Annotated in this window: 54 protein-coding genes, 2 tRNA genes and 1 pseudogene (2 of these 57 cut by a window edge); 30 read left to right on the top strand and 27 right to left on the bottom strand. The window is 70.4% G+C overall.

Translation table 11 applies throughout. The features are described 5' to 3' along the window. The 3 genes in view from AB0B28_RS05990 to AB0B28_RS05980 are tightly spaced (at most 7 nt apart) and all read left to right on the top strand, a layout consistent with a single transcriptional unit that may run on beyond the window. Positions 1–66: the end of a dihydrodipicolinate synthase family protein gene (locus AB0B28_RS05990; RefSeq protein WP_360117246.1), read on the top strand. It extends 1,026 nt beyond the left edge of the window; the window shows 66 of its 1,092 coding nt (coding positions 1,027–1,092); its start codon lies beyond the left edge, outside the window; its stop codon occupies positions 64–66. Then, positions 63–875: a sugar phosphate isomerase/epimerase family protein gene (locus tag AB0B28_RS05985; RefSeq protein ID WP_360117243.1), complete on the top strand. Its 813-nt coding sequence runs from the start codon at positions 63–65 to the stop codon at positions 873–875. Before AB0B28_RS05990 ends, AB0B28_RS05985 begins: the two co-directional genes overlap by 4 nt. Positions 876–882: 7 nt before the next feature. Then, on the top strand, positions 883–1,275 hold the full coding sequence (locus tag AB0B28_RS05980) for a hypothetical protein (protein WP_360117240.1): 393 nt from the start codon (positions 883–885) through the stop codon (positions 1,273–1,275). Between the two features lie 289 nt (positions 1,276–1,564). Here the strand turns inward: AB0B28_RS05980 and AB0B28_RS05975 are convergent, their stop codons facing one another. From AB0B28_RS05975 to AB0B28_RS05965, 3 genes are all read right to left on the bottom strand, one after another. Next, on the bottom strand, positions 1,565–3,055 hold the full coding sequence (locus AB0B28_RS05975) for a DUF222 domain-containing protein (protein ID WP_360117237.1): 1,491 nt from the start codon (positions 3,053–3,055) through the stop codon (positions 1,565–1,567). 431 nt (positions 3,056–3,486) lie between these two features. Further along, complete coding sequence (locus AB0B28_RS05970) at positions 3,487–3,762, bottom strand: DUF397 domain-containing protein (protein WP_360117234.1); 276 nt, start codon at positions 3,760–3,762, stop codon at positions 3,487–3,489. Continuing rightward, positions 3,759–4,625 (bottom strand): helix-turn-helix transcriptional regulator, encoded by an 867-nt coding sequence (locus AB0B28_RS05965; RefSeq protein WP_360117231.1) that lies wholly within the window; start codon positions 4,623–4,625, stop codon positions 3,759–3,761. Before AB0B28_RS05965 ends, AB0B28_RS05970 begins: the two co-directional genes overlap by 4 nt. Before the next feature lie 301 nt (positions 4,626–4,926). Between AB0B28_RS05965 and AB0B28_RS05960 the strand changes: the two genes are divergently transcribed. The 3 genes from AB0B28_RS05960 to AB0B28_RS05950 are packed head-to-tail and all read left to right on the top strand — an operon-like array spanning position 4,927 to position 5,880. Further along, on the top strand, positions 4,927–5,277 hold the full coding sequence (locus AB0B28_RS05960) for a hypothetical protein (RefSeq protein WP_360117228.1): 351 nt from the start codon (positions 4,927–4,929) through the stop codon (positions 5,275–5,277). After that, on the top strand, positions 5,274–5,621 hold the full coding sequence (locus AB0B28_RS05955; RefSeq protein WP_360117226.1) for a hypothetical protein: 348 nt from the start codon (positions 5,274–5,276) through the stop codon (positions 5,619–5,621). Before AB0B28_RS05960 ends, AB0B28_RS05955 begins: the two co-directional genes overlap by 4 nt. After that, complete coding sequence (locus AB0B28_RS05950) at positions 5,611–5,880, top strand: hypothetical protein (RefSeq protein ID WP_360117223.1); 270 nt, start codon at positions 5,611–5,613, stop codon at positions 5,878–5,880. The genes AB0B28_RS05955 and AB0B28_RS05950 overlap by 11 nt, the downstream gene beginning before the upstream one ends. A 6-nt stretch (positions 5,881–5,886) precedes the next feature. On the opposite strand, the gene AB0B28_RS05945 is transcribed toward AB0B28_RS05950, so the two are convergent. Genes AB0B28_RS05945 through AB0B28_RS05935 form a run of 3 tightly spaced genes read right to left on the bottom strand, consistent with a single transcriptional unit; the run spans position 5,887 to position 7,485 of the window. Further along, complete coding sequence (locus tag AB0B28_RS05945) at positions 5,887–6,234, bottom strand: VOC family protein (RefSeq protein ID WP_360117220.1); 348 nt, start codon at positions 6,232–6,234, stop codon at positions 5,887–5,889. A gap of 40 nt (positions 6,235–6,274) precedes the next feature. Then, a complete protein-coding gene (locus AB0B28_RS05940; protein WP_360117217.1) occupies positions 6,275–7,015 on the bottom strand; it encodes a class F sortase in 741 nt (246 codons plus the stop codon). Between the two features lie 2 nt (positions 7,016–7,017). After that, the gene (locus AB0B28_RS05935; protein WP_360117214.1) at positions 7,018–7,485 is read right to left on the bottom strand and encodes a hypothetical protein; all 468 of its coding nucleotides are present in this window, start codon (positions 7,483–7,485) and stop codon (positions 7,018–7,020) included. A 218-nt stretch (positions 7,486–7,703) separates the two neighbouring features. Here AB0B28_RS05935 and AB0B28_RS05930 point away from each other — a divergent pair, with 218 nt between their 5' ends. Genes AB0B28_RS05930 through AB0B28_RS05920 form a run of 3 tightly spaced genes read left to right on the top strand, consistent with a single transcriptional unit; the run spans position 7,704 to position 10,350 of the window. Beyond that, complete coding sequence (locus tag AB0B28_RS05930; protein WP_360117211.1) at positions 7,704–8,165, top strand: 4Fe-4S binding protein; 462 nt, start codon at positions 7,704–7,706, stop codon at positions 8,163–8,165. Beyond that, positions 8,162–8,653, top strand: coding sequence for an NADH-quinone oxidoreductase subunit J (locus tag AB0B28_RS05925; protein WP_360117208.1), 492 nt, complete (start codon positions 8,162–8,164; stop codon positions 8,651–8,653). Before AB0B28_RS05930 ends, AB0B28_RS05925 begins: the two co-directional genes overlap by 4 nt. A gap of 50 nt (positions 8,654–8,703) precedes the next feature. Next, complete coding sequence (locus AB0B28_RS05920) at positions 8,704–10,350, top strand: DUF885 domain-containing protein (RefSeq protein ID WP_360117205.1); 1,647 nt, start codon at positions 8,704–8,706, stop codon at positions 10,348–10,350. 46 nt (positions 10,351–10,396) lie between these two features. On the opposite strand, the gene AB0B28_RS05915 is transcribed toward AB0B28_RS05920, so the two are convergent. Continuing rightward, positions 10,397–11,281, bottom strand: a complete 885-nt coding sequence (locus AB0B28_RS05915; RefSeq protein ID WP_360117202.1) for a CHAD domain-containing protein — start codon at positions 11,279–11,281, stop codon at positions 10,397–10,399. A gap of 119 nt (positions 11,282–11,400) precedes the next feature. Then, positions 11,401–12,537 carry a lytic polysaccharide monooxygenase gene (locus AB0B28_RS05910; RefSeq protein WP_360117199.1) on the bottom strand — a complete coding sequence of 379 codons (1,137 nt, stop codon included), beginning with the start codon at positions 12,535–12,537 and terminating at the stop codon, positions 11,401–11,403. 193 nt (positions 12,538–12,730) lie between these two features. Between AB0B28_RS05910 and AB0B28_RS05905 the strand changes: the two genes are divergently transcribed. Next, positions 12,731–13,183: a peroxiredoxin gene (locus tag AB0B28_RS05905; protein WP_360117196.1), complete on the top strand. Its 453-nt coding sequence runs from the start codon at positions 12,731–12,733 to the stop codon at positions 13,181–13,183. A gap of 50 nt (positions 13,184–13,233) precedes the next feature. On the opposite strand, the gene rdgB is transcribed toward AB0B28_RS05905, so the two are convergent. After that, on the bottom strand, positions 13,234–13,818 hold the full coding sequence (rdgB, locus tag AB0B28_RS05900; RefSeq protein WP_360117192.1) for an RdgB/HAM1 family non-canonical purine NTP pyrophosphatase: 585 nt from the start codon (positions 13,816–13,818) through the stop codon (positions 13,234–13,236). Further along, entirely contained in the window at positions 13,815–14,543 is a 729-nt protein-coding gene (gene rph, locus AB0B28_RS05895) for a ribonuclease PH (RefSeq protein ID WP_360117189.1), read from the bottom strand. The genes rdgB and rph overlap by 4 nt, the downstream gene beginning before the upstream one ends. 165 nt (positions 14,544–14,708) lie before the next feature. Here rph and AB0B28_RS05890 point away from each other — a divergent pair. Beyond that, positions 14,709–14,790, top strand: a tRNA-Leu gene (locus AB0B28_RS05890). A 45-nt stretch (positions 14,791–14,835) separates the two neighbouring features. On the opposite strand, the gene AB0B28_RS05885 is transcribed toward AB0B28_RS05890, so the two are convergent. After that, positions 14,836–15,423, bottom strand: a complete 588-nt coding sequence (locus AB0B28_RS05885) for a class I SAM-dependent methyltransferase (protein WP_360117186.1) — start codon at positions 15,421–15,423, stop codon at positions 14,836–14,838. Between the two features lie 69 nt (positions 15,424–15,492). Then, on the bottom strand, positions 15,493–16,419 hold the full coding sequence (locus AB0B28_RS05880) for a DMT family transporter (protein WP_360117183.1): 927 nt from the start codon (positions 16,417–16,419) through the stop codon (positions 15,493–15,495). Here AB0B28_RS05880 and AB0B28_RS05875 point away from each other — a divergent pair. After that, entirely contained in the window at positions 16,418–17,821 is a 1,404-nt protein-coding gene (locus tag AB0B28_RS05875; RefSeq protein ID WP_360117180.1) for a PLP-dependent aminotransferase family protein, read from the top strand. The genes AB0B28_RS05880 and AB0B28_RS05875 overlap by 2 nt on opposite strands. Positions 17,822–17,901: 80 nt before the next feature. Then, complete coding sequence (locus AB0B28_RS05870) at positions 17,902–18,141, top strand: hypothetical protein (protein WP_360117177.1); 240 nt, start codon at positions 17,902–17,904, stop codon at positions 18,139–18,141. A gap of 127 nt (positions 18,142–18,268) precedes the next feature. Here the strand turns inward: AB0B28_RS05870 and bcp are convergent, their stop codons facing one another. After that, entirely contained in the window at positions 18,269–18,742 is a 474-nt protein-coding gene (gene bcp / locus AB0B28_RS05865) for a thioredoxin-dependent thiol peroxidase (RefSeq protein WP_360117174.1), read from the bottom strand. 257 nt (positions 18,743–18,999) lie between these two features. Between bcp and AB0B28_RS05860 the strand changes: the two genes are divergently transcribed. From AB0B28_RS05860 to AB0B28_RS05845, 4 genes are read left to right on the top strand one after another with little or no spacing between them, the layout of a single operon-like run. Beyond that, positions 19,000–19,707 carry an energy-coupling factor ABC transporter permease gene (locus tag AB0B28_RS05860; protein ID WP_360117171.1) on the top strand — a complete coding sequence of 236 codons (708 nt, stop codon included), beginning with the start codon at positions 19,000–19,002 and terminating at the stop codon, positions 19,705–19,707. Further along, complete coding sequence (locus AB0B28_RS05855) at positions 19,704–20,051, top strand: PDGLE domain-containing protein (protein WP_360117168.1); 348 nt, start codon at positions 19,704–19,706, stop codon at positions 20,049–20,051. Before AB0B28_RS05860 ends, AB0B28_RS05855 begins: the two co-directional genes overlap by 4 nt. After that, positions 20,048–20,809 carry a cobalt ECF transporter T component CbiQ gene (cbiQ, locus tag AB0B28_RS05850; protein WP_360117165.1) on the top strand — a complete coding sequence of 254 codons (762 nt, stop codon included), beginning with the start codon at positions 20,048–20,050 and terminating at the stop codon, positions 20,807–20,809. Before AB0B28_RS05855 ends, cbiQ begins: the two co-directional genes overlap by 4 nt. Further along, entirely contained in the window at positions 20,806–21,561 is a 756-nt protein-coding gene (locus AB0B28_RS05845) for an ABC transporter ATP-binding protein (RefSeq protein ID WP_360117162.1), read from the top strand. The genes cbiQ and AB0B28_RS05845 overlap by 4 nt, the downstream gene beginning before the upstream one ends. Positions 21,562–21,837: 276 nt before the next feature. On the opposite strand, the gene AB0B28_RS05840 is transcribed toward AB0B28_RS05845, so the two are convergent. After that, entirely contained in the window at positions 21,838–22,572 is a 735-nt protein-coding gene (locus AB0B28_RS05840) for a thioredoxin domain-containing protein (RefSeq protein WP_360117159.1), read from the bottom strand. A 67-nt stretch (positions 22,573–22,639) separates the two neighbouring features. On the opposite strand from AB0B28_RS05840, the gene AB0B28_RS05835 reads away from it, so the two are divergent. Further along, entirely contained in the window at positions 22,640–24,310 is a 1,671-nt protein-coding gene (locus AB0B28_RS05835; protein WP_360117156.1) for a copper resistance protein CopC, read from the top strand. Positions 24,311–24,362: 52 nt separating this feature from the next. Here the strand turns inward: AB0B28_RS05835 and AB0B28_RS05830 are convergent, their stop codons facing one another. Continuing rightward, positions 24,363–25,220 (bottom strand): TatD family hydrolase, encoded by an 858-nt coding sequence (locus AB0B28_RS05830; protein ID WP_360117153.1) that lies wholly within the window; start codon positions 25,218–25,220, stop codon positions 24,363–24,365. 256 nt (positions 25,221–25,476) lie between these two features. Between AB0B28_RS05830 and AB0B28_RS05825 the strand changes: the two genes are divergently transcribed. Then, on the top strand, positions 25,477–26,592 hold the full coding sequence (locus tag AB0B28_RS05825; protein ID WP_360117150.1) for a hypothetical protein: 1,116 nt from the start codon (positions 25,477–25,479) through the stop codon (positions 26,590–26,592). A 43-nt stretch (positions 26,593–26,635) separates the two neighbouring features. Here the strand turns inward: AB0B28_RS05825 and metG are convergent, their stop codons facing one another. Then, the gene (metG, locus tag AB0B28_RS05820) at positions 26,636–28,426 is read right to left on the bottom strand and encodes a methionine--tRNA ligase (protein ID WP_360117147.1); all 1,791 of its coding nucleotides are present in this window, start codon (positions 28,424–28,426) and stop codon (positions 26,636–26,638) included. A gap of 157 nt (positions 28,427–28,583) precedes the next feature. Between metG and AB0B28_RS05815 the strand changes: the two genes are divergently transcribed. From AB0B28_RS05815 to AB0B28_RS05795, 5 genes are all read left to right on the top strand, one after another. Next, positions 28,584–29,372: a hypothetical protein gene (locus AB0B28_RS05815; protein ID WP_360117144.1), complete on the top strand. Its 789-nt coding sequence runs from the start codon at positions 28,584–28,586 to the stop codon at positions 29,370–29,372. Between the two features lie 384 nt (positions 29,373–29,756). Beyond that, entirely contained in the window at positions 29,757–31,841 is a 2,085-nt protein-coding gene (locus tag AB0B28_RS05810; RefSeq protein WP_360117141.1) for a transglycosylase domain-containing protein, read from the top strand. A 30-nt stretch (positions 31,842–31,871) separates the two neighbouring features. Continuing rightward, the gene (locus AB0B28_RS05805; protein ID WP_360117138.1) at positions 31,872–33,422 is read left to right on the top strand and encodes a phospholipid carrier-dependent glycosyltransferase; all 1,551 of its coding nucleotides are present in this window, start codon (positions 31,872–31,874) and stop codon (positions 33,420–33,422) included. Between the two features lie 81 nt (positions 33,423–33,503). Further along, a tRNA-Ala gene (locus AB0B28_RS05800) sits at positions 33,504–33,576 on the top strand. 379 nt (positions 33,577–33,955) lie between these two features. After that, positions 33,956–34,933 (top strand): serine hydrolase domain-containing protein, encoded by a 978-nt coding sequence (locus AB0B28_RS05795; RefSeq protein WP_360117135.1) that lies wholly within the window; start codon positions 33,956–33,958, stop codon positions 34,931–34,933. Here AB0B28_RS05795 and AB0B28_RS05790 read toward each other — a convergent pair. From AB0B28_RS05790 to AB0B28_RS05775, 4 genes are all read right to left on the bottom strand, one after another. Continuing rightward, positions 34,930–35,598: a GAP family protein gene (locus tag AB0B28_RS05790; RefSeq protein WP_360117132.1), complete on the bottom strand. Its 669-nt coding sequence runs from the start codon at positions 35,596–35,598 to the stop codon at positions 34,930–34,932. The genes AB0B28_RS05795 and AB0B28_RS05790 overlap by 4 nt on opposite strands. Before the next feature lie 95 nt (positions 35,599–35,693). Next, on the bottom strand, positions 35,694–36,089 hold the full coding sequence (locus AB0B28_RS05785; RefSeq protein ID WP_360117129.1) for a hypothetical protein: 396 nt from the start codon (positions 36,087–36,089) through the stop codon (positions 35,694–35,696). A gap of 72 nt (positions 36,090–36,161) precedes the next feature. Next, complete coding sequence (locus tag AB0B28_RS05780; protein ID WP_360117126.1) at positions 36,162–37,814, bottom strand: SulP family inorganic anion transporter; 1,653 nt, start codon at positions 37,812–37,814, stop codon at positions 36,162–36,164. Then, the gene (locus AB0B28_RS05775) at positions 37,814–37,960 is read right to left on the bottom strand and encodes a hypothetical protein (RefSeq protein WP_360117123.1); all 147 of its coding nucleotides are present in this window, start codon (positions 37,958–37,960) and stop codon (positions 37,814–37,816) included. Before AB0B28_RS05775 ends, AB0B28_RS05780 begins: the two co-directional genes overlap by 1 nt. A gap of 148 nt (positions 37,961–38,108) precedes the next feature. Here AB0B28_RS05775 and AB0B28_RS05770 point away from each other — a divergent pair, with 148 nt between their 5' ends. The 3 genes from AB0B28_RS05770 (at position 38,109) to AB0B28_RS05760 (ending at position 43,965) form a co-directional block, all read left to right on the top strand. Beyond that, positions 38,109–40,430: an arylsulfatase gene (locus tag AB0B28_RS05770; protein ID WP_360117120.1), complete on the top strand. Its 2,322-nt coding sequence runs from the start codon at positions 38,109–38,111 to the stop codon at positions 40,428–40,430. A 104-nt stretch (positions 40,431–40,534) separates the two neighbouring features. Beyond that, positions 40,535–41,452, top strand: coding sequence for a formylglycine-generating enzyme family protein (locus AB0B28_RS05765; RefSeq protein WP_360117768.1), 918 nt, complete (start codon positions 40,535–40,537; stop codon positions 41,450–41,452). A 230-nt stretch (positions 41,453–41,682) separates the two neighbouring features. Further along, the gene (locus AB0B28_RS05760) at positions 41,683–43,965 is read left to right on the top strand and encodes an endo-1,4-beta-xylanase (RefSeq protein WP_360117117.1); all 2,283 of its coding nucleotides are present in this window, start codon (positions 41,683–41,685) and stop codon (positions 43,963–43,965) included. Between the two features lie 118 nt (positions 43,966–44,083). On the opposite strand, the gene AB0B28_RS05755 is transcribed toward AB0B28_RS05760, so the two are convergent. The 4 genes from AB0B28_RS05755 to AB0B28_RS05740 form a co-directional block, all read right to left on the bottom strand. Then, positions 44,084–44,983 (bottom strand): alpha/beta hydrolase, encoded by a 900-nt coding sequence (locus AB0B28_RS05755; RefSeq protein WP_360117114.1) that lies wholly within the window; start codon positions 44,981–44,983, stop codon positions 44,084–44,086. Positions 44,984–45,143: 160 nt separating this feature from the next. Continuing rightward, positions 45,144–46,898, bottom strand: coding sequence for an ABC transporter ATP-binding protein (locus tag AB0B28_RS05750; protein ID WP_360117111.1), 1,755 nt, complete (start codon positions 46,896–46,898; stop codon positions 45,144–45,146). Continuing rightward, positions 46,898–48,583 (bottom strand): ABC transporter ATP-binding protein, encoded by a 1,686-nt coding sequence (locus tag AB0B28_RS05745; protein WP_360117765.1) that lies wholly within the window; start codon positions 48,581–48,583, stop codon positions 46,898–46,900. The genes AB0B28_RS05750 and AB0B28_RS05745 overlap by 1 nt, the downstream gene beginning before the upstream one ends. After that, on the bottom strand, positions 48,528–50,444 hold the full coding sequence (locus AB0B28_RS05740) for a thioredoxin domain-containing protein (RefSeq protein WP_360117108.1): 1,917 nt from the start codon (positions 50,442–50,444) through the stop codon (positions 48,528–48,530). The genes AB0B28_RS05745 and AB0B28_RS05740 overlap by 56 nt, the downstream gene beginning before the upstream one ends. Positions 50,445–50,602: 158 nt before the next feature. Between AB0B28_RS05740 and AB0B28_RS05735 the strand changes: the two are divergent. Continuing rightward, positions 50,603–51,184: pseudogene (locus AB0B28_RS05735) on the top strand (DUF998 domain-containing protein); the annotation flags it as partial. Positions 51,185–51,277: 93 nt separating this feature from the next. On the opposite strand, the gene AB0B28_RS05730 reads toward AB0B28_RS05735, so the two are convergent. The 3 genes from AB0B28_RS05730 to AB0B28_RS05720 all read right to left on the bottom strand — a co-directional run bounded on the left by AB0B28_RS05730 (position 51,278) and on the right by AB0B28_RS05720 (position 54,055). Beyond that, positions 51,278–51,949, bottom strand: coding sequence for a lytic transglycosylase domain-containing protein (locus AB0B28_RS05730; RefSeq protein ID WP_360117105.1), 672 nt, complete (start codon positions 51,947–51,949; stop codon positions 51,278–51,280). Positions 51,950–52,018: 69 nt separating this feature from the next. Then, entirely contained in the window at positions 52,019–52,702 is a 684-nt protein-coding gene (locus AB0B28_RS05725; RefSeq protein ID WP_360117103.1) for a transglycosylase SLT domain-containing protein, read from the bottom strand. A 69-nt stretch (positions 52,703–52,771) separates the two neighbouring features. Next, positions 52,772–54,055, bottom strand: coding sequence for a PhoH family protein (locus AB0B28_RS05720; protein WP_360117100.1), 1,284 nt, complete (start codon positions 54,053–54,055; stop codon positions 52,772–52,774). A 231-nt stretch (positions 54,056–54,286) separates the two neighbouring features. On the opposite strand from AB0B28_RS05720, the gene AB0B28_RS05715 reads away from it, so the two are divergent. Together AB0B28_RS05715 and AB0B28_RS05710 are read left to right on the top strand one after the other, a co-directional pair. Beyond that, the gene (locus AB0B28_RS05715) at positions 54,287–54,553 is read left to right on the top strand and encodes a hypothetical protein (RefSeq protein WP_360117097.1); all 267 of its coding nucleotides are present in this window, start codon (positions 54,287–54,289) and stop codon (positions 54,551–54,553) included. A gap of 13 nt (positions 54,554–54,566) precedes the next feature. Continuing rightward, positions 54,567–55,295, top strand: partial view of a hypothetical protein gene (locus AB0B28_RS05710; RefSeq protein ID WP_360117094.1) — the 5' portion only. It continues 42 nt past the right edge of the window; only the first 729 of its 771 coding nucleotides appear in the window; it begins with the start codon at positions 54,567–54,569; the stop codon falls past the right edge of the window.

Raw genomic sequence — 55,295 nt, 5'->3', positions numbered from 1 at the left:
CTCGCGTTGGACCGGTTCAATGCGCTGCTGAAAGTGGCCGGTCAGCCCCCGAGGAGCCTCGCGTGAGTGTTCTCGACCGCTTCTCGTTCAACCACGCCACCGCCAAGTTCTGGGACCAGCGCGAAGCCGTGGAGGCCTGCGCGCGTACCGGCGCGGGGATCGGCCTGTGGCGCGAACCGGTGCAGGAGTTCGGCCTCGACGCGACCGCGAAGCTGGTCAAGGACGCGGGCGTGGAGGTCACCAGCTTGTGCCGGGGAGGGTTCTTCACCGACCCGACTCCGGCCGCGATCGAGGACAACCGAAGGGCGATCGACGAGGCCGCCACTTTGGGCGCTCCGGCGCTGGTCCTGGTCTCGGGTCCGATCCCCGAAGGCGGCACGATCGACTCGGCCCGCGAGGGAGTGGGGGAGGCGCTGGCCCGGCTCGCGCCGTATGCGGCCGAGCGCGGCGTGACCTTGGCGATCGAACCGTTGCATCCGATGTTCGCCAGTGACCGCTGCGTGGTCACCACGATCAACGAGGCCCTGGACCTGGCCGCGCCGTTCGCGCCCGAGGAGGTCGGGGTCGTGGTCGACACGTATCACATCTGGTGGGATCCCCAGGTGTGGCAAGGCATCGCGAGGGCGGGAGTCGAGGGCCGCATCGCCTCGTTCCAGTTGGCGGACTGGGTCACGCCGCTCCCGGCTGGGGTTTTGACCGGCCGGGGTCAGTTGGGTGAGGGTTGCATCGACATGAAGCGCTACCAGGAGACGGTGGACGCCACCGGGTTCACCGGCCCGATCGAGGTCGAACTCTTCAACGACGCCCTATGGGCCCGCCCGGGCGCGGAAGTCTTCGAAGAAACGAGGGCCGCCTTCGCGCGCGTCCTGGTATGAGAGTCCGATGATCAACGATGAGCACACCGCCCGGCAGGTCTGCGAGGGGATTCTCGATTCGCTCGTAGGCCTGCCGTTCGGCTTGGGCGTCGCCTCGGTTCGGCTTGATACGGACTCGGAGCCCGGTCTCGCTTTCGAGCCGACCTCGGTCGAGATCACGCTCGCGATCGACCGTGAGTCGGCGGTGGTCCGCTGGAATCTTGCGTTGCCACAGTTGGATGCGGTTGTCGATCTCGCGAACCAGGTGCAGGACGCCCTCGCCGAATCCAGGGCCGGTTGGGGCGCTCAGATTCCTCGGTGCAGCGTTCACGGGCATCCGTTGGAGCCGCGTGTCGTCGATGGCGTTGCTGTTTGGGCGTGTCCGCTCGGCTATGCAGACGCGATGATCCCCATTCGATAAGGCCTGCCGCGCGGTTCGGGCGGCGGTGATGACGAGCTGTGAGGCCGGTTGGACTGGGGTCTTGCGGCTACCCGGCCGGATTGGGCCGGGGTTGGTGCGGCGGCGACAACGGGGTGAGTGGATGGGTGGGGTGGGAGTTGCGGCTGTCCGGTGGGGATTGGGCCCGGGTTTTTTGGCGGCGACAACGAGGTGTGGGGCCGGTCCTGGCAGGATTTGCGGCTTTCTTGGGGGTGATGGGCCCGGGTTTTGGGGGGTGGGTTGGTTTTGGGCATGCCGGTGCCCCAGGCTGTTAGGCCTGTTGTTTGGCGGTTGTGAAGCGTTCGCGACATCGCGCCTTGGCTTTCTTGAGTGCGGCGTGTGCTCGTTCCCTTGAGACCGCTTCGGCTCTGGCATCGAGGTCGGGTTTCATGGTCTGGGGCCATTCCGATCGGTAGAGGCCGGTGGGGAAGACATCCCAGTCGGAGTCGTTGTTGTCTGCGTCGATGTCTTGGTCGGTGCGCCAGTCCTCACAGCCACACTCGTCCTGCCCGGTCGCGCCTTGCTTGGCGGTGGTGCCGGTGTCGTGGTCGTGGTGGGTGATGATCGCCTGCCCGGGGCCGGTCTTCTCCACGGTCCATCCTTGGGTGTGGATGCGGCCGTGGTGGAAGCGGCATAGCAGGATGAGGTTGTCGGCGGTGGTCTCGCCGCCATCGGCCCAGTGTTGGATGTGGTGGGCTTCGGTCCAGGCGATCGGCCGGTTGCATCCGTACCAAGCGCAACCCTGGGGCTGTTCGAGTTCGAGCTTCCTGCGGAGGGCGGTGTTGGGGAGACGCAGGGCTCGGCCGAGTTCGATGGCTTCACCGGTCTGGTAGTTGAACACCGAGGGGATCACTCCTGCCTCGCACGCCAGCAGGCGGGCCTGGGCTACCGAGACCGGCTTCCCTTCGAGGGTCGGGACCCGGTCAGTGTCCTTGCCCTGCAACGTTTCGATGTCGACAGCCAAGTCGAGGGTAGCGGTGTGACCGTGCCGTGTGGTGGCCTCGGGGCTGGTGCCGTAGCCGGACAGGAGCTGGTGCAAGGCCTCGGCATCCCGGTTCGCTTTCGGGGGAAGCACGCCTTCGGTGTCGGTTTCGTCTTGGCGCGGGGGCGGGCAGGCGGTCTTCAAGTACTTGTCCAGCAACCGGCCCGTCTCATCGGCGAGTTCACCGGAGAGCGACCACATGCCGTTGCCGGTCTCGACCAACTCGATCCACTGCAAGGACTGCTCCCCAAGGGTTTCGAGCAGCTCGGTCTCTTCAGCCAAGTGCGCGGCGAGTTCATCGAGATGCCGTTGCAGGTCCTTGAACGGGGCGTGCGCGCAGTACTCGGCGATGAGGTCTTCGGGGGTGGCGCACTGGACCTCGGGGTCGAAGGGGGAGGCGACCGGTGTCCGGAAGGGGGTGCGGGCGAACAAGCGCATCGCGGGGGTGCGATCGAGTTGGCGGACTGCGAACGCCACTTGATCAATCCTCGCCCTGCCAGCAGTGGCCGCCTCGGACAACACCGCGAACTTGCGGGACAGCCGCGCGATCGCGGCAATATCGGCGGCGGTGCGGGTGTGGAAGTCGAACTTCGCGCACAACCAATCCCGCAGCCCCGAATACCCATCGACATCCCGGTGGATCTTCCACGCTTGGGCCTCGATCACCGCCGACAAGACACGGGCATGGAAATCGTTGATCGCAGTCGCGGCTTTGTCGAGGAGCGTGTGGATGGCAGTGGACTTCTCCGTGCGAGTCAGAGTCGCAGTATCGGTAGCCATCGAGAACACCTCCTCAAACAAGATCGTGGTTTTCGCTTCCTTGTGCTGATTCAATACTAGAACCACACAGACACACTGTCATCACCCAAAGGGTGCAAGACTACTCATATTCCCAGGTCACAGCCCCACAAGCCGCGCCACGAACGGGCCCGGCAACGCAAACCAACCCCGGCCGCCGCCCACCCTTTTGTCGCCGCCGCCTGAACCCCAACCCGAACGGGCCCGGCCACGAAAAGCGACCCCAGGCCGCCGCCTGCCTCGTTGTCGCTGCCGCTCTAACCCGGGCCCGAACAGGCCCGGCCACGAATAGCGACCCCAGCCGCCGCCTGGCTCGTTGTCGCTGCCGCTCTAGGTCTGGCCCGGACGGGCCCGGGCGTGAAAAGCGGCGCCGCCCTCGTGGGTGGCGCCGGTTTTGTGTCGGTTGGTTGTGTTCAGGCGAGGTCGGTGGACCTCAGGGTTCCCAGGAGGGTTGTGAAGTCTTGGGTGGAGAGGGCGAGGATTGGGGACTCGTTGCCGAGTTTGGAGTCGCGGATGTCGAAGCCGGTTGTGGCGGGGCGGGCCTCGACGCAGTCGCCGTTGCCGGTGTCAGAGCTGCGGGTGCTCTTGCGCCAGTGGGTGCAGGCGACCTCGACGCAGTCGCCGTTGCCGGTGTTGGCGCTGCGGGTGCTCTTGCGCCAGATCCGCTGCTGACTGGCCGCTTGACTCATTCGCGCTTCACTTCTTTCAACTCTCGGGCGATGCGCTCAGTGCTCGCCTTGGGGCTGAGGGCTACGTCGTTCCAGAGCGCATCGTAGGTCTCTTTGAACGAGTCTATGTCAGGGTCTTCCTCGTAGATCGCGGCGACCGTGCTGTCGATGTACACAACATTCGGGAGGGGTTCGGGCAGCTTGAAGATGGTGTAGCCGACCCCGATGCCAGCAGCGATGTGCATCCAGCAGTCTGCTGGAAGCAGACGGATTTCTGCCCTGGGGAGTTCGGCGATTTCTAGCAGCCGCTCCAGTTGCTCGACAGTCACTTCCGCGCCGCCGACACGCTGGCTGAGGATCGACTCGTGCATTAGCAGTTTGATACGCGGGCCGTTCCGTTTTGTCAGGACGCTGGTGCGCAGCATGCGGGCTTCTAGCTGCCGCCTGAGGGTGACTGGATCGTTCCGTTTGGGACCGTTCGCCATCAAGGACTCTGCAAACCGATGCGTCTGGGTCAGTCCGTGCATGACGGTGAGGGCGAGAATCTGGATCTCCTCGGCCTCACCTTCCATCCAGATGTGGTTGGCGAGGTTCTTGATGTAGGGCTGGAACGAATCCACCCAGCCGCGCTTCGGCGCGTCCTCGTTGATCTGGATGAGGCTCGCGCGCTCCAGCGGGTCGTTCACCCGGTAGAGGTCCAGAAGTGTCAGAAACACGTCACCGGGGATCGGGTACTCGCCGGACTCATAGCGGCTCAGCGTCGCGGCCGTTTTGTCAATGTGGTCTGAGACCTCAGATCCCTTGAACCCCAACTCTTCTCGATAGGTTCGCATCGTTCTGCCGATGTATCGGGCTCGGGCGGTGGGCGGGTTGGGCTTGGCCATGACTACCCCCAGGAGGCTCATGCGTCACATGAGTGTCGCGCTGATCTTGATGCAGCGTAACATTTCCTGGAACCCGCCTTCCAGGGGCTTGCATTGAACGCATCAGTTGTGCAAACCTATTTGAACGGTCGCGAACGCGAAGCGTGGTCGACCAAGGTGGACTTCATCCACCTCGGCCGGTTCGGTGGGGATCGGCCGGGCTTCGACAACTTCATTCGGCCGCACATAGGCGCGGCCCGCGCATGTGAATTCTTTGGCGAGAGTCCTGCGCGGGCCGCTTACACACGAGAGGCGTGCTCTCATGGCACTACTCAGCCTAGCTCGCGACAACGTGCCCGCCCGGGCCAAGATCGACCTGCACTTGCACCAACCTCGCCGCGCGTGGTTCGGCCTCGGCCGCCAGCGCTGCGAATGGTGTTCCGAGCGGTGGGGCCGCCACGGCTGCTACTACCGCGAAACCGCCGCGCGCGAGTTCGTGCGCACCGCCAGCGCCGCCCAGCAGCGCGAAGCCATCGCCTCCGGCCACATCACCCGCGACGACCTACACCTGCGCCGCCGCCTCCGCACCGGCGCGCACCGCCGCGAGCCCCGCGTCCACCTCGACCTGCAAGCCCTGCTCGCCGAGATCGACCTGTCGGCGGTGCGCGCATGACCACCACCTACGTGCCCGGCGACGGGCCCTCCTCGGGCTACACCAAGATCGGGACCGCCGACTTCACCGGCCGCGTCGTCTCCGGCCTCGTCCCGCACGACCGGCCCGACTCGGTCGAGCTCCACCAGCTCTACCCCGACCCGTGCGAGCGCCTCGGGGTCATCGACCACATCGGAGCCGCCAACGCCGAGCTCAAGATCCTCCCACGGCATCGCGACGCCTGGAGCGACGCCGAACGGACCGCGCTGGCCGAGTTCTTCTCCGCCCGCCACCGCGACCACCACCGGCTCGCGGTCCTGCTCAACATCACCAGCCTGCTCGGGGAGGCCGCCAATGGACGCTGAACCCGACAACTGGACCGTCCTCGGCGACTTCACCTACTCGACCGGCATGGGCGGCCACGTGCGCTTCATAGTCGAACGCAACACCGAGGACGCCGCCCTGCACGGCATCAGCTCCAACGAGGACCTGGGCGCGGGGCCTCGCCCCGTGGCGGTGTTCAAGCACCCGCCCGACGGCCCGGTCACCTGGCGACCCGCGTGGCAGGGCGACCCGATGTGCGAGGCGATCGAGCGCGACGCCCGCAAGATCGCCTCGGGTTGACGCGGGTCAGTGGCCGCCGGCGGCGATGCAGAATTCGTTGCCGTCGGGGTCCTTGAGGACCGTCCAGGTGAAGGCGCCGCCGGGGGCTTCGTGGTCGGCCACGTGGGTGGCGCCGGCCGCCACGAAGCGCTTGACCGTGGCCTCGGCGTCCTCTGTGGTGAGGTCGATGTGGATGCGGCCGGGTTCGGTGTTCTCGACGTACTGGAACGAGAGGGCGGGGCCGTCGCCGAAGCCCACGGTGACGTACTCGCCCCAGTCGTTGACGATCTCACCGCCGAGGACCCCCGCCCACCAGGCGGCCAGTTCGCTCGGGCGGGCGGTGTTGACGGTGACGTTCGCGATCTTCAATGCCATGCGCGAGAACCTACATGCCGCCACCGACATGCTCCGGTGATCACTTGCGTTCGAAGTGGTGCAGCCCGTTCAGCGGGCGCTCGCGGTCCTGCTCGGTCGCCTTCCGATGCCCGGTGTAGCTCGCGAAGACCACCACGTTCTCGGTGTAATCCCCGGTCTTCCGGTCGAACTCGCCGCCGCAGGTGATCAGGCGCAGCGCAGGCTCGGGCTCGACGCCGAAGACCTTCTCGTAGGGCAGCCGCCGCTTGTCGTACGACTCGATTCCGGTCACCTCGTACGACACGACCACGCCGTCCTCGCGGGTCACCTCGATCGCGTCGCCTTCGTCCAACTCGCGGATCGCATAGAACACGGCCGGGCCGCTGCGGTCGGTGTCCACGTGCCCCATGAGCACCGTGGGCCCGAACTCACCAGGGGTCGGCCCCTCCTCGAACCAGCCCGCCTCGTGCGGGCGCCACATCTTCGGGACCTCGAAGTCCCCGCGGTAGTCCAGGCCCAGCTCGACCAGTGGCGCGTGGACGCCCGCCGCGTCGATGTCCACCCGCGTGGGCGTCGACCGGTCGAGCCAGGTCCCGCCCGCCGGATCGGCCACCGCGAACGGGTCGTCGGCGAACGGGTTGAGGTCGGGCCAGCGCCACGTCGGCACCGGCAAAGCGCTCCCGGCCATCAACCCGAGGCCCCCGGCCAGCAGGATCGACAGCACCACGACGGCCACCGGCCGGAACGCGGGTTCCGGCCGGTGGATCGGTCTGTCGTCGGCCTCGGGCCGCCTTTCGTCCATGTTCAGGCGGCGACGCGGCGGCGCCGCAGCAGCCACATCCCGGCCGCCGCGGCCAGCACGATCCCCGCGCCCGTCCACAGCACCGCGCTGCCCGAGGCGGCCGTGGAGCCGCCGCCGGTGTGCGCGCCCTGGCCCGAGGTCACCGTGAACTTCGCCGAGGCCGAATCGGCCCCGCAGGTCACCAGCACCGTGTACACCCCGGCCTTCATCCCGTTCGGGACCGTGAAGTTCCCTTGCGCGTTGTTGTTGTTGCGCGGCAGCGCGATGCTCACGTTCGTGTCCTCGATGACGGCGGTCGCGTTCTGGTTGCAGTTGGACGCGAGGACGTCGACGCGGGTGCCGACGGCCCCGGCGGTCGGCGAGAGCGTCACGGTGATCGCGGCGTTCGCGGGAACGGCGCTGGTCAGCACGATCGCGGCGCTGAGTGCGATCGCGGCGAGCGCCCCTCGGACGGGTTTGGTGATGCGCACGGACAAGGTTCCTCCCCGGTGTCCACCGGGTCTTGCCCGGGTGTGACGTGTCAACTGCTCACGGTAATGGTTCTCTGGAGCGCGGCACCGGGTTTCATCGGAAACCGGGGCCCACCGTCGCGTGTGGCGAGTCGGGAATCGGACTCAGTCGCGGGAGCGAAACGCGAAGCGGGACGCGGGGACTGGAAAACATCGATGTCATCTGCCACGATGAGGGCATGAGGCTTCCCGGGAGCGGCATGGTCGGCGGTCTGGCCGCCACCGCGCGGACGGCCGCGCGCCGCGCGGTCACCAGCCAGTACCCCGAGCGCGAACCCGAACTGCCCGAACGCACCCGCGGCGTGATCGCGCTGCACGAGGACAACTGCACCTCCTGCATGCTGTGCGCGCGCGAGTGCCCGGACTGGTGCATCTACATCGACTCCCACAAGGAGACCGTCGAGGTCGAGGGCGCGGCCCGCCCGAGGCAGAAGAACGTGCTCGACCGCTTCGACATCGACTTCTCGCTGTGCATGTACTGCGGGATCTGTGTCGACGTGTGCCCGTTCGACGCCCTGTTCTGGGCCCCCGACTTCGCTTATGCCGAAGGCGACATCCGCGACCTGCTCCACGACAAGGAGCACTTGGGGAAGTGGATGGACACCGTGCCGCCCGCGAGCCTGCCGGAGGCCAAGGAGTGACGCTCGCCGACGTGCTCTTGGCCGCGTTCGGGCTGCTCGCGCTCGGCGCGGGCTTGGCCGTGGTCACCACCAACCGGATCGTGCGGGCGGGGCTGTGGCTCGCGGTGGCGTTCGCCGGGATCGCCGGGGCGGCCCTGGTGCTCGCGGCGGAGTTCCTCGCGTGGGTCCTGGTGCTGGTCTACGTGGGCGCGATCGTGGTCCTGCTCTTGTTCGCGACGATGCTCACCCGGGCCCCCACGGACGCCTCGGACGACCTGGACCGCAGCCGCGGGCCCGGCGCCGTGGTGGCCGCCGGGGTCGGGCTCGGCCTGGCCGCGGTCGTGATCAGCGCGTTCGGGTGGACCCGGGTCGACCGCACCGGCGGCGGCAGCGCGGGCGCGATCGGGGAGGCGGTGTTCGCGAACTGGGTGCTGCCGTTCGAGGTGCTGTCGCTGCTGCTGCTCTCGGCGCTCGTCGGCGCGGTGGTCGTCTCGACCCGCGCGAAGTGAGCAACGGTCTTGTAACAGTGGTCTACTAGCCGCGCGGTAAGCTGGCGGCCATGACCTCACCGATTTTCGCACTCGCCGACGAGTACATCACCTCGTACGCGCGGCTCCACCCCATGTTCGCCGGGCAGGCCGGCATCGTCGGCGACTTCGGCGTCGCCACCGACTTCGGGCCCGAGGCGGTCGCCGAGCGCGCGAAGCTCGACGCCGACACGCTCGCGCGCCTCAAGGCCCTGGAGTCCACCGGCCCGGCCGACGACCTCGCGCGCCTCCACATGGCCGAGCGGCTCGAAGTGAGCGTCGCCCAGCACGAGTCGGGGGAGTGGCGGCGCGCGCTGCGCGTGCCCTACGGCATCCTCCAGAGCCTCGCCGGGTACATCGACCTGGCCCCGCGCGAGACCGAGAACGACTGGCGGCTCAACGTCGCGCGCATGCGGGCCATCCCCGAGATGCTCGCGACCTGGCGCCAGACCATGAACGCCGGGATCGAGGCCGGTCAGACCGTGGCCCGCCTCCAGGTCGTCGAGGGCGCCAAGCAGGCCCGCCGCAACGCCGAGTCGCGGATCTTCGACAAGCACGTCGAGGCCTACCCCGGTGGGAAGCAGGCCCAGGACCTGGCCGACGCCGCCGAGGCCGCGTACGCCGCGTTCGCCGCCGCCGCCGACTACCTCGAAGAGCGCTATCTGCCGCACGCGGCCGAGCGCGACGGGGTGGGCGAGGAGCGCTACCTCCTGGCCGCCCGCGCCACGCTCGGCGCGGTGCTCGAACCCCGCGACGCCTACGACTGGGCCTGGGAGGAGCTGCACCGCATCGAGGCCGAGATGGCCGCCGAGGCCGAGTCGATCCTCCCCGGAGCCGGGCTCGACAAGGTCATCGAGCACCTGGACGCCACCGAGGCCCTCGACTCCTCCGAGGCCTACCTGGCGTGGCTCACCGAGAAGCACCAGGGCGCGCTGGAGGCCCTCAACGGCGTCCACTTCGACATCGACCCGCGCCTGATGAACCTGGACGTGCAGCTGGTGCCCGGTTCCTCGGCCGGTTCGGCATACTACACCGGGCCCAGCGAGGACCTGTCGCGCCCGGGCCGCACCTGGTGGCCGGTGGCCGAACGCGAGAGCTTCCGCACCTGGGGCGAATTGACCACGGTCTTCCACGAGGGCGTGCCCGGCCACCACCTCCAGATCGGCCAGACCAAGGTCACCGGCGAGGGCCTCTCGCGCTTCGCGAAGGTCTTCGGCTCGGTCTCGGGTCACGCCGAGGGCTGGGCCCTGTACGCCGAGCGGCTGTGCGACGAGCTCGGCTGGTTCACCGAGCCGGGCACCCGATTGGGGATGCTCAAGGGCTCGGCGTTGCGCGCGGCCCGCGTCGTGATCGACATCGGCTGGCACCTCGACCTGCCGCTCCCGGCCGCCGAGGCCGCGCGGCACGGCGAGCGCTGGAGCTTCGACGTGGCCCTCGACGTGCTCAAGACCCGTGGTCGCATCGCCGAGCACCGGGCCTATCCCGAGATCGTGCGCTACGCGGGCTGGCCGGGCCAGGCGATCTGCTACAAGCTCGGCGAGCGCGCCTGGATCGCCGCCCGCGACGAGGCGCAGGCCGCCGCCGGGGCCGACTTCGACCTCAAGACCTGGCACACCGACGCCCTCAACCTGGGCCCGATCGGGCTCGACAACCTCGCCGCGGTCCTGCGCGGCAAGTAGACACAGCGAACGGGCCCGGAGCGCGCTCCGGGCCCGTTCGCTGTGTTCAGCGCCAGCGCTCGATCATCGTCGAGGTGGCGCGGTCGATGTCGTCGCCGAGCTGCCGCAGGTGCTCCTTCTCCAGGTCGGCGAGGCTCGCGGTGAGCTTGTCGGCCCGGTCGGCGCCGGGCAGGCGCAGCAGCCAGTTGCGGGCGATCACGGCCTGCCGGTAGCGGTTGAGCAGGTATTCCAGGTCGGTCGTCGGCACCACCACGTCGGTGGCGGGCTGTCCGAGCGCCGGTTCTGCCGCCTCGGCGAGGAACCGCGTCTCCCTGGCGGCCACCCGGGTCTCGTCCCGGGCCAGCACCAGATCCGTTGCGTGGCTGAGCTTCCCGTTCACGTCGAGCAGGTGGGTCTTGGACTGCGAGAGCACGCCCATGAGCGAGGACGCGGGTTTCTCGCCCTCGCGGGTGAAGTCGGCGTGCTCGGCGAACATCCGCACCTGGCCCAGGAGCACGGCCACCCACGTCTGGGAGTGGACGCGCTCGATCTGGCGGTAGGAGTCGCGGACCTGCGCTTCGAGCGAGGCGTGCCAGGCCGGGAACTCCGGTTCGGTGAGCCCGAGCTGGTCGAAGCGGTCTTCGAAGTGGACGCTGAGGCGCTCCAGGTCCTCGGTGTGCTTGAGGGCCGACAGGAGCTGGTCGAGTTCCCGGCCCCCGCGCGGGGTCCCGGTGAACAGGTGCGCGTAGCCCCGCAGGACGGTGCGCAGCCGGTGGATGGCCACGCGCACGGACCCGGCCGAGCCGGGGGCGTAGCGCTCGGTGGCGGCGATGGCGCGGTTGAGGGCGTCGACCTGGCCGGAGACGTACGCGAGCACGACGTCCCCTGCGCGTGTGGACGCCGTCATGGACTCGGGCCCGGCCCTTTCGGCCGCGGCTGCGGATGCTGACATGGCTCCTCCCCCCGGAAGACCTGGTGGAACACAGTATTCCAGCCGGGTCCCGGAGGGAGGAGTCGAAGCGGCGATATTCGACGAACATTCAGGTTCTGGTCGTCAGGCTGTCACCTGGGTCAGCCGGGGATGCAGTCGAGTGCGGGCATCGAGGTCAGGTTGCCCGAGGCGTTGAACCCGAACGTGGCCGAGGAGCCGGAGCTGATCGTGCCGTTCCAGTCGCCGGGACTGGCCATCTGCATGTCGCCCATCGAACTGATCGTGGTGCCCCACGAGCTGTCGATGGTGATCCCCGATCCCGGCGGCCACATCCAGTGGATCATCCAGTCGCTCACCGGCGCGGTGCCGGTGTTCTCGACGGTGATGTTCACCGTCGCACCGCCGTTCCACGAGAAGACCGAAGCGGTGGCGACGCAGTCGCCGCTGGGCTGGCCCGGGTCGGTCGGGGTCTCGCCCGGGTCGGTCGGGTCCGGGCCGGGGTTGGTGACGCTGCCGTCGTTGCCGGGCAGCTGGGTGCCCGGGCGGATGCCGGTCACCTCGCCGTTGCCGCCGTCGAACTCGATGTCGGAGCACGCGTAGAAGTTCTCGCTGGAGTCCGAGCGCACCCAGTGGGTGAACACGATGTGGTAGCCGCTCTTCTGCGGGAGCGTCAGGTTGGCGTAGTAGTAGTGCTCGTTCGAGCCGGGCCCGCCGTTGGAGGCCGGGTTGGAGATGGTCTGGAACAGCTCCAGGTCGTCCCAGGCCAGCGGCTGGTTCGGGTTCCACCCGTCCTTGGTGATGTACAGGTCGAACTTGCCGGGGTGGTGGGCCCAGTTGTTGTAGCGCCATTCGACGGTGGACCCGGCGGTGACGTGGGTGCGCGGCCAGGCTCCGGGCGCGTTGAACGCCGAGAAGTCGTAGGGGCCGTTGCCGCCGCCGTCGCAGATCTGGCCGTCGGGGATGTAGCCGACGGTCCGGCCCGCGCCGTTGGAGTCGAGGTTCCCGAACCAGTTGTAGAACGGGGTCGCGCCGCCTTGGGCCAGAGCGTCCTGGCACTTCTGGTTGTACGGGTCGAGCGCCCCGTTACCCGAGAGGGCGTCGAAGTAGCAGAAGAACTGGCGCGAGCCGGGGAAGACGGTGGCGCCGTGGGCCTCCGCATCGTTCTTCGTGAACAGTGTCGAGATGGTCATGGCCGCTACCGCGGCCAGGACCAGCGACATGATCGCGGCGATCCGGCGGCGCCTGCCGCTGTGGACCACCGTGTCGGCGGTTGACATGGAGTTACTCCTCTGTGCCGGTTATGGAGCGCTCCCAACCAGGCTCGTCGGAGCCCGCGCGCTTCGTTTCGGTAGTGCTCACGAGTATCGTGATATTTGAGTGTATCTATATCTTGGTGGAAAGCGCAAACCCCTGCGAACGCCCCGCTCCGAGCGGGCGTTTCGCGCCGGACGCGTGGATAGACTGGCTTCCATGGACATCGGAGACACCGCCCCGGCATTCGAGCTCAACGACGAGACGGGCGCGCCGCGGGCCCTGGACGACCTCGTGGCCGAAGGCCCGGTCGTGCTGTTCTTCTACCCGGCGGCCCTCTCGGCCGGTTGCACGGTCGAAGCCTGCCACTTCCGCGACCTCGCGGCCGAGTTCGAAGCCCTCGGCGCCAAGCCGGTCGGGATCTCGCACGACGCGGTCGAACGCCAAGCCCAGTTCGCGGCCAAGCACTCTCTGGGCTACCCGCTCCTGTCGGACCCCGACGGCGCGGTCGCCGAGCAGTTCGGCGTGCGCCGCAAGATCACGATCGTGCCGACCAAACGCAAGACGTTCGTCATCGGCGCGGGGCGCGAGGTCATCGGCGTGGTCAAGAGCGAGATGAACATGAACGCGCACGCGGACAAGGCGCTGGCGCTGCTGAAGGAACGGGCGTAGCGAAACGCCGAAGGGGCGGCTCGTAGGCCGCCCCGCTCGGTCGTCTCGCTTCAGATCTGGGCCGCGAGTTCGCGGAAGGCCTTGCCTCGGTGCGAGATCGCGTTCTTCTCCTCGGCGCTCAGCTCGGCGCTGGTCCGATCCGAGCCCTCAGGCACGAACAGCGGGTCGTAGCCGAACCCGTTGGTGCCCTTCGGTTCGCGTCCCACGTGCCCGGGCATCTCGCCGTGGACCACGAGCTCGCGCCCGTCCGGCCACACGATCGCCGCCGCGCACACGAACCGCGCGCCCCTCAGGTCGTCGGGGACATCGGAGAGCTGGTCGAGCAGCAGCGCGTTGTTCGCGGCGTCGTCCTTCGCCGTCCCGGCCCAGCGGGCCGAGAGCACGCCGGGCATGCCATTGAGGGCGTCGACGGCCAGGCCGGAGTCGTCGGCGATGGTCGCCAGCCCGGTGTGCTTGACCCCGTCGCGGGCCTTGAGCAGGGCGTTCCCGGCGAAGGTCAGCTCGGTCTCGGGGGTCTCGGGGTAGTCCTCGACCGCGTCGAGGCCCACGAGCTCGACGTCGGGCGCCGCGGCCGCGAGGATCTGGCGCAGTTCGTCGACCTTGCCCGCGTTGCGGGTCGCCAGGAGCACCCTCACGGCGAGAGCAGGGTTCGGGCCTGGAGGCCGGCGAGTTCCTTGCAGCCCTTGAGGGCCAGGTCCAGCAGCGAGTCCAGTTCGGCGCGGTTGAAGACCGCCTCCTCGCCGGTGCCCTGGACCTCCACGAAGTCGCCTTCGCCGGTGCAGACCACGTTCATGTCGACCGACGCAGCCACGTCCTCCTCGTAGGGGAGGTCGAGCACGGGCTGGCCATTGACGACACCGACGCTGATCGCGGCCACCGAGGTGGTGAGGATCTTGTCGGGCTTGCGGGCGAGCTTCTTGTCTCCCAGCCAGGTCACCGCGTCGTGCAGGGCCACGTAAGCGCCGGTGATCGAGGCGGTGCGGGTCCCGCCGTCGGCCTGGAGCACATCGCAGTCGAGGGTGATCGTGTTCTCGCCCAAGGCCTTGAAGTCGACGCAGGCGCGCAGGGAGCGCCCGATCAGGCGCGAGATCTCATGGGTCCGGCCGCCGATCTTGCCGCGGATGGACTCCCGGTCGGATCGCGAGTGGGTCGAGCGCGGCAGCATCGAGTACTCCGCGGTCACCCACCCCTCGCCCGATCCACGGCGCCAACGCGGCACTCCGGGGTTGACCGTCGCGGTGCACAACACTCGCGTCCGGCCGAATTCGACCAGCACCGACCCCTCGGGGTGATCGGTCCAGGAACGGGTGAACTTCACGCTGCGCAGCTCGTCGGCGGCGCGCTTGTCAGGTCGAGTCATCCGCACCAGCCTACGGGAACGTACAGGCGTGTGACACACTAGTTGCTGCTCAAATGAGACGACCGGCACGATACAAAACGCGCGAGTGGCGACTGCACTTTCGGTTCGCCACGTCGCGCTCCGCGCGAGTGGCGACTGCACTTTCGGTCCGCCACGTCGCGCTTCGCGCGAGTGGCGGAACTGGCAGACGCGCAGGATTTAGGTTCCTGTGTCCTAGGACGTGGGGGTTCGAGTCCCCCCTCGCGCACCGCGATTCCGAGGCCCGATCCCGGGGAGCCGGGGTCGGGCCTCGTCAGGCCCGTGTGAAGCGGTACCAGTGGGGCGAGGTGCGGTTCATCGGCCAGCCCAGGCCCTTCGTGGGTGCGGGGGCGGACGAGTCGAGGTCCCAGTCCGGGAGCGCTTCGCGCACTTCGGTTTCGGAGACGCCGCCGATCATCGACCGCAGCCGGGTCGGGCCGAATTCGAGCATGAGCAGGGACGCCTCCGGCTTCGCGAGCGCGGTGACACCCCGCCCGTAGGCGGCCCGCTGCTCGGCGTCCAGGCCCTGGAAGCAGCCGATGTCCAGCAGCAAGTCGAAGGTGCCGAGACCGGCCGAGGCCAGGTCGGTCACGTCGCCCACGGTGAAGGTCGCGCCCGGGATCGACCGGGCCCGGGCCGCCTCGATCGCCTTCGGGACCAGGTCGAGGCCCACCACCTCCCACCCGCGCCGCGCCAGTTCGGCGCTGAAGACGCCGCGGCCGCACCCGAGGTCCAGGGCCCGCCCGAGCCGGTCGCGGGCCGCCTCCTCACCGTCGAGCATCGCGGCGACGCTGTCGGCTGCGGCCTCGGCGTACTGCTCCCACGGCGTGACCCCGAAGCGGTAGTAGGCGGTGTAGTTCATGTGCGGCTCCTCCCGTTCACCGCGATGGTAGTCCGCGACGACTCGGGGTCGGTCGTTCTCGCCTGCGGCTCAACGACTGCCAGGCCGCAGCCTGGTTCGCACGGCGAGCGCCGCGCAGGCGATCACCGCGAGGGCCCCGGCGAACGTGACCGCGTTCAGCGGCTCGCGCAGCAGCATCGCGGCCCAGGCGAGGGTGAGCACCGGCTGCACCAGCTGCGTCTGGCTCACCTGGGCCATCGGGCCCAGCGCGAGACCCCGGTACCAGGCGAAGAACCCCAGGAACATGCTCACCGCCGCGAGGTAAGCGAACGCGGACCAATGCGCGAACGTGGCCTGCATCGGCTCGGTCGCGAGCGAATACGCCGTCAGTGCGCCCATGAACGGGGCCGCGAGGACTAGCGCCCACGAGATCGTCTGCCACGGTCCCAGTTCGCGCGAGAGCAGCCCGCCTTCGGCGTAGCCGATCGCGGCGGCGACCACCGCGCCGAAGAGCAGCAGGTCGGGCCAGCCGAGGCCGCCGAACTCGTCGTTGTGCAACGCCGCGAACACGATCGCGGCCACCGCGCCGAGCGTCGCGGCCGTCCAGAACGCCCGCGGCGGGCGCTCGCCGGTTCGCAGCACCGAGGCCACCGCCGTGGCGGCCGGGAGGATCGCGATCACGACCGCGCCGTGGCTCGCGTGCGTCGCGGTCAGCGCGTACGAGGTGAGCAGCGGGAACCCGGCCACCACTCCGGCGGCCACGACGCCCAGGCGCAGCCATTGCGTCCGCGTGGGCCTGCGCTGGCCGGTGAGCAGCAGTGCCGCCGCCGCGAGCGCGGCCGCGATGACGGCCCGGCCCGCGCCGATGAACAAGGGGGACATGCCTTCGACGGCGACGCGCGTGAACGGCATGGTGAACGAGAACGCGAGGACCCCGAGCAGGCCCCACCACAGACCGGCGGGAGTGCGGGATAGCGCAGGAGCCGCTTCGATAGTAGCGCTACTATGTTCCTTCATGGTCAACGATAGCAGTCAGCGGATCGTGGCGGCACTGCGCGAATGGATCGCCCAGGCCCCGCCGGGCGCGAAGCTGCCCTCGACGCGGGCGCTGGTCGCCGAGCACGCCGCGAGCCCGGTCACGGTCCAGAAGGCGCTGCGCGCGCTGACGTCCCAGGGGCTCGTGGAGAGCAGGCCCGGGGTGGGGACGTTCACGCGGGCCGCGCGGCCGCTGCGGCCCAGCGACTTCGGCTGGCAGACCGCCGCGCTCGGGTCTCCCCGGCCGCGCATCCCCGAGACGCCCACGGCCCTGCACACCCCCACGAACGAGATGATCGCGCTGCACTCGGGCTATCCGGACCGCGAGCTGCTGCCCGAGCGGCTGGTGCGGGCCGCGTTCACGCGGGCCGCACGCGGGGCCGCGGCGGTGGGCCGCCCGCCCGCGACCGGCCTGCCCGAGCTCCAGGCCTGGTTCGCGACCGAGCTGGGCGACGCGACCCCGCCCGGCGTCGCCCCGCCCGCCCCCAGCGACGTGATCATCGTGCCCGGCAGCCAGAGCGGCCTCAGCTCCGCGTTTCGCGTCCTGGTCGGCCCCGGGCGTCCGCTTTTGATGGAGTCGCCCACCTACTGGGGCGCGATCACGGCCGCCGCGAGGGAAGGCGTGGAGGTCGTCCCGATCCCGTTGGGCCCGAACGGACCCGACCCCGAGGTGCTGGCGCGCGCGTTCGAGCAGACCGGGGCCCGCGCCTACTACGCGCAGCCGAACTTCGCGAACCCCAACGGCGCCAAGTGGTCTCCCGATCTCACCGAACGCGTGCTCGACGTGGTGCGCGAGAGCGGCGCGTTCCTTATCGAGGACGACTGGGCGCACGAGTTCGGGATCGACGCCGAGTCCGACCCGGTGGCCGCGCGCGACGACGACGGGCATGTCGTCTACATCCGCTCGCTCACCAAGAGCGTGTCCCCGGCGGTGCGGGTCGCGGCGGTGATCGCGAGAGGCCCTGCGCGCGAACGACTCCTGGCCGACGCCAGGGCCGAGGCGATGTACGTCAGCGGTCTGCTCCAGGCCGCGGCGCTCGACGTGGTGACCGGGCCGGGTTGGCGAACCCACCTGCGGGCCTTGCGGAACCAGCTCGAATCGCGGCGCGACCTGCTCGCGGCGAGCCTGAGGGAACATGTGCCGCAGGCACATCTCGAACAGCTCCCGCGCGGCGGCCTCAACCTCTGGGCGCGCCTGCCCGACACCACGGACCTGCCCGCGCTCGTGCGCGCCTGCCGCGACGCCGGGGTCCTCGTCGTCTCCGGCGACGAATGGTTCCCCGCCGAACCGACCGGCGCCTACCTGCGCCTGAACTACTCCGGAGCCAACCCGGCGGCCCACGCCGAGGCGACCCGAACCCTGGGCCGACTCCTGGCGTCGTAGTCGGGATCGATGCGGTCGCGACCGCGCGCGTTCACCTTCGGTTCGTCCGGCGGCCTTGTGCGAAGGGGACATTCGGGGACATGGTGGGAACCGTGGAGATCGAGCGGGTGGCGGCGTGCGCGTTGGCGGTGCAGCGGTCGGCGCTGCTGCCGCAGGAGGAGCAGGCCGCGCTGCTGGACCGCTACCGGCGGCTGAGGGAGCGGGTGCTGCGCGAGGGCAGCGCGGAGGACCTGCTGCGCCTCGCACAGATCGACGACGCCCTCGGCCCGGTCCCGAGCCCGGTCACCAGAACCCTCCGCAGCCGCCTCGTCCAGCCCTGAACGGCGGCACGGTCCGCGACCGCAACGGCATGGCGAACCCGGTTGCGGGGCTCGCTCGGCGGCCGCCTGGGCGGCGAGGCGCAGTGGTTCCCGACCTCGGCGGGAGGCCGTTCGCCGACGCGGTGCGCTAGTCGTCCAGGCCCAGCTGCTTGCGCAGGCGGCCCACGTGGCCCGTGGCCTTCACGTTGTACTGCGCGAGTTCGATCTTGCCCTCGGCGTCGATGACGAACGTGGAGCGGATGACGCCGGTGATCGTGCGGCCGTAGTTCTTCTTCTCGCCCCAGGCGCCGTACTCCTCGAGCACCTTGTGCTCGGGATCGGACAGGAGCGGGAAGGTCAGGCCGTCGCGTTCGACGAACTTGGCCAGGGCCTCGGGTTCGTCGGGGGAGATGCCCAGGACCGCATACCCCGCGGCCTGGAGGCTCGCCAGGCTGTCGCGGAAGTCGCAGGCCTCCTTGGTGCAGCCTGGGGTCATCGCGCGCGGGTAGGCGTACAGGATCACCTTGCGCCCCTGAAGGCTCGACAAGGTGACCGGGTCGCCGGTGTCCGTGGCGAGCGTGAAATCGGGTGCCGTCTCACCGGGCTCAAGTCGTACGTTCACAGGGCGCAACCCTACCGTCCGTCCCTGACAATCGCCTGTGAGCACGCCCCGTGTTCCCTGGCCGGATTCGCGCCGTCACCGCCCGCCTTGACCGCGAGGCCGCCGCTATTGCAAAATGATTGCAATAGCCCAGCAGTGGGTTGTTGATTCCACGCGTGGGCGCCCTGCATCCGGCAGGGCGACCGCCATCCCCCTCGCGCCCACCCTCCCGGCCCACCCCGCCGGGCCCACAATCCAGTCGAAAGAAGGCACTGCCCGTGTCAGACCTCGCACTGCACATCCCGACGGACGTAGTCGACGGCCCCACGTCGCTCGTCTTCGCGGCCATCGCCGCGATCCTCGTCGGCGTCAGCGTCGTCCTCGCCCGCCGCAACCTCGACGAACGCCTCGTGCCGCTCGCCGGGCTCGCCACCGCGTTCATCTTCGCCGCGCAGATGCTCAACTTCCCGGTCGCCGCAGGCGTCTCGGGTCACCTCCTCGGCGGCGCGCTCGCCGCCGCGCTCCTGGGCCCCTGGCTCGGGGCGCTGTGCGTCACCGTCGTCATCGTCATCCAGGCGCTCCTGTTCGCCGACGGCGCGGTCACCGCGCTGGGCCTCAACGTCGCCAACATGGCCCTCATCGCCACGTTCGTCTCCTACGCGGTGCTCGCAGTCGGCCTCAAGGTCCTCCCGCGCACCCGCTGGGGCCTGGGCGTCACGGTCTTCGTGGCCGCCGTCGTCAGCGTCGTGGCCGCCTCGGCCGGGTTCATGCTCCAATTCTGGATCGGCGGCGAAGAGGTCGGACAGTCCTTCGGCGCCATGACCACCGCCATCCTCGGCACCCACACCCTCATCGGGATCGGCGAAGGCGTCATCACCGCCGGCGCGGTCACCGCCGTGGCCCTGGCCCGCCCCGACCTCGTCCACGCCCTCCGCGGCACCCCGCTCGCCGAGACCGCCTCCCGCACCCAGAAGGAGCACGCATGAAGACCCGCAAACTCGTCATCGCCGGCCTCATCGTGTCCGCCGTCCTGGCCGGGGTCGTGTCCCTGTTCGCCTCCTCCTCGCCCGACGGCCTCGAATCGGTGCTCCTGACCGGCTGCGACACCGTCGACGGCGAGATCGAAGGCGGCGCGTGCGTCCTCCAGGCCGCAGGCGAGCACGAGATCGGCGGCGTCTTCGCCGACTACGGGATGTCGTTCCTGGACAACGAGATCCTCGGCGCGTCCCTCGCGGGCATCCTCGGCGTGGTCCTCACCCTCGCCTTCGCCACCGGGTTCTTCTGGCTCCTCGCCCGCGGCAAGCGCGCCCCCGCGGAGGAGAACGCGTGAAAGGCGCCGACGGGCTCCACCTCCCCGGAGACTCGCCCGTCCACCGGCTCCGGCCGCAGGTGAAGATCGTCGCTCTGGTGGCCTTCACCTGCGCCATCGCCGCCACCCCGCGAGAGGCGGTGTGGGCCTTCGGGCTCTACGCGCTGCTGCTCGCGGGGCTGTTCGCGCTCGCGGGCGTGCCCGCGACCTGGGTGCTGCCCCGCAGCCTCGTGGAGTCCCCGTTCCTGGTCCTCGCGCTCGCGTTCCCGTTCATGATCGAAGGCCCGGCCGTCCACATCGGATTCCTGACGGTGTCCGAACCGGGCCTGTGGGCCGGATGGAACCTCTTCGCCAAGGCCACCCTCGGCGTCTGGGCCGCGCTCCTGCTCGCGGCCACCACCCCCGTCGCGGCCGTCCTCGCTGGGCTCTCGCGACTGCGCTGCCCCGAACTGCTCCTCCAGATCACCGCGTTCGCGGTCCGCTACGCGCACCTGACCGTCGCCGAAGTGACCCAGATGCGCCTCGCCCGCCTCGCCCGCGGCGACGACCCCCGCTTCCTGTGGCAGGCCGGGGCCCTCGCCCGCAGCCTCGGCGTGGTCTTCATCCGCTCCTTCGAACGCGGCGAACGCGTCTGGCAGTCCATGAGCGCCCGCGGCTACACCGGCAGGCTCCCGCTCGAAGTCGGGCCCGCGCCCGCCGGGGCGCTCCAGTGGTCCGCGGCGCTCGCCGCCCCCGCGCTGGCCGCCGCGATCGCGGTATGGACGACAGTGGTCCCATGAGCACCGCACTGCGCATCGAAGGCCTGCGCCACGTCTACCCCGACGGCCAGCCCGCCCTGCGCGGCGTCGACCTCCATGTGAGCGAAGGCGAACGCGTGGCCGTGCTCGGCCCCAACGGGGCCGGGAAGACCACGCTCATGCTCCATCTCGCCGGGCTGCTCACCGCGACCGAGGGCACCGTGGCCGTCGGCGGGCTCACCGTGGCCAAACCGACGCTGGCCGAGATCCGCCGCCGCGTCGGCATCGTGTTCCAGAGCCCCGACGACCAGCTGTTCATGCCGACCGTGGCCGACGACGTCGGCTTCGGCCCGGCGAACCTCGGTTTGCGCGGGCCCGAACTCGAAGCGCGCGTGGCCGCAGCGCTCGATGAAGTCGGCCTGGCCGACCTCGCCGACCGGCCCCCGCACCACCTCTCGGTCGGCCAACAGCGCCGGGCGGCCCTCGCCGGGGTGCTCGCGATGCGGCCCGACATCGTCGTCTGCGACGAACCGAGCGCGAACCTCGACCCGGCCAGCCGCCGCGACCTCGCCCGAATCCTCCACGCGACCGCGCCGACCCTCATGCTCGTCACCCACGACCTGCCGTACGCGCTGCAACTGTGCGAACGAGCGGTCATCCTCGACGCGGGGAAAGTCGCGGCCGACGCCCCGATCGCCGACATCTTGGCGGACGCGGAGCTGCTTGAGCGCCATCGCCTGGAGCTGCCGTTCGGATTCTCGCTGGAGACGGCGCTGGCGGCGCTGAAGGCGTGAGCAGTGGCGTGCGGCGGCGCGCCTACAGCATCGACGGGCGCGGGCGATTCGTCGCGTTGCGCGGGGAACCGACTGGCGTGTTGGCGACGCCGCGACCGGTCACCGCGCTGCCCGCGGAATCGGTTTGCGCCGCCGCCGAAGGTTCGGGCGGGCGCACTCGCAGCGCCGCGTCTGTGCGCCGCGCCCCCTCGCCCCGACCACGACACGACGAAGGCGCGGCCCATCGGGCCGCGCCTTCGTCGTTTTTTGCTCGCCTCGCGTGTTCGGGCCGTTTGATCAGGCTCCGTCGATCGCGGCCTGGACCGAGTCGGCGAACGTCGCGTTCTCGACCACTTCGCCGTCGACCTTCGCGGTGGGGGTGCCGCCGATGCCGCCCTCGCTGGTGGCCCACTTGGTGCCCGCCTGGACCCAGCCGCGGTAGGTCTCGTCCTTGACGCACGTCTGCCACTCGCCGTCGAACCCGAGCTTCTTGCCGATGCCGAGCAGCTCGTCGTCGCTCAGGCCCTTCGTGTTCTCGGCGGGCTGGTTCTCGTACAGTGCGAGCGTGTAGTCGAGGAACTCCTGCTCGCCGACGTCGGCGGCGCACACCGCGGCCGACGCGGCCCGCGTCGAGTACTGGGTGTTCTGGCTGAGCCGGTCGAGGATCGTGATCGGGTGGTAGTTGACCGTGACCGAGCCCTCGTCGAGCCAGGTCTTGATGTTCTCGGCGTACGCGGACTCGAACTGGTTGCAGGCCGGGCACATGTAGTCGATGAACAGGTCGATCTCGACCGGGCCGTCGCCGAGCTTGACGCCGAAGGTGTCGGAGACCGGCGCGGCGGGCTCGATGACCTCGTATTCGGGCTCGCGGTTCATGAAGACGCCGAACACGAGGAGCCCCCCGATCAGCACCACTGCCGCGCCGATGGCGACCCCGAACACGACCTTGCGGCGATTCGCCTCCGCGGCCTGCTGCCTGCGCAGCGCCTCGGCGGCCTTCCTGCGCTCGGTCTTCCGGTCCCCACTGCCCATGTCCCGCTCCGCCTTTCTCCGGTCCAACTCTCGATTCGCGAGGCGGTTTCGAGTACGCTCGACGGCGATGGAACGCCGTTCGAACCCCAGCCGGTCCACGGCGATTCGTCGTCTCGGCCCCCGCTTCACCGCCCGCCTCGCCTGGTCCGCGCTCGCCGCGGCCGTCATCGGCGTGCTCTGGGCCTCAGGGGCCTCGGCGCACGCGACGGCCACCAAGACCGACCCCGCCTCCGGAGCGGTCTTGGACGCGCCTCCCGGCGAAGTCGTCGTCGAGTTCAACGAACCAGTCACCCCCGTAGACGCGGCCACCGGAGTAGTGGCTCCCGATGGTGACCGAGCCGACACCGGCATCACCCGCGCCGAGGACGGCCTCTCGATCACCATCGGCCTCGACGCCGACCAGGAGGGCACCTACCTCGCCGGGTACCGCGTGGTCTCCGACGACGGGCACCCCGTCTCGGGCACCTTCACGTTCGTCGTCGGCGAGGCCACCGAGACCCCCAGCGCCGAGGCGCTCACCGCCGGGACCGACCCGTTCGTGCAGGCCCTCTTGTACGGCAACCGCTGGTTCGGGTACGCGGGCCTGGCGCTCGCGCTCGGCGCGGGCCTGCTCCTGGTCGCCGGGGCCCGCCCGCGCGAGGCCGCCGCGAAGCTCGTGGCCCTCGGCCTCGCCGTGGTGGCCATGACCGCCGTGCTCGGCCTGCCGCTCCAAGCGGCCTACGAGACCGGGACCAGCGTCTCAGGCCTCGACGCGGCCGGGCTGCAATCGGTGATGGAGTCCAACGTCGGGCTCGGCGCTCTCCTGCGGCTCCTACTGGTGCTGTTGGCACTGCCGCTCATGCGGGCCCTCGTCACCGGCGGTGAAGGACCGGGGCGCGGCGTCGTCGCCGGGCTCGCCTTGGCCGGGCTCGCGCTCGCGGCGACCTGGCCGCTGGCCGGGCACCCGATGGCCACGCAGCCGGTGGTCGTGGCGTTCATCGCCGACTGGGTCCACCTCACGACCTCGCTGGCGTGGGGCGGCGGGGTGCTCGCGCTGCTCGTCCTGGCCCTGCGCAAGGACGGCGAGCTGCCCGAGCGCACCGCCGAGACCTGGACCGCGGTGGTGCCGTGGCTGGTCGCGAACCTGCTCGTGGCCGGGCTGGCCTCGGCGCTGCTCCATATCGACTCGATCGCCGCGCTCACCGACACCACGTACGGGCGCCTGGTGATCCTCAAGGCCGCCCTGTTCACCGTGATCGTGGGCGCGGGCCTGTTCACCCGCCGCGCGCTCCTGCGCGGCACCGAGGGCCGGCGCCGGATGCGGGTCGCCGCCGGGGTCGAGGTCGTCTTCCTCGCGGTCGTGATGGCCGCCGTCGCGGTCCTGGTGCAGGCCGTGCCCGCCAAGACCGCGCTGCTGGAGACCCAGACGAACGCGTCGGAGTCGACCGAGACCGCCACGCTGGTCACCACCGACCTCTACACCGCGCAGGTCGTGCTCGAACCGGGCCGCCCGGGCCCCAACAGCGTGCGCATCCTCGCCGACGACCTCATGGGCGCCCCGTTCGGCGCCACCGAGTGGACCGCCGAGTACGGGCCCGAAGGCGGCGAGCCGGAGATCCTGCGGCTCATCGAACTGCGCACCGGCGTCCTCGCCGGAGAGGTGAGCCTGCCGGACCCGGGCCGATGGGTCTTCACGTTCACGCTCACCGACGCGGAGGGGAACACCGCTACGGCCGAGGCGATCGTGGACGTCTCGTAGCCCGGCCCTGAATCGTATATCCTATATGGTCGCCGGTCGCCGGTCGCCCCCGTCACCAGGGCCCGAACGCGGCCTCGGTGTTGCGCCATACGCGCTCGCAGAACGCTTCGAGGTCCCGTTCGAGGTAGTCGGCCAGGAACCGCGCCGTGTAGTTGGTGAGCGCCGGGTGGTTGCGGTAGCCGCGCACCGGGATCGGGGCCATGAACGGGGCGTCGGTCTCGACCAGGACCAGCTCGGGCGGGGCGACCGAGGCCGCGTCGCGGAGCTTCTGGGCGTTCTTGAACGTGGCGTTCCCCGCGAAGCTCATGAAGAACCCGCGCCGCGCGCACTCCTTCGCGAACGCGAAGTCGCCCGAGAAGCAGTGCAGGACCACGCGGTCGGGGGCGCCGTCGGCGTCGAGGGTCGCGAGCACGTCCTCGTGGGCGTCGCGGTCGTGGATGACGAGGGCCTTGCCGCGCTCCTTCGCGATCGCGATGTGCGCGCGGAAGGACCGGAGCTGGGCCGCGCGGCCGGCCTCGTCGGTGCGGAAGTAGTCGAGTCCGGTCTCACCGAGGGCCGCGACGCGGGGGAGCGCGGCGACGGCGTCGATCGCGGCCAGCGCGGCGTCGAGGTCGGCCAGGCGCGGCGCCTCGTTCGGGTGCAGCGCGGCGGCGGCGAGGACGCGCGGGTCGGCGTCCGCGAGGGCGGCGGCCCACTGCGAGGAGTCGACATCGGTCCCGACCTGCACGACGCGGGCGACCCCGGCGGCCTCGGCCTCGTCGAGCCGGGCGAGGACCTCGGGCGCGTCGGGCGAGGGGACCGGGAGGTCCTCCTCGGAGCCGAAGGTGTCCACGAGGTCGAGGTGGGTGTGGCTGTCGGCGACGGGAAACGGCAGCGGCTCGGGCGTCGGCGCGGGTTCGGATCGGTACACGCGTCAACGATGCCACGGGACGCGGCGCAACCGGACCCCGTCCCGGCGAAGCGCTTGCAGGACGGACTCGTTGTGCGTTGTCCGAGGCCGCGTGCGCGGGAAGCTTGCTGCGTAACACCTATTTCATATACCGGACATCTCGCCCTGACAGGCGGGTCCTACGTTGGCGGACAAGCCGACCACCGCCTGAGGACACCCCGCACACACCTCCCGGCGACACCGCCGTCGCACCCGCGCATGACGAATCGAGCCGCACATGACCCGCGACCTCGCGTCCCGCCGCAACCGCGCCGCAGCGCTCCAGCAACGCCGCCCCGCCGTCCCGGCCGACACGACCACTCCCGTCGAGACCGTCACGATCGAATGGCAGGGCGAGAAGTTCCCCGGCGCGCCCTACGCCGAAGGGGCCGCGTGGGAGCTGTTCTCGGCGCTCGCCCGGCCCGACTTCCTGCCCAACACCAGGCCCGGCACCGCCTACCCGTACCGGCACTTCGTGCACGCCGGGGAGGTCCTGCGCGACGGCATCCCCGTCGCGGTCGAGGACGACCGGGCCCTGACCGTCCCGCTCGCGCCCGGCCTCGACCTCGAATACGTCCGCAGGCTCACCCAGACCCCGCACCTCGACCCGGCCGCGCGCGCCCTCCTCGACCGGGTGCGCCGCTCCTCCCCGCTGGTCCCCGGCGAGGAACTCGAACGGCCCGTCACCACCTCGCAGATCGCGCGCCTGATGGAGACCGCCGCGGTCCCCGGCGGGTTCTGCTACCGCCGCCGCGACACCGCCCACCTGCGCACCCCCGCCGCCCGCTCTGCCCTCGGCGGCGAGACCGAACCGGGCGACCAGTGGGCGTTCGCGCTGCGCTGGCCCGTGGCCGACCCGGCCGACTACCACGCCCCGGTCGCCCCCGACTACGAAGGCCTGACCGCGATGCCGTCCTCGGACCGGCGCGGCATGCCGGTCCTGGGCACCGGCTTCGCGATCTCGGCCGCGCACCTGCTGCCCGAGCACGTCACCGCCGACCTCACCGACCTGCCGCTGCCCGACGGGGCGCTCCTGGTCAGCTACGCCACCAACGGCACCGAATGCGAGCTCTTCGCCTACGCGGGCCGCCAGTGGACCCCGATCGAACGCCACGTCGACATCCCCGGCCTCGACCTCGGCCGCGCCCACCCGGTCCGCCGGGTCCTGCGCGAGGCCACCCGCGCGCTCTGGAAGGGCGTCCCCGGGTCCCTGGTCGACGCCGACGACGACTGGGCCCGCTTCCGCCTCGCCCGCCCCACCCCCGACGCGCTCACCAGGACCGGAGCCGAAGCCGTGCGCCGGGGCATCTACGAGAAATGGGTCTCCCGGACCGAGATCGTCACCGCGACATGACGAACGGCCCGGCGCCAGAGCGCCGGGCCGTGTCGCGCGCGTCCTAGGAGTTCAGGCGCTCGATCTCTTCCTCCACGATCGAAGGCTCCAGTTTCGTGAACACCGGGACCGGCTTCGCCAAAGGCGTGCCCGGGGCCAGCGGCACCGACTCCCAGGCGGGGACCTCGGTGTAGTCGCCGGTGAGGATCGGGTACGGGCCGTCGGTCGCGCCGCCCTCGTCCAGGTCGGCGACCTCCTCGATGCGCGGCATCGGCGCGAACACGCCCTCCCCGCCGAGGAGCTCGTGGACCTTCTGCGAGGAGTGCGGCAGGAACGGGCTCAAGATCGTCTTGAGGTCCGAGACGGCCTGGAGCACCGTGTGGAGCACCGTGCCCTGGCGCTTGGGGTCCTCCTTCATCTTCCAAGGCGCGGTGTCGGCCAGGTACTTGTTCGCCGCTGCCACGGTCTTCATGGCCTCGCCGATCGCGGCCCGCACCTTGTTCTGCCCGATGAGCTCGCCGACGCCCTCGAACGCGGCCGCGGTGGTCGCCAGGAGCTCCCGGTCGACCTCCTCCAGCTCGCCCGGCTCGGGCACGGCCCCGAAGTTCTTCGCGGCCATCGCGATCGAGCGGTTCACCAGGTTGCCCCAGCCCGCCACGAGCTCGTCGTTGTTGCGGCGTAGGAACTCCGCCCACGTGAAGTCCGAGTCCTGGTTCTCCGGGCCCGCCGCGCAGATGTAGTAGCGCAGCGCGTCGGGGGAGTACCGCTCCAGGAAGTCCCGCACGTAGATCACCACGCGCCGCGACGACGAGAACTGCTTGCCCTCCATCGTCAAGAACTCCGAGGACACGACCTCGGTCGGCAGGTTGAGCTTCCCGAGCAGCCCGGGCTCGCCGCCCGCGGCGCCCTCGCCGTTGGCGCCCAGCAGCATCGCGGGCCAGATCTCGGAGTGGAAGACGATGTTGTCCTTGCCCATGAAGTAGTAGGACACCGCCTCCGGGTCCTGCCACCAGCGCTTCCACGCGTCCGGGTCGCCCGAGCGGCGAGCCCACTCGATCGTGGCGCTCAGGTAGCCGATCACCGCGTCGAACCACACGTACAGGCGCTTGTCCGGGCGCCCGATCCAGCCTTCGAGCGGGATCGGCACCCCCCAGTCCAGGTCGCGCGAGATCGGGCGCGGCTGGAGGTCGTCGAGCAGGTTCTTGGTGAACCGCACGACGTTGGTGCGCCACCCGGTGCGGGTGTCGAGCCACGCGTTCAGCGCGTCGGCGAACGCGGGCAGGTCGAGGAAGAAGTGGTCCTCCTCCACGAACTTCGGGGTCTCCCCGTTGATCCGCGACTTCGGGTCGATCAGGTCGGTCGGGTCGAGCTGGCGGCCGCAGTTGTCGCACTGGTCGCCGCGCGCCGAATCGAACCCGCAGTGCGGGCACGTGCCCTCGATGTACCGATCGGGCAGCGTCCGGCCCGTCGAGGGGCTGATCGCCCCGAGGGTCTTTTTCTGGAGGATGTACCCGTTGCCGTACAGCGTCGAGAACAGCTCCTGCACGGTCTTGTAGTGGTTGCCGGTCGTGGTGCGCGTGAACAGGTCGTACGAGAGCCCCAGCGCGTCCAGGTCCTCGACGATGATCCGGTTGTACTTCGCGGCGGCCTCCTCGGGCTTGAGGCCCTCGGAGTCGGCCTGGACCAGGATCGGGGTGCCGTGCTCGTCGGTCCCGGACACCATCAGGACGTCGTGACCGCGCATCCGCATGTAGCGGGCGAAGACGTCGGCGGGAACCCCGAATCCCGCAACATGGCCGATGTGGCGAGGGCCGTTGGCGTAAGGCCAGGCCAGCGCGGTCAATACGTGAGTCATGCGCCTTATGGTATCGGTCCAACTGACGGGACCGGCACCGTCCGCCGCCCGCGCACGGCCAGCTCACGGCCAGCTCACGGCCGCGTCGGGCCCGCCCGACACACTATCGGTGTGCGATTGCGCCCGGGTCGAGCGATTCGGTGATGCAATAACCTGTATGTCTGGAACACACCGAGCGGCGCAGCCCCATTCGCAGCCCGCGCCCCGCCGACGCCCCGAAGACGCCGACGACCCGGCCCCGGTGCCCCACGTCCCGGCAGAGATCTACGGCCCGGCCGGACCGGTCGAACCCCAGGCCGAGACCGGAGAGGTCCCCGAGTGGGACCCGGCCGACCACCCTGTGGCGCCCGGCCCGCGCTCGCCTTTGGGCACCCAGACCGAGGGCATGGCCGCGATCCGCGCGGTGTGGGAGCGGGCCGCCGAGACCGACCGGCACCGCCCGGCCCGCCCCGGCCGCCCCCAGCGCCGCCGCGAACCCAAGCGCCTGGCCCCGGCGCTGCTCGGGGTCCTCGTCTGCGCGTGCGTGCTCATGTTCCTGGCCTGGTCGGCCGCGCCCGCGCTGTGGCTCACCGTCGGCCACGGCCAGTCCGGCACGGTCACCGTGACCTCCTGCGCGACCGGTTTCGCGCCCTCATGCGAGGGGACCTTCACCGGCGGCGGCTGGAGCAAGGACCTCGCGATCACCGGCGACGTCGACTCCAGCGACGTCGGCGCCACGCTCCCGGCCCGCGCCACCGGCCCGGGCGCGCACAACGCCTACGTCGGCGACACCGCCGGGCTGCTCCTGCGCTGGGCCCCCAGCCTGGTCCTGTTCATGGCCGCCGCGTTCGCGCTCGTGGCCGTCTCGGGGGCGACGCGCCTCTACGAGGGCCGCTCGGCCGCGATCGGCCTGTGCTGGGCCGCCGCCGGAGCCGTCCTCGCGTTCGCCCTCGCGTTCGCGTGGTGAACACCGCTCGCAAGAGCCGCACCCCCAGTCCGTCTGCGCCCCTGAAGCACCGGGCATCGTGGGCGATCGGGCCCCGCCGGGCCCGCGGCGAGCTGTAACGACCCCCACCCGGGTCGGACGGCATCCGCGGGCCGGTACCGCGGCGTCGTAGAGTGGGTGCGCCCCCCGGAACTCCGCCTGCATCGGCGCGTCGCCGCGCCCGACAGAATTGACCGGCCAATCCCCTAGCGGGGCTCCTCGGGAGACAGCGTGAGTGCATCGTCCAAAGCGAACAAATCGCCGAAAACGACGTCGTCCAAGACGACCGGGAAAAAATCTCGGTCCAAGGCGACCCGCGACCCGAACGCGCCCGTAGCGCAGACCTGGTTCGGACCCATCACCGCCGTGCAGCGGCGCGCCATGATCGCGCTCGTGCCGGTCGCCATCGCGTTCGGCCTCGTCGTGGGCCTCGCGTTCCTCCCCATGGCCTCAGGCTTCGGCGGCGTCGCCAAGGTCGGCTCCGAGGCCGTCCTCGACCTCCCCGACGAACTGGTCCTGCCCCCCGCGCCCGAGTCCTCCACGCTCTACGCCGCCGACGGCTCGACCGTCATCGCCACGTTCGGCGACCAGTACCGCGTCCAGCTCGAATACGACCAGATCCCCGAATCGGTGATCAACGCCCTGGTCGCGACCGAGGACTCGAACTTCTTCGAGCACAACGGCGTCGACCCCGAGGGCATCATGCGCGCCCTGGTCACCAACATCGCCGACGGCGGCACCTCCGAGGGCGCCTCGACGATCACCATGCAGTACGTGCGCCAGGTCCTCTCCTACACCGCGACCACCCCCGCCGAAGTCGCCGCGGCCAGCGAGGTCACCATCGACCGCAAGGTCAAGGAGATGGGCTACGCGCTGGCGCTCGAGGAGGAGATGTCCAAGGCCGACATCCTCACCAACTACCTGAACACGGTCTACTTCGGCAACGGCGCGTACGGGATCGGCGCGGCCGCGCAGGTCTACTACGGGAAGGTCCCCGCCGACCTGACGGTGGCCGAGTCGGCGATGCTGGTGGGCCTGATCCAGTCGCCGAGCACGTACGACCCGATCAACGGCTCGTCGGAGGCCGCGCAGGTGCGCCGCGACCACGTCCTCAACCGCATGGTCGCCGTCGACTTCCTGACCTCCGCGGAGGGGACCGAGGCCAAGGCCGAGGGCCTGAACCTCAACCCGCAGCGCGCGAACAACACCTCCGGTGGGGCGATCGACTCCGACTACGGGTTCTTCGTCGACTACTTCGAGAAGTGGTGGGAGCAGCAGGAGGACTTCGGGGAGACCGAGGAGGAGCGCACCGCGCGGCTCTACCGGGGCGGCTACGAGATCGTCTCGACCCTCGACACCGAGCTTCAGGACGCGGCGCAGGAGGCGGTCGAGAAGCAGCTGGAGATCGGCTCGGAGTTCGCGCTCGGGTCGGTCGTGGTCGAACCGGGCAGCGGCGCGATCCAGGTCATGGCCGTCAATCGCAACTACTCCAACGACATCTCGGGCAACGGCCCCAACACCAGCGGCGCGGGCAAGGGCTCCTACCCCAACACCACGAATCCGCTGCTCAGCGGCAACTCCGCGGTGCCCGGCTACCAGGCCGGGTCCACGTTCAAGCTGTTCACCATGCTCGCCGCCCTCGAAGCGGGCATGCCGCTGGACACGACCATCTACTCGCCGTACCAGTACACGTCCAAGTACGTCGTCGGCGACGGCTCGGCCGCGTGCGGGATCTACTACTGCCCCAAGAACGCCTCGGCTTCGGCGAACGGCAACTACAACATGTGGACCGCGTACGGGGCTTCGGTGAACACCTACTTCGTGCAGCTGGCCGAACGCGTCGGGGTCGAGAACTCGATCGACGTGGCCGAGCGGCTCGGCATCAAGTTCCGCCAGTCCGAGGACCTCAACCTCATCCGCAGCAACCCGTCGACCTTCGGCCCGTTCGTCCTGGGCGTCACCCAGTCCACGCCGCTGGACCTGGCCGCCGCCTATGCGACGCTGCCGGCCGACGGCGTGTACTGCGAGCCGATCCCGGCCAGCAGCGCCATCACCGGCACCGGGGGGCAGATCGTGTTCCCCACCGCTTGCGAGCAGGCCATCAGCGTCGAGGTCGCGCGCGCGGCCGTGGACGCGTCCCGCTGCCCGACCGGATACGGGGCCGCGAAGGGCAGCTGCGGCTACGGGACCGCGCCGCAGGTCGGAGCGGCCGTGGACGGGCCGGTCGCGGGCAAGACCGGCACCACCGACGGCAACTCCACCAACTGGTTTGCCGGCTTCACCCCGAACGCGGCGGTGGCCTCGTTCGTGGCCGACCCCGATGGCCCCGAGAACTTCGTCGGCAAGTCGAACCTCGGCAAACCCGCCAACGCCAGCGCCGACATCCTCGCGGCCCAATGGGAATTGAGCGGCGAAGGCAAGTTCACGCCCCCGACCGAGCTGGTGCACTGACCTTATCGGTGAGCACCTAAACTCGGGCCGGTGAGCGCCACCGCTGTCCGGCCGGAGGAGCCGCCCGCCGACTGGCGGCCGACCCCGCCCGCCGGCCCCCTCCCCGCCGTCCGGGCCCGCCTCGCCGGGACGCTGCCGGACGACCGCCGCCACGCGTTCTGGGTGACCCTCGTGGTCACCGGGATCGCCGCGATCCTGCGCCTGATCGGCCTGAACCACCCCAAGGGCCTGATCTTCGACGAGGTCTACTACGCCCAGGACGCGCACTCGATGCTGTCCTACGGCGTCGAATGGGACCCGGGCGCGGACGGTTCGGCGTACGTGGCGCACCCGCCGTTCGGCAAGTGGCTCATCGGGGCCGGGGAATGGGCGTTCGGCTACGACGAGACCGGGTGGCGCATCGCCGCGGCGTTCGCCGGGATCATCGGGGTGGCCGTCCTGATCCGGCTCATGCGCCGCCTCACCGGCTCGACGCTCCTGGGCGGCACCGCCGGGCTGCTGCTGGCCGTCGAAGGCAGCCACCTGGTGCTCTCGCGCACCTCGCTGCTCGACATCTTCGTGGCCACGCTCATCCTCGTGGCGATGTACTGCCTGGTCCGCGACCGGGACTGGCGCCGAGCGGGGTGGCTCGCCGCGATCGAGAACGGCCTCGACGTCGAACGGCGACGGCCCAGGCTCGGCTGGCCGCTGTGGCGCATCGCGTGCGCGGTGCTCCTGGGACTGGCGATGGGCACCAAGTGGAGTGCGCTGTGGTACATCGTGGCCGCGATCGTGCTGTTCGTGGTCTGGGACTGGCGGCTGCGCGTCGACGTGCGGGCCCGCAAGCCCTTCCGCGACACGCTCATCTACGAGTTCGGGCAGAACCTGTGGTTCGGGCTGCTCACGATCCTCGTCTACACGGCCACGTGGACCGGCTGGTTCCTCAACGACTCCGGTTCCTACCGCCACTGGCTGGCCGACCAGGGGAGCTCGGAGCCGCCGGTGCTGGGCGCGCTGGTCAACTGGTGGCAGTACCACATGAGCGTCCTGACCTTCCATGAAGGACTCTCGTCGGTCCACGCGTACCAGTCCGGGCCGCGGGAGTGGCTGTTCAACCTGCGGCCGGTGGTCTTCTACTGGAGCTCGGACGTCGACTGCGGGGCGTCCAACTGCGCCGCGGAGGTCCTGCTGCTGGGCACGCCGCTCTTGTGGTGGGCATTCGTCCCGGCCACGGTCGGGGTGCTCGCGTGGGCGCTCTGCAAGCGCGACTGGCGGGCCTGGCTGCTGTTCACCGGGATCGCCGCGGGGATCGGACCGTGGTTCTTCTACCCCGAACGCACGATGTTCTTCTTCTACTCGGCCCCGGCCGTCCCGTTCTTCATCGGCGCGGTCACCTGGTGCCTGGGGATGATCATCGGCCGCCACCGCCGGGGCGAGCTGTCCCTGGCCTCGCCCGAACGCCGCCTGACCGGCGCGCTGATCGCGGGCGCGTTCGTGGCGGTGGTGGTCCTGTGCTTCGCGTACTTCTGGCCGATCTACACCGGCGAACCCCTGCCCCGCGACGACTGGGACGCCCGCATGTGGCTCAAATCCTGGATCTGACCCCTACTCGCGCCAAGAGACCCACCCCACACAACACCCGCGCAGCCCCGGCCCACCCCTGTGCTAATCTTGTCGCCGCAAGGGGCTTTGGCGCAGTTGGTAGCGCGTTTCGTTCGCAATGAAAAGGTCAGGGGTTCGAATCCCCTAAGCTCCACAAACAGGGAAAAAGGGACCATCCGCAGGATGGTTCCTTTTTTCGTGTTCTCGTGAGGCTGCGGTGTTACAGGTGGCTGTAGGGGTGGTTGGGGGGTTTGCGGTAGTGCGGTGGGGTGAGATTCGTTCCTAGCCTTGGGGAATGAGCAGAACAGACTCGAATCTCGATACGTATCGCGTTGTGTCCGAACGGGATCGGCGGTTTCGCGGGCGGTGGGTCGCTGTTGCGGCGGCGCTTCTCGTCGGTGCCAGTGCGGTCGCTGCCTGTTCGTCGGCCGGTCCGCAGGAGCCGGGCGGGTACGGGCAGGAGGATCTGGTGCGGGACACCGAGGCGCTTGAGGCGCTCGGGATCGTCGGTGTTCAGGCGCGGGTGAGTACCGATGCCCGGGCCGGACCTGGTGGCCGCCAGTGGGGTCGCCGAGGAGGGGACCGACCGGCCGGTGGACCCCGACGGGTATTTCCGGATCGCCAGCACCGGCAAGACCATCGTGGCCACCGCGGTCCTGCAACTGGTCGACGAAGGCGCGCTGAGCCTCGACGACACCGTGGAGCAGTGGCTGCCCGGGCTCGTGACCGGCAACGGCAACGACGGCGCCGCGATCACCGTCCGCCACCTCCTCCAGCACACCAGCGGCCTCCACGACGACCTCCCCGGCTTCGCCGACCACGACGACTACCTGGAGCGCCGCTACGACGCCTACACGCCCGAGGAGATCGTGGCGCGCGCGATGGCGCACCAGCCCGATTTCGCGCCCGGGACCGGGTGGGGCTACTCCAACACCGGGTACGTCCTGCTCGACATGATCATCGAAGAGGCCACCGGCCGCCCCTGGCACCAGGCGATCGAAGAGCGGATCCTCGAGCCGCTCGGCATGGACCGGACGTACCTGCCCGGCGAGGACCCCTCGCTTCGCGACCCGCACGCCAACAGCTACGAGGTCTACCCGGGCGGCGAACGCCTCGACGTGACCGAGGTGATCATCCCCGACCCGGGCGGATACGTCTCCACCACAGCCGATGTCAACCGGTTCTTCCAGGCCCTGCTGGGCGGCGAGCTCCTGCCTGCGGCGATGCTCGCCGAGATGCAGGACACCGTCCCTGTCGGCGAGGACATGCAGGCGTTCTGGCCCGGCGGCGCCTACGGCCTCGGCCTGGTCGAGCGGCCTCTCTCCTGCGGCGGCAGCTACTGGAGCCACGAAGGCGGTGAAAGCGGCTACATCAACCTCAACGGCGCCACCTCCGACGGCACCCGCGCGGCCACGGTCTCCATGACCACCGCCCTCGCCGACGCCCCCGAGAACATGCTCGGTCAAGAGCAGACCGCGAGCGCCCTCATCGACCACGCCCTGTGCGGCTAGAAGGCGGCTAGGGCCTTGCCTATCGTCACGGTCCCGAGGATGAGGAGGACGAGGAACATCACTGTGGCGTTGTTGGCGGTGAGCCAGGTTTTCAAGTTGGTGAGGGGCTTGGACATGCGGGATTTGAAGAGGAGGTAGGCGAGGACTGGGACCAGGACGCTGGAGGCGGCCAGGAGGGTGAAGATCGTCAGGCCGAGGGTGGACTGGTCGGCGGGGAGGGTCGCCAGGGACAGGCCCGCGGTGATGGCGAGGGGGAGGTTCTTGGGGTTGAGGGCGGCCAGGGCCGCGCCGATGCCGAGGGCCGCCGCCGGGCCCATGCGGTCGATGCCGGACATCCATTTGGGGAGTTCGGGGGTCTTGCCTGGGGCCGGGCGTTTCCTCCACTGGCCCAGGGCCATCGCCAGGAACAGGAGGCCGAGGGCGAGTTTGACGACGGCGACCGCGGTGCCGCCCCCGCCCGAGCCGGTGGCGGCCGAGGCGGGGACGAACAGCATCACCGCGAGGGCCACGACGAGGATGCCCGCGAGCCACCCGGCGGCGAACGCCGGAGCGGTCCTGCCCGCTCGCGGGGACAGGAGCATGAGGATCGCGGCGATGATCGGGACCGGGCTCAGTGCGATACCGATCGCCGGAGCGAACGTCTCGCCTATGACCTGCCCGAACATCGCCGCCTCCTGTCAAGCGTCTCGCTCATGACCCGACCAAGTGATGCCGACCTACGCCGGGCGCCTCGTCGACGCTTTGCTCGAACTGCTTCCGCTTACAGGTCCCGCGTGTCGGCCGTGGCCAGTGCCCAGATCACGAAGATCGCCAGTGCGATGACGATGATCGACCACAGCGGGTAGTACGGCAGGAAGAAGAAGTTGTTGATCGCCACGAGGCACGCGAAGAAGATCCCCATGACGCGGGCGAAGCCCGAGCCGGTGAACAGCAGGAAGCCGACCAGGACCACCAGAGCGCCGAGCGCGATGTGGATCCAACCCCAGGCGGTGAGGTCCATGCTGTAGGTGTATTCGGGCCCGGTGATGAAGAATTCGTCGTTCGCGACCGCGGCGATGCCCACGATGAGCTGCCAGATGCCCATGACGATCGCGGCGGAAGCGGCGAAGACCATCCCGCCGACCGCCCAAGCGCGGGATTCAGGACTGCGTGTCATGATCCGCTCCTTTCAGGATCAGATCAATCTAAGTTCGCGCAGGACCCGGCGCGGGTCGAATGCGAGAACCCGTCAGCGCCCGGCGGCCTCGACCGCTGCCTCGACGGTCGGGTAGACCCGTTCGAGGTCGACGTCGGCCCTGCGGAGGATGTCGCGGACCTGGCCGATGTCGTGCGCGAGGTAGAAGTCGACGCCGTCCTCGGCCAGGCGCCGGTCGAGTTCGGCGAGCATCTTCGCGCCCGAGAGGTCGACCGTGGGCATGGACTCGCCGTCGAGGACGAGCGCCCGCTTGCCCGCGGCCTCGGTGCGCAGCCCCGCCCGGACGTGGTCGGCGTTGGCGAAATACAGGCCGCCGTCGCAGCGGACGACCGCGAGGTCGTCGACCGCCCGCGCGTCGTCGTGGCGCGATAGGTCGACCCAGGTGCCGTCGGGTTTGCGTCCCAGGCGGGTCAGGTGCGGGCGCGACGAGCGGTAGATGAGCAGCAGGATCGACAGGGCCATGCCGATGACGAGCCCGGGGAGCGTGTCGAACACGAGGACGCCGAGCATCGCGGCCACAGCGGCGGTGAAGTCGGGGCGCGCGGCGAAGGACGCGGCCGTGCCGCGCGGCGCGAGCGAAGCCCGCCAGTACTGCTTGAGGAGCCGGAAGTCGACCAGTTCGATGAGCGCGGCGATCACCACCGCGGCCAGCGCGGCGTCGGGAAGCTGCTCGAACAGCCCGGTGAGGAACAGCAGCGTGACGATGGTCAGCACCGCCACGACCAGGCCCGACATCTGCGTGCGTGCGCCAGCGCCGCCGTTGACGGCGGTCTTGGACAGGCTCCCGTTGACGACCATGCCCGAGGCGAACCCGGACCCGAGGTTGGCCGCGCCGAGGCCGATGAGCTCGCGGTTGGGGTCGATGCGGTAGCCGTCCTTGTCGGCGTAGGTCTTCGCGGCCCCGAGGCCTTCGGCGAAGCCGATGAGCATGACGCCGACGGCCGGTCCGATGAGGTCGATCCAGGTCGAGGCCGGGACGTCGGGCAGGCCGAGCGCGGGCAGCCCGGCGTCGATGTGCCCGACGATCGCCACGTCCTCATCGCCCAAGTGGAGGAGCGCGACCGCGATGATGCCGAACGCGACGGCCACGAGCGACCCGGGGATGAGCGGCAGCCACCGCCGCAGGCCCAGGACGATGGCGAGGCAGATCAGGCCCACGCCGAGCGTCCACAGGTTCGTGTCGCCCAGGTGGGTCAGGACGCCCCAGGCCTGCTCGAAGAAGTTCCCCTCGGTCTTGTCGACCCCGAGGAGCTTGGGGACCTGGCCGACGATGATCGTCAACGCCATGCCGAGGATGAACCCTTTGAGCACCGGTTCGGAGATGAATCCGGCGAGGAATCCCAGGCGCAGCAGCCCGGCGGCGAGGGCGACCGCGCCGGTGACGATCGCGAGCGCGACGGTGACGGCGGTGTAGTCGTCCCCTCCGGCGTCGGCGTAGACGGCCACGATGCTGGCCGAGAGCGCGGCGGTGGCGGCCATCGGGCCGACCACGAGGTGCCGGGAGGACCCGAACACGGCGTACAGGATCAGGGCGGGGACGGCCGCGTAGAGGCCCACGACGGGCGGGACGCCCGCGATCGCGGCGTAGGCGAGCGATTCGGGGACGAGCACGGCCCACACGGTGAGCCCGGCGACGAGGTCGGGCCGCAGCCAGGCGGGCTTGTAGTGCCGCAGCGAGTCGAGCATCAGGGGGTCGCGTCGGGGCGCGGTTCGATCTCGGGTTCGCCGTCTTTGGCCAGCCAGGCCCCGACGGCGACGCCCGCGGCGGCCGCGCCGGTGGCGATCATGATCCAGGTGCGGCGGCGTCGCCTCGCGCGGCTGCGTCGGCTCATCGGTCCTCGCTCTCGAATCGGTTGGGCCTGAGCGTATCGGCGCCGGGCGGGCGGGGCCCGCGATTCGCCGGACACGGCCTTTGGGCGGAGTTAGCCTCACGTTGTCCTGTGTGTGCACGGCCGCGCGAGCGGCGACGGAGGGGGAATCGTGGGCAGGGAATTCAAGGGCACCATCAATCTCGACGTGCGCGACTCGGTGCCGGACTGGGACGCGTACCTGGACCCGAAGGCCCCTGGGGGCGCGCCGAACGTCCTGGTCGTGCTCTACGACGACACCGGCTGCGCGGCCTGGTCGCCCTATGGCGGACGCATCCAGATGCCCACCTTGGACCGGCTCGCCCAGAACGGCGTGACCTACTCGCAGTGGCACACCACCGCGCTGTGCTCCCCGACCAGGTCCACGTTCCTGACCGGGCGCAACCACCACCAGAACGGTTTCGCGTGCATCTCGGAGTACTCGACCGGCTTCCCCGGGTACAACGGGCACGTGCCGCCCGAGTGCGCGACCATGGCGACGGTCCTGCGCGACGCGGGCTGGTCGACGTTCTGGGTCGGCAAGAACCACAATGTGCCGCCCGACGCCGGGACCATGGGCTCGTCGAAGAAGCAGTGGCCCCTCGGCATGGGGTACGACCGGTTCTACGGGTTCATCGGCGGCGAGACGAACCAGTGGTATCCCGACCTGGCCGAGGACAACCACTACATCGACCAGCCGTACGGCCCCGAGGACGGCTACCACCTCTCCAAGGACCTGGCCGACAAGGCGCTGGAGTTCATCCGCGACTCCAAGCAGGGCGAGCCGGACAAGCCTTGGTACATGTGGTTCTGCCCCGGCGCGAACCACGCTCCGCATCATGCGCCGCAGGAGTTCATCGACAAGTACAGGGGCGTCTTCGACGACGGCTACGATGCCTATCGCGAATGGGTGCTCCAGCGGATGGTCGAGAAGGGCATCCTTCCCGAGGGAACCGAGCTGACCGAACTCAATCCGATGGCGCCGGGCACGTTCAGCGAGGCCGACTCGGTCCGTCCCTGGGGCGAGCTGTCCGAGCCCGAGCGGCGCCTGTTCTCGCGCATGGCCGAGGCGTATGCGGCCTTCTCGGAGTACACCGACGTCCAGATCGGCCGGATCGTCGACTATCTCGAAGAGTCCGGGCAGCTCGACAACACGCTCATCATCTACGCCGCGGACAACGGGGCCTCGGGTGAAGGCAGCCCGAACGGCTCGGTCAACGAGAACAAGTTCTTCAACGCCTGGCCCGACAGCATCGAGGAGAACATGAAGCTCCTCGACGAGCTCGGCGGCCCGGACGGCTACAACCACTATCCGACCGGTTGGGCCGTGGCATTCTCCACGCCTTACCGGATGTTCAAGCGCTACTCATATCAAGGCGGCGTATGCGACCCGCTGGTGATCCACTGGCCCGCGGGGATGCGCGCCCGCGGAGAGGTGCGCCACCAGTACCACCACAGCACCGACATCGTCCCGACCATCCTGGAATGTTGTGGCGTGGACATGCCCGAGGTCGTCGGCGGTGTGGAGCAGACGCCGCTGCCGGGCGTGTCCATGCGCTACTCGTTCGACGAGGCCGAGGCTCCGACGCGCAAGCGCACCCAGTACTACGAGATGCTCGGGACCCGCGCCATCTGGCACGAGGGCTGGAAGGCCGTGGCCGAGCACGGCCCCGTCCCGCTCGACCGGGGCCGCTTCGACCAGGACCGCTGGCAGCTCTTCCACACCGACGTCGACCGAGCCGAGGCCCGCGACCTCGCCGACGAGCATCCGGAGAAGGTCGAGGAGTTGCGGGCCCTGTGGCGGGAGGAGGCCGAGAAGTACGGTGTCCTGCCGCTCAGCGACATCGGCCTGCTCATGTTCGAGGACCTCCGCTACCGCGTGCCGGTGCCCGAGGACGGACGCTACGTCTACTACCCGAACACGAGCCCGGTCCCCGAGGCCTCGGCCGCGAACACGCACGGGCGCTCGTTCAAGATCCTCGCCGAGGTGGACCTCACCGAGGACAGCCGGGGCGTGATCGTCGCCCAGGGGTCGCGTTTCGGCGGTCTGAGCTTGTTCTGCAACGACGGTGAACTGGTGTTCGTCTACAACTTCCTCGGCATCAAGCCCGAGCAGCGCCTCGCCGTGCCGCTGCCCGGTCCCGGGGCGCACATCGTCGGCGTGGAGTTCGTCAAGGAACGTGTGGGCGAGCACAGCGAATCGCATGGGCCGCTGCGGCTCCACGTGGACGGCGCGGTGGTCGCCGAGACCGAGATCCGCACGCAGACCGCGAACTTCTCGCTGTGCGGCGAGGGGCTGTGCGTCGGCTACGACGGCGGCGACTCCGTCAGCGCCGACTACCAGCCGACGTTCCCGTTCACCGGCGGCACGATCGCGAAGGTCGTCTTCGACATCGCCGACGACGCCTATGTGGACATCGAGCGGCAGATGTCCGCCGCGATGTCCCGCGACTGAACCGCATCCGCTCGACGTGTCGGCCCGCCTCTGGCGGGCCGACTTCGTATTCTCGGCCGGACACCCAGGAGGCCCACGTGCAGCCAGCGACGACCGACACAGACATGATCCTCGTCCCCGGCGGCGAGTTCACCATGGGCTCGGACCGCCACTACCCCGAAGAGGCCCCCGCGCACCGCGTCGCGGTGAGCCCCTTCCACATCGACGCGTATCCGGTCACGAACCGCGACTTCGCCGCGTTCTGCGAGGCCACCGGGCACGTGACGGCCGCTGAGCTCGCGCCCGACCCGGCCGACTACCCCGGCGCCGACCCCGCGCTCCTCGTCCCGGCTTCGGCCGTGTTCACGCCGCCGAGTCACCCGGTGCCCCTTGACGACGCCTACCGGTGGTGGACGCACGTGCCCGGTGCGAACTGGCGCCGCCCTCTGGGTCCCGAATCCGATGTGGATGATCTCGGCGACCATCCCGTCGTCCACATCGCCTACGCCGACGCCGAGGCGTACGCGGCCTGGGCTGGGAAGCGTCTGCCCACCGAAGCCGAATGGGAGCACGCCGCCCGCGCCGGAGCCGACACCGAATACGCCTGGGGCCCAGAGCTCACGCCCGGTGGCGAACACCGCGCCAACGTCTGGCAAGGCGACTTCCCCCACCACAACGACCAGGCCGACGGCTGGTACCGCACCTCACCGGTGGGCTCTTACGCCCCCAACGCATTCGGCCTGTACGACATGATCGGCAACGTGTGGGAGTGGACCGCCGACTGGTGGTCCCAGCACCGGCCCACCCCGACGCCCGCCTGCTGCGCACCGGCCCCGCGCCAGGACCCGACCGGCGGGAAGCGCCTCCTCAGCGTCGACCCCGCCACCCCGATTGCCGAACGCGTCCCGCGCAAGGTCATGAAGGGCGGCTCGCACCTGTGCGCCCCCAACTACTGCCGCCGCTACCGCCCCGCCGCCCGTCTCCCGCAGACCGTCGACACCACCACCGGCCACCTCGGCTTCCGCTGCGCCCGCACCCCGTGAACTGCCGCCGCGTCCGGCGGCGCTGAAGCGCAGCGCGGTGGAGGCCGACCCCCGAGATTGACATTGATGGATGCGGCTCTTAGTATGGCAGCACCCTCACCGAAAGTTTCATTCGAGTTCTGAAACTTTCGGTCCGTAGTTTCCCCTCCTCCGGAGTTGAACCGCTCATGAAAGCTCATACCCGCAGACGCCTGCGGCGCCGTGGCCTGGCCGCGGGCCTCGGTGTCCTGATGACCGCTGCGAGCGCCCTCGCGTTCGCGCAGCCCGCGGCCGCGCAAGAGGTCGTCTACTCCTCCGACTTCGAAGACGGCACGGTCGGCGACTGGGCCCCGCGCGGCCCGGTCGCGCTCGACGCGAGCGACGGCGCGCTGCTGACCACCGGCCGCGACGCCGACTGGCACGGGCCCTCGCTCGACATCACCGACCACATCGCCCCCGGCGGGATCTACGAGATCGCCGTGCGGGCCCGCTTCGCCGACGGTTCCGAAGGCGAGCAGCTCACCACCACCGTGCAGCGCGAGAGCGCGGCCGGGACCAGCTACGACAGCGTCGTCTACCAGGCCGCGGCCGGTGCCGACTGGATCGAGCTGCGCGGCGAGTATTCGATCGCGTCCCCGGCCGAGCTGCTCACGTTCTACGTCGAATCGCCCACTGTGGACGCCTCGTACTGGATCGACGACTTCACCATCACCGAGCTGGAACCGCCCGGGATCGAACCGGACATCCCCTCGCTCAAGGACTTCCTGGCCGACGACTTCCTGTTCGGCGCCGCGATCGACAGCCGCGACATCGTCGACCCGTACTCGCAGCTGCTGAACAAGCACTTCAACTCGATCAGCGCCGAGAACCACATGAAGCCCGACGCGATCCAACCGACCGAAGGCACCTTCACGTTCGCCGCGGCCGATGAGCTGGTCGAATACGCCGAGGCGAACGGCATGGAGGTCTGGGGCCACACGTTCCTGTGGCACACCGACCAGACCCCCGAATGGTGGTTCGAATACCCCGCGGGCCACCCCAACGCGGGCCAGCCGCTCGGCGACTCCGATGAGGACCGCCAGATCATGCTCGACCGCCTCGAAGCCCACATCGGCGCGATCGCCGAGCACTACGGCGACCGCATCTGGGCCTGGGACGTCGTCAACGAAGTCATCAGCGACAACAACGCCGAGGTCTACCGCAACAGCCGCTGGTACCAGATCTTCGGCGGCACCGAGTACATCTCGGCGGCGTTCGAGATCGCCCGCGAGCAGTTCGACGCGGTCGGCGCGAGTGACGTGAAGCTGTTCATCAACGACTACGGCACCGAGAACCCCGGCAAGCGGGACAACCTCTACGGGCTCGTGGAGCAGATGCTCGCCGACGGCGTCCCCGTCGACGGCGTGGGCCACCAGACCCACGTCAACCTCAACACCTCGATCACCCAGATCGAGCAGAGCCTCGACAAGTTCGCCGAACTCGGGGTCCTCCAGGCCGTGACCGAACTCGACGTGGTCATCGGCGCACCCGGCGAGGGCGTCGAGTTCCCCGAGTACGAGGCGCGCCTGATCGAGCAGGGGCACTTCTACCGCGACCTGTTCGCGATGTACCGCGAGCACGCCGACCAGCTCGAATCGGTCACCGTGTGGGGCCTGCACGACGGCCGCACCTGGCAGCGCACCCGCGAACAGCCCCGGCCGCTGGAGAGCCCGCTGGTCTTCGGCGACGACCTGCGCTCCAAGTGGGCCTATTGGGGGATCGTCGACCCCTCGCGCCTGCCCGCCATCCCCGACGGGGCCGACCCCGAGTACGCGCGCGTCCAGATCCCCCTCGCAGAGGCCGCTCCTGAGGTCGACGGCGCTCGCGACGCGGCCTGGGACGCGGCCGCGCAGGTCGCGACCGGTGTGAACGTCGAAGGCACCCCTGACGGGGCGAAGGCCGACGTGTCGCTGTTGTGGGACGACCAGGCGCTGTACGCGCTGTTCGAGGTCACCGACCCGAACATCGACGAGGCCAGCCCCAACGCGTGGGAGCAGGACTCCGTCGAGGTCTTCCTCAACCCGGGGAACACCCGCGAAGGCGGGTACGGCGAGGCCGACGGCCAGTACCGGGTGAGCGTCTCGAACGCGGTCTCGGTGGGCGCCAACGGACCCGACGCGGGGGAAGTCACCAGCGCGACCGAGCTGACCGACACCGGGTACCGGGTCGAGATCGCGATCGCCCTCGCCGAAGGGCAAGGCGTGATCGGGGCCGAGCACGGCCTGGAACTCCAGGTCAACGACGGCACCGACGGTGCGCGCACTTCGGTGCACACCTGGTACGACCCGACCGGGCTGTCGTGGAACACCAACGCCAACTGGGGCATCGCCGAACTGGTCGAGGAGATCGAGGACGGCGGCAACGGCGGCGGCGGGAAGCTCCCGATCACCGGCGCGGGCCTGACCGCCGCGATCGCCGGGGCGGCCGTGATCGCGGCCGCCGGCGCGGTCCTGCTGGTGGTGCGGCGCCGCCGCGCGACCGAATGGGGCGCTTAAGAATCGACGGCCGGTGCCCGGACCGCTTGACCCCCAACCGATCCGGGCACCGGCCCTCAGCCGGCGACGGGCCGGCATGCCGCCGCCGAGGCCGGTTCCCCGCGAGGGGGACCGGCCTTCAGGCCGCGACGGGAATGCGGCGCAGATCCTCCACGACGGTCGCGTACGGCAAGTCGCCGAGCTCCTCTTCGGCGAAGAACCGGGTCATCAAGTCCACCAGCTGCGCGGGCCGTTCGAGGTGGATCAGGTGGTCGGCGCGGGCGATCTCGACGTACCAGCTCTCCAAGCACGTGAACGCCAACGCCCGGCACAGCGCGGGCGGGGTGAGCGTGTCGTGCTCGCCGGTCGTGAACAGGGTCGGGACGGTCGGGGGGACCGAGGGGTCGATGAGGTCGCGTGAGAGCAGCCGGTGGGTGTTGGCCACGAACTTCGCCAGGTCGGCCTCGTCGGCGTCGCCGAACCGCATCGACAGGACCCGCCGGACCACGGCCTTCGCGATGATGTCGGGGTGCGGGCTCATCAGCGCGTCGACCGCGGCGGGCCCGAACCGCTCCCTGGGGCCGTTCTCGGCCAAGGCGACGGCGGCGCGCATCATCGGCCGCGACTCGTCGGGGATGGCGCCCATCGTCCCGGCCAGCACCAGCCGCGCGAGCCGGTCGGGATGCGTCTGGGCCATCCGGTAGCCCACCGAGGACCCGTAGGAGCCGGCGAACAGGTTCACCTTCGCGATCCCCAGGTCGTCCAGGAGCCGCACGAGCGCTTCGACCGGGACGTCCGGTCCCAGGTAGGGCGGCAGCAGATCCGCCGCGCCCCAACCGGGGAGGTCGGGGCAGATCACGTCGGCGGCGGCGAGCATGCCCTGCTCGACGCGGCCCCAGTCCTCCTTGCGGTGCAGCGCCCCGCCGACGAGCACCACCGGGTCGAGCCGGGGCGACTCCGAGCGCGTCTGCCGCGACCAGTACGTGTACCCCGCCCAGCGGTGGCGGCGGACGTGCGGGTTGATCGGCGTGCGCGGCATGGAGGCTCCCGTTCGAGGTTCGCGGCACTGTGGTGCCGGAGATACGGGACTCCACCCTAGTATCCGAAATGCGAATTTCTGGTATTTTGTGTCCGCCTCGCGTGGCTTGCCCGGGATGCGAAACGGCCCGCGGCAATAGCCGCGGGCCGTCGATCCAGGTTCAGGCGGGGACGCCCTTCCACGCCTTCCACAGGCTCGCATACGCGCCGTCGGCCGCGAGCAGTTCGGCGTGGCTGCCCTCCTCGGCGATCCTCCCGGCCTGCACGACCGCGATCCGGTCGGCCGACTCGGCGGCCTGGAGCTGGTGGGCGATCGCGATCACGGTCCGCCCGTCCAGGGCCGCCGCGAGCGAGGCCTCCACGTTCCCGGCGCTGCCGGGGTCGATCCCGGCGGTCGCCTCGTCGAGGATCACCACATCGGGGTCGGCCAGGATCACCCGCGCGAGCGCCAACTGCTGCGCCTCGGCGAGGTTCAACTCGTGGTGCTCCTCGCCAAGCATCGTGTCCAGGCCCAGGTCGGCGGCCCACCGGGCGTCCACGGTCGCCAGCGCCGCCAGCAGATCGTCGTCGCCGGCTTCTGGCGCGGCGAGGTTCAGGTTCTCGCGGAGCGTCGCGGTGAACACGTAATGCTCCTGCGTCACCAGCACCACCTTGCGGCGCAACTCCTCCAGCGGCACGTCGGCGACCGGCGCGCCGCCGAGCGTCACCGCGCCCCGCCTCGGCCGGTCGATCCCGGCCACCAGGCGCGCGATCGTGGACTTGCCCGCCCCCGAAGGCCCGACCACCACCAGGCGTTCGCCTCTCCTGGGATGCAGGCTCAACCCGTGCAGCACGTCCGGGCCGTCCCCGTACCCGAACGTCACGTCGTCGAGGCGCACCTCGGCACCGGCCGGAGCGGCCTCGCGGACCTCGTCGGGCATGAGGTGGACGCCTTCGACGCGGGCCATCGCCGCGCCGCCCATCTGGAACTCAGAGAGCGACATCATCGACCGGAACACCGGCCCGTCCAGGCGCAGCGTGAGCATCGCGACCGCGACCACCTCGCCCACGCTCACCCAGCCTTCGAGGTACCACAGGCCGCCCACGATCGTGACCACGACGGTGGGCACCAGGAACGTCAGGTCCGTGGCCGGGAAGAACCAGGTCTGGAGCCGGATGATCCCTTTGAGGCGGTCCATGTGCGCCCCGGCCCGCCCGTACCCGGCCCGGCCCCGCTCGTCCTGCATCCGGTAGGCGGCGACGGTCTGCGCGCCCGCCGCCGAAGCGGTGAGCGTCTCGGCGATCTCGCTCATCGCGGCCCGCTCCGACAGGAACACCGGGCTCGCCAATCGCACGTAGCGGCGCGCGGCGAACACCAGCATCGGGACGCCCACCAGGAACAGCACCCCGAGTTTCGGGCTGACCACGAACGCGGCCACCGTGAGCACCACCAGCTCGATGATCGCCACGGCCACTTCGGGGCCGGTCTTGCGCAGCAGCTCGGCCACCGCGCCCACGTCCCCGGAGGTGCGGGTCGCCAGGTCACCGGTGCCCGCGCGCTCGACCGTCCCGAGCGGGAGCCGCAGCACCCGGTCGATGAACGACTCGCGCAGCCGCGCCGCGGCCCGCTCACCCAGCCGGTACCCGAGCCTGCGCCCGGTGCGCATGAGCACCAGCTGCAACACCACGCACGCCGCGATCGCGCCGCAGATCATGTCCACCCGCGAAGCGGCCCAACCGGTCCCGATCCCGTCGATCACCGCCCCAAGCATCACCGGCAGCGCCGCCCCGGCCCCCGCCGCGGCGATGTACAGCAGCACCACGAGCCCGAACGCGGCCTTGTCCTCGATGACCAGGCGCTTGACCGCGCGGAACATCGCGGCGCGGTCGGCGATCGGCAGCCGACCCCGGCGCTCGGTTTCCGACATGGCGCTCATCAGGACTCCAGACGTGAGGTAAGGGCGCGGTACTCGCCTTGGGCGGACAGCTCGGCGTGCGTGCCGACCGCGCGGACCTTGCCGTCCACCAGCCACGCGACCCGGTCGGCGCGGGCGAGCCACAGCGGCGACGCCGTCACCACGGCGGTCGTGCGCCCCGCGCGGGCCGCGGCCACGCGCTCGGCGATGAGGTTCTCGGTGTGCGCGTCGACCGCCGACGTGGGCTCGACGGCCAGCAGCGTCTCGGCGTCGGCCGCCAGCGCCCGGGCCAATCGCAGGCGCTGGCGCTGCCCGCCCGAGAGGTTCCGGCCGCCGTTGGTGATCTCGCCGTCGAGGGTCGACCCGAGGCTGGAATAGACGTCGGCCGCGCACGCGGCCTCGATCGCGGCCAGCGCCTTCGACTCCTCGACGCGGAGGGTCGCGGCCAGGCTCTGCGCGAACAGGTAGTCCTCCCTCAGGAGCAGGACGCGCTCGCGGACCTCGTCGAGGGTGAGGTCGTCAAGTCGCTGCTCGCCCCATTCGGCCTCGGACTCGCGGTAGCGCGCGAGGCGTTCCATGACCGCTTCGGCGGGTTTGGCCTCGGCGCTGACGATGACGGTGAGCAGGCCTTCCTCGACGGCGAGCCCCGACTCGGGGTCGCGCAGGGCCCCTCGGGCTCCGGCGGCGGTGCCGTCGTCGGCGATGTCGCTGCGGGTACGGAAGAACGCGGTGAGCCGCCGGGAGGCGACCTGCGCGGCGATGATCGACTGGGCCATGCCGATCATGGCCCCCGAGTGCTGGGCCACGAGCGCGGTCATCCCGAACGCGGCCGACAGCTCGCCCACGCTGATGGTCCCGGTCAGGGCCAGTCGCGCCCCGACCCAGGTGATGGCCGCGATGAGCGCCAACGGCAGGCTCGCCCGCAGGCCCTGCACCCACGAGTCGGCGGTCGCGACCCCGTATCCGGCTTCGCGCAGGTCTGCCGAGGCGGCCCGGTAGCGCTGGGAGAACTGCTGCTCCCCGCCCACGCCGCGCAGGACCCGCAGCCCGCCCACGACGTCGGCGGCCTGCCCGGTCAGGGTCGCGACCGAGGAGCGGTAGGCGATCTGGTGGTGCTGGAGCCGCCCGAGCACGGGCCCGACCACGAACCCGATGAACAGCACCCCGCCCGCGGTGGTCGCCCCGAGCGCCGGGTGGACGTTCCACAGGATCCCGGTCCCGACCCCGAGCATGACCAGACCCATCCACCCGAATCCGAGCTGGAAGATGAACGACCCGGTCTTGTGGGCGTCCTCGGTGGAGAGGTTCACCATCTCCCCGGGGGAGACCGCCCCGCGCACGCCGGTCCCGGCCCGGTTGAGGTGGTCGGTCAGGTCCCGCACGGTGCGCACGCGCGCGTGCGACTCGGCCATGAACAGGGCCCGGTACCCGGCCACGAACACCCACGACGAACCCAGGGCCACCACGACGAGCACGATCGACCACTGGAGCAGCGGGCCCGAGTCGCGGGCCACGAGGACTTCGTCGACGATCTTCGCGATCGCCCAAGGCAGCAGGATCCACGCCGTGCCCGAGATGCTCAACCCCACGAACCCGGCCGCGACCAGGCCCGTGTGGGCGCGGGCGACGTACAGGAGGTAGCGCCACGGGTCAGCGGGAATGTCCCCGGGGGACAGGGTCGGCGGGCGCAGCGGGTTCGGCTTCACAACAGTCAAAAGTAGGCACGGTCCTAGCCGAGCGGCAAGCGCATTTCCGGGACCGACCGGTGTGATTCCACCCGCACCGGCCTGTGGATAACTCCGGGCGCTGGACCCGGACCAGCGCCTCCGCCGCGGCGTGCAGGCCCGCAGTGAAACGCGGGTTCGCGCGCATCAGCGGTTCGGCCCGGGCGATCGCCCGCCAGGCGTCGTCCTTGTAAGTCTCGTCGCCGGTCGCCTCGAACGCCTCCAGCAGGGCCGCCGCCGCGAGGGCCCAACCCGAGGCCGTGGGGCCGTCGTGCACGTCGGCCGGGCGCGACACCAAGGTCTCGGCGTCGGCGGCCGTGTCGTAGAAGCCGCCCAGGCCGTCGCCGAAGTGGGCCCGGACCTGCTCCAACAGCGCCTGCGCGCGTTCGGTCCACACCCCGCCCAGACGCAGGAACCCCAACGCCACCGCCGCGTAGTCCTCCAGGATTCCCGGCGCCGTAGAAGCGTTGCCGCCCAACGAGACCCGCGCCAGACGGCCGTCCTCGCCCACGTGGACCCGGTGCAGCAGCTCAGCGGCCCGCTCGGCCGCCAGGAGCGAGTCGCGGTGGCCCGTGCGCGTCGCATACTCCGCCAGCGCCGCGATCGCCAAGCCGTTCCACGCCGCCACGACCTTGTCGTCCCGGCCCGGCTGCGGCCGCTCGCGCCGCGCGGCCAGAAGCCGGTGCCGCACCGCCGCCAGACGCGCCCCGTCCTCGGGATCGCGCGGCAGTTCCAGCACGTTCGCGCCGTGCTCGAAGTTCGGGTTCGCCGCGTCGATGCCGAACGCCTCGGCCGCCCAGGCCGCGTCCTCGCCCAGCACCGCCTCGAGCTCGGCGGTCGTCCACACGTAGGTGAGGCCCTCCACGCCGTCGGTGTCGGCGTCGAACGCCGCCGCGAAACCGCCCTCAGAAGTCGAGAACCGCTCCAGCAGGAACGCCGCGGTCTCGTCGGCGACGCGCGCGAACAGATCGCCCTCGCCGTAGAGACGCGCATACAGCCACAGGAGCTCGGCGTTGTCGTACAGCATCTTCTCGAAGTGCGGCACCGTCCACGAAGCGTCCACACTGTACCGGGCGAAGCCGCCCTCGAGCTGGTCGTAGATCCCGCCGCGCGCCATCCGCTCGGCGGTCAAGCGCACGTGGTCGAGCAGCCGCGCCTCCCCGGTGCGCACATACGCGTCCAGCAGGAACCGCAGCGCCGGGACCCCCGGGAACTTCGGTGCCGACCCGAAACCGCCGTTGACACGGTCGGCCGCAGCCAAGATCACCTCCGCGCCCGAGTCCAGAGACGCCGATCGCACCGGCGGCGCGGGCGGGCACGGCCCGTCCAGCGGACACGCCACGGTCACGTCCGCGAACGCCGCGCCACCCGCCGCGCTCGCCTCCACGATCGCCGCCCCCTGCGTCCGCAGCTCCTCACGCTGGTCCGACCACGCCGCGTGCACCGCGTCGAGCAGGCGCAGGAAATGCGTCTTGGGAAAGTACGTCCCGGCGAAGAACGGGGTCCCGTCGGGGAAGGCGAACACCGTCATCGGCCACCCGCCCTGCCCCGTGATCGCCATCGTGGCCTGCATGTACACCGCGTCCAGATCCGGCCGCTCCTCACGGTCGACCTTCACCGCCACGAACCGGTCGTTGATCGAAGCGGCCACCGTCGCGTCCTCGAACGACTCGTGCGCCATCACATGGCACCAGTGGCACGTCGAATAGCCGATCGAGATGAGCAGCGGGACCTCGCGCCGCTCGGCCTCGGCGAGCGCCTCGGGGCTCCACTGGCGCCACGCCACCGGATTCTCGGCGTGCTGACGCAGGTACGGGGATAGGGCTCCGGCCAACTCGTTCACCCGCCAAGCCTCCCACACGCGCCCGCCCGCACGGGCCCGGTGCGGGGCAGGACCGCGCGCGGTAGGGCCAGCGGTACCACGGCGCTGGTGCAGGCGGGGGGAGCGATTCGGGTGTCCGCGTCACTGATTCGGCGGCCCGAAATCGCGAGGATTTCTACATGGTTTCTTTTGCCCCCGCAGTGAATCGGGACGACCGCACCTCCGTCCTCAAAGGATTCGCGAACGTCGGCTACACGTCGCTCGCCGCCGGCGCCCTCGCCATGGTGATCCTGCACCTGACCTCGGGCCTCAACCCCCTGTACGCGGTCGTCAGCGTCCACCTCTACACCCCGCTGGGCTGGCTCCTGCCCGTCTCACTGGGCCTGTTCGCGCTCGGCGCCGCCGCGTTCGGCCTCATGGCCCGCGCCGTCGGCGGCCTGCCGCGCTGGCTGCCGTGGACGCTGTACACCTGGGCCGCGTTCATCAGCGTCGTGGCGATCGTGCCCTCCGACCCCGAAGGGGTCGCGCACTTCTCGACGGGCCACTTCGTGCACCGCTACGCCGCGTTCGCCGCGTTCTGCACCATGGCCGCGCTCGGGATCGTCCTGGGCCGCTGGCTGCGCCGCAACGCCCCCGGCGAGGAGCGCAGCGCGACCGCCTCGATCGTGTGCGGCTGGTTCTCGGTGGGCGTCCTGACCTTGACGTCGGCCCCGTACGTCCTGGAGTGGTTCGCCGTAGGCCGCCCGCAGTGGCTGGAGATGGGCGGCCTGCTCCAGCGCCTGACGATCGTCTCCGGGCTGGTCGCGCTCGCGGTGGTCGGCTCGTTCCTCAAGCGCCGCTCGGCCGCCGACGAATCAGTAGAAGCCTTCGGCGTCGGACTGGGCCAGCGCCCCGCACGGGTCGTCGTAGCGGCCGGAGATGTAGCCCAGGCCCCAGCGGATCTGGGTGACCGGGTTGGTCTGCCAGTCGTCGCCTTCGGAGGACATCTTGTTCCCCGGGTAGGCCTGGGGGATGCCGTAGGCGCCGATCGAGTTGGCGGCCAGTTCGTTCCAGCCCGACTCGCGGTTCCACAGGACCTCCAGGCACGCGAACTGCTCCAGGTCGAAGCCCCATTCGAGGGTGATCGCGCAGCCGGTGGCGCGGTTGCCGGAGTATTCGCCGCAGCTGGACGGGATGTTCACTGACGTCGGGTTGGTGTTGCGCGCGGCCTCTTCGGCGGCCTGGTCGGCGGCCTTCTGGGCCTCGTCCAGGCCTTCGGCCTTGTCCGCGGCGTAGTCGGCCACGGCGTCGGCCTTGACCGAGACGTCGGCTCCGGCGGTGGCGGCGATGTAGTTGAGGTGGTGGCCGCGGATGTCGTCGTAGGCGGCCTCGGCGTCGGCCTGGTTCTCGGCCGCGAGCTGGCTCGGGTGGTTCGCGTCCTCGTCGGAGGGCCGGTCGGTGACGGCCGAGACGGCGATGACGGCGCCGAGGGCGAGCAGAAGGCAGGCGGCGATCCGGGCGGCGTATCGGGTCAGGCGGGGGAGCATCGGCCCTCCGGGGGTGGTGGGGGAGAAGGGAAAAGGCCGGGGCGGCGAGGCCGCCCCAGCCGTGTGCGTCTAGTACCAGCCGACTTCTTCGGAGTGGGCCCAGGCCGAGCACGGGGTCCCGTAGCGGCCTTCGATGTAGCCCAGACCCCATTTGATCTGGGTGACCGGGTTGGTCTCCCAGTCCGATCCTGCGCTCTCCATCTTCGAGCCGGGGAGGGCCTGGGGGATGCCGTAGGCGCCGATGCCGTTGGCGGCCTTCTCGTTCCAGCCCGATTCGCGGTTCCACAGGGCCACGAGGCAGCCGACCTGCTCCATGTCGTGGCCGCGCTCGGTCGCCATCGCGCAACCGGTGGCCTTGTTCCCCGAGTACTCGCTGCACGAGCCGGGGATCTCGACCGAGGTGGGGTTGGTGTTCGCGGCGGCCGCGGCGGCGGCCTCCTCGGCGGCCTTGTCCGCGTCCTCCTGCGCTTTGTCCAGGTTCGCGGCGCGGTCGATCGCGAAGTCGGCGACCGCTTCGGCCTTGACGTCGACGTCGGCCCCCGCGGTCTCCTCGATGTAGTTGACGTGCAGGTACCGGACCTCTTCGTACGCCTCCTCGGCCTCGGCCTGCTTCTCGGCGGCGAGGTTGCTGGGGTGCTGGGCGTCGAGTTCGGCGGGGTCGTCGGTCACGGCGTTCACGACGATGACGGCCCCGAGTGCGAGGACGAGCACGGCGGCGAGTTTCGCGCCGTAGCGGGTCAGCAGTGGGATCATGCGCTCTACTCCTGTGTCCCGGGCGTCTGTGGACAGACGCCCGGGACACAGCATGCCAGAGCTCGCGGCTCAGCCTTCGAGCAGGTTGGTGACCATCTCGGCGATCTCGGAACGCTCACTGCGCGTAAGCGTGACGTGGGCGAACAGTGGGTGGCCCTTGAGTACGTCGATGACGCTGGCGACGCCGTCGTGGCGGCCGACCCGCAGGTTGTCGCGCTGGGCCACGTCGTGGGTGAGGACCACTTTGGAGCCCTGCCCGATCCGCGAGAGCACCGTCAGGAGCACGCCGCGCTCCAGCGACTGGGCCTCGTCGACGATCACGAACGCGTCGTGCAGGCTGCGCCCCCTGATGTGGGTGAGCGGCAGGACCTCCAGCATCCCGCGTTCGAGGACCTCGGAGATGACGTTGTCGTCGGTGACCGCGCCGAGCGTGTCGAACACGGCCTGGCCCCACGGGCTCATCTTCTCGCCCTCGGAGCCGGGCAGGTAGCCCAACTGCTGGCCGCCCACGGCGTACAGCGGGCGGAACACGATGACCTTCTTGAACAGCTCCCGCTCCAGGACCTGCTCCAGGCCCGCCGCGAGCGCCATCGCCGACTTGCCCGTACCGGCCTTCCCGCCGAGCGAGACGATCCCGATCTCGGGGTCGAGCAGCAGGTCGATCGCGACGCGCTGCTCGGCGGAGCGGCCGTGGACGCCGAAGGCCTCCCGGCCGCGCACGAGCTGGATCTGCTTGTCGACGGTGACCCGGCCCAGCGCCTTGGATCCGTTGCCGTTGAGCACGAGCCCGGTGTGGCACGGCAGGTCCACATCGGGCGGGAGGTCGGCCTCGCCGCCTTCGAACAGGGCGTCGATCAGCTCGTCGGGCACCGACAGCTCGGCCATGCCCGACCAGGTCGGGTCGGCGGCCTGCCCGTGCCGGTACTCCTCGGTGGGGATGCCCACCGCGGAGGCCTTGACGCGCAGCGGCATGTCCTTGGTGACCAGCACCGAGTCGGCGCCCTCCAGGCCCAGGGCCCGGGTGACGGCGATGATGCGCGAATCGTTGGAGTCGAGCGCGAACCCGGCCGGAAGGCCGGAGGTGTCGACGTGGTTGAGCTCGACGCGGAAGGAACCGCCGTGGTCCCCGATCGCGATCGGCTGGTCGAGGCGCCCGTGCCGGATGCGCAGTTCGTCGAGGCGCCTGAGGCACTCCCGGGCGAACCAGCCCAGCTCGGGATGGTGGCGTTTGGCTTCCAGCTCGCCGACGACGACGAGCGGGATGACCACGTGGTGTTCGTCGAACCGTGAGAACGCACCTGGATCTGACAGCAGAACCGAGGTGTCGAGGACGTAAGTGCGTTGCACTGGCACGGTCGCCTCCCGGGTGTCGATGTGAAGGGGCGGTGCTCGCCTGCGGCTTGCAGACTCGCCGTGCCCCGTTGGTAGGTCACACTCTAGTTGGGAGGTGTGTCACTCCGCCACCGTAAAATGCATCGAAAGCAACACTGGTAGTCACGGGAGCGTCGGAAATCCGACAAAGCAGACACGCCGCGTTATCTCACGATCACTGAAAGTGGACGTGTTCTCGGTGAGAATGAGCTCGTGTCAACCGTGAGCGTCGCCGAACTCAAGTCGGCCATCGCCGCCGCCCTCCAGCAGGTCCGCGACGGCCAGGCCGCGATCACCGCCGCCAGTCAGAACATCGAGTCAGCACAAGGGAGCCTCACCGCCGCCACCGCCGGCTCGGGCCACGACGCGGTCACCACCGCCCAAGCCGCGCTCGCGCAGGCCGCCGCCGAACTGGAGCAGTCCCTGGCCGCGACCTTCGCGGCCGCCGAACAGGCCGAGACCTACGCCGCGACCCTCTAGAACGGAGACCGCCGTGGACGTCGCCGCCCTCGCCGGGCGCCTCAGGGCCCTCGCCGCAGACCTCCCGCTGCCCGCCCTCGACACCGCCGACGCCCACTTCGAGACCGCGCAGGCCGAGCTCAAAGAGGCCGCGCGCGAATCGAACGCCGAGATCGGCCTCCACCGCCTCGGCGCCGCCCGCGAACGCCTCGCCCACGCCCGCACCCGCCTCGCCGAGACCGCCACCGCGATCGGCGACTACCTGGACGCGATCGGCGCGGGCACCGCCCCGGCCGCCGTCGCCCCCGCGCAGCGCAGCGGGCCCGCCGCCGCGCCCGCACCGGTCGACCCGCTCGCGTGGTGGACCGCCCGCGTCAACGAACTGTGCGAGCGCACCGGGGCCGCCGACCCCCAGAAGGTCCCGCCCACGAGGTTGTTCAACGACCTGCTCAAAGCCGCCGGTGACGGCAACGCCGACGCGTACTGCAAACGCCTGCGCGACGCCGGACCCCAGACCGGCGTCAAGCTCCCGGGCCTGGCCTGGCCGCTCGTGCGCACGCTCGCGGCCGAACACCTCGGCCGCACCCCGACCGCGCGCGACGTGCCCGCGTTGCGCGACAAGTGCGCCGAGAAGGTCCGCTCCCTCGTGCCCGGCGCCGAACCCGACCACATCGGCGCGGCCCTCGCCTCGGCATGCACGCTCGGGCGCGCCCAAGACGAACCGGACGCGGCCCGCACCGCGGCGGTGGGCCCGGCGCTCGTG

The organism is Glycomyces sp. NPDC046736, assembly GCF_040645615.1.
In the GTDB taxonomy this organism is placed as follows: Bacteria; Actinomycetota; Actinomycetes; order Mycobacteriales; family Micromonosporaceae; genus Glycomyces.
This window is presented reverse-complemented; position numbering and strand designations above follow the sequence as displayed.

What these genes read in the sequence shown, in the direction of transcription:
- AB0B28_RS05840 (WP_360117159.1), bottom strand. Translation starts at nt 22,572, where the DNA reads ATGGGCAGTGGGGACCGGAAGACCGAGCGCAGGAAGGCCGCCGAGGCG.
- AB0B28_RS05780 (WP_360117126.1), bottom strand. Translation starts at nt 37,814, where the DNA reads ATGCTCGACTCGCTGCGGCACTACAAGCCCGCCTGGCTGCGGCCCGAC.
- AB0B28_RS05915 (WP_360117202.1), bottom strand. Translation starts at nt 11,281, where the DNA reads ATGTCAGCATCCGCAGCCGCGGCCGAAAGGGCCGGGCCCGAGTCCATG.
- AB0B28_RS05885 (WP_360117186.1), bottom strand. Translation starts at nt 15,423, where the DNA reads ATGAACTACACCGCCTACTACCGCTTCGGGGTCACGCCGTGGGAGCAG.
- AB0B28_RS05815 (WP_360117144.1), top strand. Translation starts at nt 28,584, where the DNA reads ATGTCTGGAACACACCGAGCGGCGCAGCCCCATTCGCAGCCCGCGCCC.
- AB0B28_RS05790 (WP_360117132.1), bottom strand. Translation starts at nt 35,598, where the DNA reads ATGTTCGGGCAGGTCATAGGCGAGACGTTCGCTCCGGCGATCGGTATC.
- AB0B28_RS05825 (WP_360117150.1), top strand. Translation starts at nt 25,477, where the DNA reads ATGACCCGCGACCTCGCGTCCCGCCGCAACCGCGCCGCAGCGCTCCAG.
- metG (WP_360117147.1), bottom strand. Translation starts at nt 28,426, where the DNA reads ATGACTCACGTATTGACCGCGCTGGCCTGGCCTTACGCCAACGGCCCT.
- AB0B28_RS05775 (WP_360117123.1), bottom strand. Translation starts at nt 37,960, where the DNA reads ATGAGCCGACGCAGCCGCGCGAGGCGACGCCGCCGCACCTGGATCATG.
- AB0B28_RS05950 (WP_360117223.1), top strand. Translation starts at nt 5,611, where the DNA reads ATGGACGCTGAACCCGACAACTGGACCGTCCTCGGCGACTTCACCTAC.
- AB0B28_RS05875 (WP_360117180.1), top strand. Translation starts at nt 16,418, where the DNA reads ATGGTCAACGATAGCAGTCAGCGGATCGTGGCGGCACTGCGCGAATGG.
- AB0B28_RS05975 (WP_360117237.1), bottom strand. Translation starts at nt 3,055, where the DNA reads ATGGCTACCGATACTGCGACTCTGACTCGCACGGAGAAGTCCACTGCC.
- AB0B28_RS05755 (WP_360117114.1), bottom strand. Translation starts at nt 44,983, where the DNA reads ATGCCGCGCACGCCGATCAACCCGCACGTCCGCCGCCACCGCTGGGCG.
- AB0B28_RS05965 (WP_360117231.1), bottom strand. Translation starts at nt 4,625, where the DNA reads ATGGCCAAGCCCAACCCGCCCACCGCCCGAGCCCGATACATCGGCAGA.
- AB0B28_RS05910 (WP_360117199.1), bottom strand. Translation starts at nt 12,537, where the DNA reads ATGTCAACCGCCGACACGGTGGTCCACAGCGGCAGGCGCCGCCGGATC.
- AB0B28_RS05955 (WP_360117226.1), top strand. Translation starts at nt 5,274, where the DNA reads ATGACCACCACCTACGTGCCCGGCGACGGGCCCTCCTCGGGCTACACC.
- AB0B28_RS05960 (WP_360117228.1), top strand. Translation starts at nt 4,927, where the DNA reads ATGGCACTACTCAGCCTAGCTCGCGACAACGTGCCCGCCCGGGCCAAG.
- AB0B28_RS05845 (WP_360117162.1), top strand. Translation starts at nt 20,806, where the DNA reads ATGAGCACCGCACTGCGCATCGAAGGCCTGCGCCACGTCTACCCCGAC.
- AB0B28_RS05750 (WP_360117111.1), bottom strand. Translation starts at nt 46,898, where the DNA reads ATGAGCGCCATGTCGGAAACCGAGCGCCGGGGTCGGCTGCCGATCGCC.
- rph (WP_360117189.1), bottom strand. Translation starts at nt 14,543, where the DNA reads ATGACTCGACCTGACAAGCGCGCCGCCGACGAGCTGCGCAGCGTGAAG.
- AB0B28_RS05905 (WP_360117196.1), top strand. Translation starts at nt 12,731, where the DNA reads ATGGACATCGGAGACACCGCCCCGGCATTCGAGCTCAACGACGAGACG.
- AB0B28_RS05760 (WP_360117117.1), top strand. Translation starts at nt 41,683, where the DNA reads ATGACCGCTGCGAGCGCCCTCGCGTTCGCGCAGCCCGCGGCCGCGCAA.
- AB0B28_RS05765 (WP_360117768.1), top strand. Translation starts at nt 40,535, where the DNA reads ATGATCCTCGTCCCCGGCGGCGAGTTCACCATGGGCTCGGACCGCCAC.
- AB0B28_RS05835 (WP_360117156.1), top strand. Translation starts at nt 22,640, where the DNA reads ATGGAACGCCGTTCGAACCCCAGCCGGTCCACGGCGATTCGTCGTCTC.
- AB0B28_RS05880 (WP_360117183.1), bottom strand. Translation starts at nt 16,419, where the DNA reads ATGAAGGAACATAGTAGCGCTACTATCGAAGCGGCTCCTGCGCTATCC.
- AB0B28_RS05855 (WP_360117168.1), top strand. Translation starts at nt 19,704, where the DNA reads ATGAAGACCCGCAAACTCGTCATCGCCGGCCTCATCGTGTCCGCCGTC.
- AB0B28_RS05870 (WP_360117177.1), top strand. Translation starts at nt 17,902, where the DNA reads ATGGTGGGAACCGTGGAGATCGAGCGGGTGGCGGCGTGCGCGTTGGCG.
- AB0B28_RS05920 (WP_360117205.1), top strand. Translation starts at nt 8,704, where the DNA reads ATGACCTCACCGATTTTCGCACTCGCCGACGAGTACATCACCTCGTAC.
- AB0B28_RS05785 (WP_360117129.1), bottom strand. Translation starts at nt 36,089, where the DNA reads ATGACACGCAGTCCTGAATCCCGCGCTTGGGCGGTCGGCGGGATGGTC.
- AB0B28_RS05795 (WP_360117135.1), top strand. Translation starts at nt 33,956, where the DNA reads ATGCCCGGGCCGGACCTGGTGGCCGCCAGTGGGGTCGCCGAGGAGGGG.
- AB0B28_RS05945 (WP_360117220.1), bottom strand. Translation starts at nt 6,234, where the DNA reads ATGGCATTGAAGATCGCGAACGTCACCGTCAACACCGCCCGCCCGAGC.
- AB0B28_RS05730 (WP_360117105.1), bottom strand. Translation starts at nt 51,949, where the DNA reads ATGCTCCCCCGCCTGACCCGATACGCCGCCCGGATCGCCGCCTGCCTT.
- AB0B28_RS05970 (WP_360117234.1), bottom strand. Translation starts at nt 3,762, where the DNA reads ATGAGTCAAGCGGCCAGTCAGCAGCGGATCTGGCGCAAGAGCACCCGC.
- AB0B28_RS05930 (WP_360117211.1), top strand. Translation starts at nt 7,704, where the DNA reads ATGAGGCTTCCCGGGAGCGGCATGGTCGGCGGTCTGGCCGCCACCGCG.
- AB0B28_RS05725 (WP_360117103.1), bottom strand. Translation starts at nt 52,702, where the DNA reads ATGATCCCACTGCTGACCCGCTACGGCGCGAAACTCGCCGCCGTGCTC.
- AB0B28_RS05980 (WP_360117240.1), top strand. Translation starts at nt 883, where the DNA reads ATGATCAACGATGAGCACACCGCCCGGCAGGTCTGCGAGGGGATTCTC.
- AB0B28_RS05940 (WP_360117217.1), bottom strand. Translation starts at nt 7,015, where the DNA reads ATGGACGAAAGGCGGCCCGAGGCCGACGACAGACCGATCCACCGGCCG.